This window comes from Burkholderia sp. BCC1998, from assembly GCF_905339875.1.
Taxonomy (GTDB): Bacteria; Pseudomonadota; Gammaproteobacteria; order Burkholderiales; family Burkholderiaceae; genus Burkholderia.
In genome coordinates this window covers 1-45,949 of sequence record NZ_CAJPHE010000035.1, presented here as the reverse complement: position 1 = coordinate 45,949, position 45,949 = coordinate 1, and the positions used below count along the sequence as shown (strand labels likewise).

Below are 45,949 nucleotides of genomic sequence, written 5' to 3'. Positions count from 1 at the left end.
TGCAGCGCAGAAATGTGCAATCACCGCCGGGCGTTGGCGGCGGCGCAAGCAAGCAAGCAAGCAAGCAAGCAAGCAAGCTGGCTGGCTGGCTGGCTGGCTGGCTGGCTAGTCGGGCGGGACTTTCATGTACGCCGCGCGCCGTGTCGCGAATGGACGAGTGGCTCGACCCCGCTGCTGCCGGTAACTCCGCGGCAAGGGCGGCCAGTCTTGCACCGCTCGCAGCGCGAGAGTCTGATCGGCGCCGAATTGTTTGAGCAGATGGCGGCTCATTGACGCATCCTGCTCCTCATCATCGTTGACTGCATCGAACCCGCGCAGCGAGATCTACCACGTCTATCATCTCGCTTGCCACTGGCTTCGAGCTCCGTGCGGTTTCCATCCTGTGATGAACCGACCAGGGGCGCGGCAGGGGTCACCCTTGCGCGCAGCCGAAGGCTCCGTCAATCGCCGGGGTGCCGCCGATGGCCGCGTCATGCTCGAAGTGATCGCGCCTCCGCTCGTTCTCCCATTATTTACCTCCTCGAGCACATTGCACGGCAAGTCTAGCCATCGCAAATCGGAGTCCATTATCTCGGGCTATTAATTGGTGTATATCGGTTATCTCTGCCCAACGTCGTCGATTCTGTTTCGAGGTGCTGGTGTGTGATTGGCGCGTTTCAGGGCAAATCCACGGCTGCCTCGGCGACAGCGCGAGGCCGAGATCGCGCGCCGGTCGGCATATGCGTGACGACCGCAACCGCCATGAGGCCTTCCATCGGCGCGAAGGCGTCGCGGAGGCGAATTTCTTCGACGAGCGAATAGGCGGTGCCGCCGAAATAGTGGCGGCCTTCGCCCATCAATCCGAAATGCGTACCGTCCGCGTTGACGCCGGACGACCGCACCGTGCATGCAGTGCTTGGGCTACCCAGTGCCAAGCGCTCGATCGGGCGAATCGGCGGATCGTGCTGCTGCCATGGCTCCGGGTCGACATGAGCATCGCCGGGCAGCGAGTAGTCGATGTCGACGAACCCGCGTTGAATGTCGGCTTCCCTGCCGCCTGGTTCGTACGGGGCGACGTACAGGCGCCCCGGTCAAAGCCGATGCAGCTCCGCGCTTGACTGAACGAGGTTCCACTCGTATCCACACGTCGGATGGCGCGTGTACAGCGCAGCCTCGCCGCGATAGGCTTCCCGGACATTCATGGTGGTCGGCTTGCACGAAGGACGGTTCGACACAATGCGCGCTGCACTGCTGAACGTTCGCAGCGACGGCGACACGCAAGCGATGTGGCAGCAGGCGTGCGGGCGCAGATCGTCGCGCATCAGCGGCACCAAGACATCTAGGCAGGCCGAGCTGTTGGACCTTCTCGCAAGGTGCCAGCGTCGCTATCAGCCGCGATAACGTAGGTTGACGCTCGTTCGGCAACCACGCGTACGCGATCGCTTCCGGAGTCGTGACTCGCGGGCGTCGCCGCGTGCTGGTGGCCAACAAGCAGCCGGCGTCGACGGCCGGTTTTAAAGTCTCATGCGTCGCGCGAGCCGCGGCGCCTTTCGCGCGCCTGGCGGTGTGGTGCCCGGAAAGCGTCGGCTCTCGGACTGCCGCGATCCTTCCCGTGCTGCACCACGCGTTGTCGATGTTGCCTGCATGTGCCACCGAGGAAGCAAAGACCAGTGCGGAGGCAAGAAGGACGACAGGGTATCGCGTGGAGGCAGGGAAACGGGAGAGCGGTCGGCACGATCGCGGGACACGGGATGGTACCGCGCGTGCCTTCCGTCAGTGGTGATGAGGGGAGGGGGCGAAGATGGCCGGGTTCGATTCCGGTGTCGCAACGGAGCAAGCGGGAACGGCGACGCCTTCCCTGCTGGAATCCGGCTTCGGCACCCCGTTTGCCGGAAACCCTTGCGCGCAGAAGCCGGTTGTCCCGGATTTGGCGGGGTGCTGATGTGTCGCCATTAATCAACCTACCCCCTGGGCTCGCGTCGGAAGCCTTGCAGATTCCTCCGGCATGGAAATTGCAAATTTTTTGCGTTTACCCGCTTGGCATTATGCGTGAGAGGTCGTATCATGGCGGTCTTTCGTTTTCAGCGAAGATGCAAATCGAAGCTGAAGACGGAGTCTGACGAAGATGTGGGCGCCGATCGGCGATCCTCTTGTGCTTGCCTCAGCCGGGTGAGCGCGGGTGTCGGGTGAGTCGCCAGGGTGCGCTGGAAGAGAATGAAAATAATCTTCCGGATGTGCTTGACAAGAGTGCGATGCACCCCCATAATCGTCAGTTCTCTACGGAGGGGTGCCCGAGTGGCTAAAGGGGGCAGACTGTAAATCTGTTGGCTTACGCCTACGTTGGTTCGAATCCAACCTCCTCCACCAGAACATCAGCGCAGAGAGCGGTAGGGAATCGTTAGTGGCCCGTGCGGGTGTAGCTCAATGGTAGAGCAGAAGCCTTCCAAGCTTACGACGAGGGTTCGATTCCCTTCACCCGCTCCAGTCCGTGTAGTTGAAGCGTAATACCGCCCATGTGGCTCAGTGGTAGAGCACTCCCTTGGTAAGGGAGAGGTCGGCAGTTCGATCCTGCCCATGGGCACCAGCAGTAAAAAGTCAGTGTCTGTTTGCGCGCGGCGCAACATGTGAAATTCCTTTCGGGAGTTGAAAATGGCCAAGGAAAAGTTTGAGCGGACCAAGCCGCACGTCAACGTTGGTACGATTGGTCACGTTGACCACGGCAAGACGACGCTGACGGCAGCGATCACGACGGTGCTGACGAAGAAGTTCGGCGGCGAAGCGAAGGCTTACGACCAGATCGACGCGGCACCGGAAGAAAAGGCGCGCGGCATCACGATCAACACGGCACACGTCGAGTACGAAACGGCTAACCGCCACTACGCACACGTCGACTGCCCGGGCCACGCTGACTATGTGAAGAACATGATCACGGGCGCGGCACAGATGGACGGCGCGATCCTGGTTTGCTCGGCAGCAGACGGCCCGATGCCGCAGACGCGTGAGCACATCCTGCTGGCACGTCAGGTTGGCGTTCCGTACATCATCGTGTTCCTGAACAAGTGCGACATGGTGGACGACGCTGAACTGCTCGAGCTGGTCGAGATGGAAGTTCGCGAACTCCTGTCGAAGTACGACTTCCCGGGCGACGACACGCCGATCGTGAAGGGTTCGGCCAAGCTGGCGCTGGAAGGCGACACGGGCGAGCTGGGCGAAGTGGCGATCATGAGCCTGGCAGACGCGCTGGACACGTACATCCCGACGCCGGAGCGTGCAGTTGACGGCGCGTTCCTGATGCCGGTGGAAGACGTGTTCTCGATCTCGGGCCGTGGTACGGTGGTGACGGGTCGTGTCGAGCGCGGCATCGTGAAGGTCGGCGAAGAAATCGAAATCGTCGGTATCAAGCCGACGGTGAAGACGACCTGCACGGGCGTTGAAATGTTCCGCAAGCTGCTGGACCAAGGTCAGGCAGGCGACAACGTCGGTATCCTGCTGCGCGGCACGAAGCGTGAAGACGTGGAGCGTGGCCAGGTTCTGGCGAAGCCGGGTTCGATCACGCCGCACACGCACTTCACGGCTGAAGTGTACGTGCTGAGCAAGGACGAAGGCGGCCGTCACACGCCGTTCTTCAACAACTACCGTCCGCAGTTCTACTTCCGTACGACGGACGTGACGGGCTCGATCGAGCTGCCGAAGGACAAGGAAATGGTGATGCCGGGCGACAACGTGTCGATCACGGTGAAGCTGATCGCTCCGATCGCGATGGAAGAAGGTCTGCGCTTCGCAATCCGCGAAGGCGGCCGTACCGTCGGCGCCGGCGTCGTCGCCAAGATCATCGAGTAAGCCAGTTATTCGTTGATCGACAGTTTTGGGGCTGGCAACAGCCAGCCCCAGCATGGTTTAGGGGTATAGCTCAACTGGCAGAGCGTCGGTCTCCAAAACCGAAGGTTGGGGGTTCGATTCCCTCTGCCCCTGCCAAAAATCGCCACGTGTCCCACGTGGCATTTGTTTTAAGGTGTTATGGCGAATCCATCCGTCGAAACTGTAAATACCTCCGGCGATAAGCTGATGCTGGCCCTGGGCGTATTGCTGGTCTTGGCCGGATTCGTGGGCTTCTTCTGGCTGGCCAACCAGCAGTGGTATGTCCGCGGTGCCGCATTGGCGGTAGGTATCATCGCCGGCGTGGCCGTCGGCCTGATGTCCGCACCTGGCAAGAGCCTCATCGCGTTTGCCAAGGATTCGTACAAGGAAGTCCGCAAGGTCGTTTGGCCCACCCGCAAGGAAGCAACGCAAACCACACTCGTCGTGTTCGGTTTCGTGCTCGTGATGGCGATTTTCCTCTGGTTGAGTGACAAATCGATCGAATGGGTGATTTTCTCGGCGATTCTGGGTTGGAAATGATATGAGCGATACTCCGGCATCCCCGAGCGGAAAGCGTTGGTACGTCGTGCACGCCTACTCCGGTATGGAGAAGAGCGTGCAGCGTGCGCTTCAGGAGCGCATCGAACGTGCTGGCATGCAGGATAAATTCGGTCAGATCCTGGTTCCGACCGAAGAAGTGGTCGAAGTCAAAGGTGGCCACAAGGCAGTAACCGAGCGTCGTTTCTTCCCCGGCTACGTGCTGGTGGAAATGGAAATGACGGACGAAACGTGGCACCTCGTGAAGAACACGGCGAAGGTCACGGGTTTCGTCGGCGGTGCGCGTAACCGCCCGACTCCGATTTCCCCGAAGGAAGTCGAAAAGATCATGTCGCAGATGCAGGAAGGCGTCGAGAAGCCGCGCCCGAAGACCCTGTTCGAAGTTGGCGAGATGGTGCGTGTCAAGGAAGGCCCGTTCACGGACTTCAACGGCACGGTCGAAGAAGTCAACTACGAAAAATCGCGCGTGCGTGTGTCGGTCACGATCTTTGGCCGATCCACTCCGGTCGAACTCGAGTTCGGCCAGGTCGAAAAAGTTTGATCCCGATTCGGTGGGCAGCCTCGGCTGCCCACCTTCGCGCTTACGGTCCGCGTTATGGCCGTTGAGGAGCGTCAGTAGCCAGCGGCGAACGCGCGTTATCACTCACCGAACGCCGTCTGGCGTTCCAACGAGGTTTACAAATGGCAAAGAAGATTGTCGGCTTTATCAAGCTGCAGATTCCTGCAGGTAAAGCCAACCCGTCGCCGCCGGTCGGTCCGGCACTGGGCCAGCGCGGCCTGAACATCATGGAGTTCTGCAAGGCGTTCAACGCGCAGACTCAAGGCATGGAGCCGGGTCTGCCGGTGCCGGTGGTCATCACGGCATACGCTGACAAGAGCTTCACGTTCGTGATGAAGACGCCGCCGGCAACCGTCCTGATCAAGAAGGCGGCGAAGGTGGACAAGGGCTCGAGCAAGCCGCACACCGACAAGGTCGGTTCGATCACGCGCGCTCAAGCCGAAGAAATCGCGAAGACCAAGATGCCGGACCTTACGGCAGCTGATCTGGACGCAGCCGTTCGCACCATCGCTGGTAGCGCACGCTCGATGGGCATCACTGTGGAGGGCGTGTAAATGGCTAAGATCTCCAAGCGCCGTCAGGCATTTGCCGCCAAGGTCGACCGTCAGAAGTTGTACGCGATCGAAGACGCACTGGCACTCGTGAAGGAATGCGCGAGCGCGAAGTTCAACGAATCGATCGACGTCGCTGTCCAGCTCGGCATCGATGCGAAGAAGTCGGACCAGGTCGTTCGTGGTTCGGTCGTTCTGCCGGCAGGTACGGGCAAGTCGGTTCGCGTTGCCGTGTTCGCGCAAGGCGAGAAGGCCGAGCAGGCTCGTGCAGCAGGCGCGGAAATCGTCGGTATGGAAGACCTGGCTGAGCAGATCAAGGCTGGCCAGATGGACTTCGACATCGTGATCGCTTCGCCGGACACGATGCGTATCGTCGGTACGCTCGGTCAGATCCTCGGCCCGCGCGGCCTGATGCCGAACCCGAAGGTCGGCACGGTCACGCCGGACGTCGCAACCGCCGTCAAGAACGCGAAGGCTGGTCAGGTGCAATTCCGTGTCGACAAGGCCGGTATCATCCACGCGACCATCGGCCGTGCATCGTTCGAATCGACCGCACTGCGTTCGAACCTGTCGGCGCTGATCGAAGCGCTGCAGAAGGCGAAGCCGGCAACGAGCAAGGGCGTCTACCTGCGCAAGATCGCACTGTCGAGCACGATGGGTGTCGGCGTGCGTGTCGACCAGGCTACGCTGGCAGCGTAAGAAAGTATTCGGGCCGCTTCGTTCGCGAAGCGGCCTACATGGGCTTTGGGCGGTTGTTCGTGCAGTTGGGCGGGCAACCGGTTATCAAAGACCGTTGGTGGGGCGCAGCAGGCAGGCGATCCCTTAATTCAAGCCAACGCAGATGGCGAACCCGAAAAAGTTTTGCAGTGGTGAAGCCGCAGGTCGTGAAGCGATTCACGGCGTGAGGTGGAAATACTCCTAACGAGGTCGGACGCCGTTGTTGAACGAGGTACGTGAGGTTTCGGCCATGCCGGCCGCGCCGAACGTATCGTTTCTGGAGGCTAACCGTGCCGCTTAATAGAGAAGACAAGCAAGCCGTCGTCGCTGAGGTTTCCGCGCAAGTCGCGAAGGCCCAGACCGTTGTGCTGGCTGAGTATCGTGGAATTGCGGTTGGCGATCTGACCAAGCTGCGCGCGAAAGCGCGTGAGCAACAGGTTTACCTGCGCGTGTTGAAGAACACGCTGGCGCGTCGCGCTGTTGAAGGTACCCCGTTTGCTCCGCTGGCAGAGCAGATGACTGGTCCGCTGATCTACGGCATCTCGGAAGATGCAATTGCCGCTGCTAAGGTCGTCAACGACTTCAGCAAGAGCAATGACAAGTTGGTCATCAAGGCTGGTTCGTTCGATGGCAAGGTGATGGACAAGGCTGGCGTGCAAGCGCTGGCAAGCATCCCGAGCCGTGAAGAACTGCTCTCGAAGCTGCTGTTCGTTATGCAATCGCCTGTTTCGGGCTTCGCGCGTGCTCTGGCCGCGCTCGCCGAGAAGAAGCAAGCGGAAGCTGCGTAAGCGAACGTGCATCAGCGTTACTGATCGCTGGCTGTATCCGAATTCAATTTAGGAGTATTTCAAATGGCAATCGCAAAAGAAGACATCCTGGCAGCAGTCGAAGGGATGACCGTTCTGGAACTGAACGAACTGGTCAAGGCGTTCGAAGAGAAGTTTGGCGTGTCGGCAGCTGCAGTGGCAGTCGCTGGCCCGGCAGGCGGCGGCGCTGCTGCTGCTGCAGAAGAGAAGACCGAATTCACGGTCGTTCTGGCTGAAGCAGGCAGCAACAAGGTTGCAGTCATCAAGGCAGTTCGCGAACTGACGGGGCTGGGCCTGAAGGAAGCGAAGGACGTCGTTGACGGCGCACCGAAGGCTGTCAAGGAAGGCGTCGACAAGGCTGCTGCTGAAGAAGCCAAGAAGAAGCTGGAAGAAGCAGGCGCGAAGGTCGAAGTCAAGTAAGTTTCGACGCGCTGTGCGAAGGCTGGCGGTATTTTCACCGCCGGCCTTTTTGTGCTTTGTGGGGACGTTATTCTGGCACTCATTCGGGAGCCCGAATAATCGGCCCCAGAAGCCAAAGAAAATCGCCGAATCGTTGTCAATGCATCGATTGGCGTTTCTCTTTGTCTTCTGAAGCGACTGCAGAAGGCAAGTTTGGTCGGGTAGCGGGCAACACAGGCATCCGCTGCCGTCAGCCAGCGGTTGGTAGCGGCCAACCACCAAGCTTCTCGGCTCGTTCAAGCCATCGGGCGGCCATCGGGTCTCAGTCGGTGAACACTCGGGTTTGAAACGTCCAGGTATCCCGCCTCGACAGCACCCGCCGTGATTCGGAGATCGTATGCAATATTCCTTCACCGAGAAGAAGCGCATTCGCAAGAGTTTCGCGAAGCGCCCCATCGTTCACCAAGTTCCGTTCTTGCTGGCCACCCAGCTTGAATCATTCAGCACGTTTCTGCAAGCCGATGTGCCTGGCGCGCAACGCAAGCCTGAAGGTTTGCAGGCCGCCTTCACATCGGTATTTCCCATTGTTTCGCACAACGGCTTCGCGCGCCTCGAGTTCGTGAGCTATGCGTTGTCCGCGCCGGCATTCAACATCAAGGAATGCCAGCAGCGTGGCCTGACGTACTGCTCCGCGCTGCGCGCGAAGGTCCGCCTCGTCATCCTCGACAAGGAATCGCCGAACAAGCCGGTCGTCAAGGAAGTGAAGGAGCAGGAAGTGTACATGGGCGAAATTCCGCTCATGACGCCGACGGGCTCGTTCGTCATCAACGGCACCGAGCGTGTCATCGTCTCGCAGCTGCACCGTTCGCCGGGCGTGTTCTTCGAACACGACAAGGGCAAGACGCACAGCTCGGGCAAGCTGCTGTTCTCGGCACGGATCATTCCGTACCGCGGCTCGTGGCTCGACTTCGAATTCGATCCGAAGGACATCCTGTACTTCCGCGTCGACCGTCGCCGCAAGATGCCGGTCACGATCCTGCTGAAGGCCATCGGCCTGACGCCGGAACAGATCCTCGCGAACTTCTTCGTGTTCGACAACTTCACGCTGATGGGCGAAGGCGCGCAACTCGAGTTCGTGCCCGAGCGCCTGCGTGGTGAAGTCGCGCGCTTCGACATCACGGATCGTGATGGCAAGGTCATCGTCCAGAAGGACAAGCGGATCAACGCGAAGCACATTCGCGACCTCGAAGCCGCGAAGACCAAGTTCATCTCGGTGCCGGAAGACTATCTGCTCGGCCGCGTGCTGGCGAAGAACGTCGTCGACGGCGACACCGGCGAAGTGATCGCGAGCGCGAACGACGAAGTCACGGAAAGCGTGCTCGAGAAGCTGCGCGAAGCGGACATCAAGGACATCCAGACGCTCTACACGAACGATCTGGACCAGGGTCCGTACATCTCGTCGACGCTGCGTGTCGACGAAACGACCGACAAGACGGCCGCGCGCATCGCGATCTACCGCATGATGCGTCCGGGCGAGCCGCCGACCGAAGAAGCGGTCGAGGCGCTGTTCAACCGTCTGTTCTACAGCGAAGAAGCGTACGACTTGTCGAAGGTCGGCCGCATGAAGTTCAACCGCCGCGTCGGCCGTGACGAGATCGTCGGCCCGATGACGCTGCAGGACGACGACATCCTCGCGACGATCAAGATCCTCGTCGAGCTGCGCAACGGCAAGGGCGAAGTGGACGACATCGACCACCTCGGCAACCGTCGCGTGCGTTGCGTCGGCGAACTGGCGGAAAACCAGTTCCGCGCGGGTCTCGTGCGTGTCGAGCGCGCGGTCAAGGAACGCCTCGGCCAGGCCGAAAGCGAAAACCTGATGCCGCACGACCTGATCAACTCGAAGCCGATTTCGTCGGCGATCCGCGAGTTCTTCGGTTCGTCGCAGCTGTCGCAGTTCATGGACCAGACCAACCCGCTGTCGGAAATCACGCACAAGCGCCGTGTTTCCGCACTGGGCCCGGGCGGTCTGACGCGCGAACGCGCAGGCTTCGAAGTGCGTGACGTGCACCCGACCCACTATGGCCGCGTGTGCCCGATCGAAACGCCGGAAGGTCCGAACATCGGTCTGATCAACTCGCTCGCACTGTACGCGCACCTGAACGAGTACGGCTTCCTCGAGACGCCGTACCGCAAGGTCGTGGACAGCAAGGTGACCGACCAGATCGACTACCTGTCGGCGATCGAGGAAGGCCGCTACATGATCGCGCAGGCGAACGCCGCGATCGACGAAAACGGCACGCTGATCGACGAACTCGTGTCGTCGCGTGAAGCCGGCGAAACGATGATGGTCACGCCGGACCGTATCCAGTACATGGACGTCGCGCCGTCGCAGATCGTGTCGGTTGCAGCTTCGCTGATCCCGTTCCTCGAGCACGACGATGCGAACCGTGCGCTGATGGGTTCGAACATGCAGCGTCAGGCCGTGCCGTGTCTGCGTCCGGAAAAGCCGGTCGTCGGTACGGGCATCGAGCGCACCTGCGCGGTCGACTCGGGCACGACGGTCCAGGCGTTCCGCGGCGGCGTCGTCGACTACGTCGACGCAGGCCGTATCGTGATTCGCGTGAACGACGACGAAGCGGTCGCGGGTGAAGTCGGTGTCGACATCTACAACCTGATCAAGTACACGCGTTCGAACCAGAACACGAACATCAACCAGCGTCCGATCGTGAAGATGGGCGACAAGGTCTCGCGCGGCGACGTGCTGGCCGACGGCGCCTCGACGGACCTGGGCGAGCTCGCGCTCGGCCAGAACATGCTGATCGCGTTCATGCCGTGGAACGGCTACAACTTCGAAGACTCGATCCTGATCTCGGAGAAGGTCGTTGCGGACGATCGCTACACGTCGATCCACATCGAAGAGCTGAACGTCGTTGCACGCGACACGAAGCTCGGGCCGGAAGAAATCACGCGCGACATCTCGAACCTGGCGGAAGTCCAGCTCGGCCGTCTCGACGAATCGGGCATCGTGTACATCGGTGCTGAAGTCGAAGCGGGCGACGTGCTGGTCGGCAAGGTCACGCCGAAGGGCGAGACCCAGCTGACGCCGGAAGAGAAGCTGCTGCGCGCGATCTTCGGCGAGAAGGCTTCGGACGTGAAGGACACGTCGCTGCGCGTGCCGTCGGGCATGAGCGGCACCGTGATCGACGTCCAGGTGTTCACGCGTGAAGGCATCCAGCGCGACAAGCGCGCGCAACAGATCATCGACGACGAACTGAAGCGCTACCGTCTCGACCTGAACGACCAGCTGCGCATCGTGGAAGGCGACGCGTTCCAGCGTCTCGCACGCATGCTGGTGGGCAAGGTCGCGAACGGCGGTCCGAAGAAGCTCGCGAAGGGCACGAAGATCGACCAGGCTTACCTGGAAGACCTCGACCACTACCACTGGTTCGACATCCGCCTCGCGGACGACGAAGCAGCGGCATCGCTCGAAGCGATCAAGAACTCGATCGAAGAGAAGCGTCACCAGTTCGACCTCGCGTTCGAAGAGAAGCGCAAGAAGCTCACGCAAGGCGACGAACTGCCGCCGGGCGTGCTGAAGATGGTCAAGGTGTACCTCGCGGTCAAGCGTCGCCTGCAGCCTGGCGACAAGATGGCGGGCCGTCACGGTAACAAGGGTGTCGTGTCGAAGATCGTCCCGATCGAAGACATGCCGTACATGGCCGACGGCCGTCCGGCAGACGTCGTGCTGAACCCGCTGGGCGTTCCGTCGCGGATGAACGTGGGTCAGGTTCTGGAAGTGCACCTCGGCTGGGCCGCGAAGGGCCTCGGCTGGCGTATCGGCGAAATGCTGCAGCGTCAGGCGAAGATCGAGGAACTGCGCGTGTTCCTGACGAAGATCTACAACGAGTCGGGCCGCCAGGAAGACCTGGAAAGCTTCACCGACGACGAGATCCTCGAACTCGCGAAGAACCTGCGCGAAGGCGTGCCGTTTGCAACGCCGGTGTTCGACGGTGCGACCGAGGAAGAAATGGGCAAGATGCTCGACCTCGCGTTCCCGGACGACATCGCGGAACAGCTCGGCATGAACCCGTCGAAGAACCAGGTTCGCCTGTACGACGGCCGCACGGGTGAAATGTTCGAACGTCGCGTGACGCTCGGCTACATGCACTACCTGAAGCTGCACCACTTGGTCGACGACAAGATGCACGCACGTTCGACCGGCCCGTACTCGCTCGTCACGCAGCAGCCGCTGGGTGGTAAGGCGCAGTTCGGTGGCCAGCGTTTCGGTGAAATGGAAGTGTGGGCACTCGAAGCGTACGGCGCGTCCTACGTGCTGCAGGAAATGCTGACGGTGAAGTCGGACGACGTGACCGGCCGGACGAAGGTTTACGAGAACCTCGTCAAGGGCGATCACGTGATCGATGCAGGCATGCCGGAATCCTTCAACGTGCTCGTGAAGGAAATCCGCTCGCTCGGTATCGACATCGATCTCGACCGCAATTAATCGGACTACGGAGAGAAGGCAATGAAAGCTCTGCTCGATCTATTCAAGCAAGTCCAACAGGAAGAAGTTTTCGACGCGATCAAGATCGGTCTGGCCTCGCCGGACAAGATCCGCTCGTGGTCGTTCGGCGAAGTGAAGAAGCCGGAGACCATCAACTACCGTACGTTCAAGCCGGAACGCGATGGTCTGTTCTGCGCGAAGATCTTCGGGCCGATCAAGGACTACGAGTGCCTGTGCGGCAAGTACAAGCGCCTGAAGCACCGCGGCGTGATCTGCGAGAAGTGCGGCGTCGAAGTGACGCTGGCGAAGGTGCGTCGCGAACGGATGGGCCACATCGAGCTGGCCTCGCCGGTCGCGCACATCTGGTTCCTGAAGTCGCTGCCGTCGCGTCTGGGCATGGTGCTCGACATGACGCTGCGCGACATCGAACGCGTGCTGTACTTCGAAGCATACGTGGTGATCGAACCGGGCATGACGCCGCTGAAGGCGCGGCAGATCATGACCGAAGAGGATTACTACAACAAGGTCGAGGAATACGGCGACGAATTCCGTGCCGAGATGGGCGCGGAAGGCGTGCGTGAACTGCTGCGTGCGATCAACATCGACGAGCAGGTCGAGACGCTGCGCACCGAGCTGAAGAACACCGGCTCGGAAGCGAAGATCAAGAAGTACGCGAAGCGCCTGAAGGTCCTCGAGGCATTCCAGCGCTCGGGCATCAAGCCCGAGTGGATGATCCTCGAAGTGCTGCCGGTGCTGCCGCCGGAACTGCGTCCGCTCGTGCCGCTGGACGGCGGCCGTTTCGCGACGTCGGACCTGAACGACCTGTATCGCCGCGTGATCAACCGTAACAACCGGTTGAAGCGTCTGCTCGAGCTGAAGGCACCTGAAATCATCGTCCGCAACGAAAAGCGGATGCTGCAGGAAGCCGTCGACTCGCTGCTCGACAACGGTCGTCGCGGCAAGGCGATGACGGGCGCGAACAAGCGTCCGCTGAAGTCGCTCGCCGACATGATCAAGGGCAAGGGCGGTCGTTTCCGTCAGAACCTGCTGGGCAAGCGCGTCGACTACTCGGGCCGTTCGGTCATCGTGGTCGGCCCGACGCTGAAGCTGCACCAGTGCGGTCTGCCGAAGCTGATGGCGCTCGAGCTGTTCAAGCCGTTCATCTTCAACAAGCTGGAAGTGATGGGCGTCGCGACGACCATCAAGGCTGCGAAGAAGGAAGTCGAGAACCAGACGCCGGTGGTGTGGGACATCCTCGAAGAGGTGATCCGCGAGCACCCGGTGATGCTGAACCGTGCGCCGACGCTGCACCGTCTCGGTATTCAGGCGTTCGAGCCGGTGCTGATCGAAGGCAAGGCAATTCAGCTGCACCCGCTCGTCTGCGCGGCGTTCAACGCCGACTTCGACGGTGACCAGATGGCCGTTCACGTGCCGCTGTCGCTCGAAGCGCAGATGGAAGCGCGTACGCTGATGCTGGCGTCGAACAACGTGCTGTTCCCGGCCAACGGCGATCCGTCGATCGTGCCGTCGCAGGATATCGTGCTGGGTCTGTACTACGCGACCCGCGAAGCGATCAACGGCAAGGGCGAAGGCCTGTCGTTCACCGGCGTGTCGGAAGTGATCCGCGCGTACGAGAACAAGGAAGTCGAGCTGGCCTCGCGCGTCAACGTGCGGATCACCGAAATGGTCCGCAACGAGGACACGTCGGAAGGCGCGCCGGAATTCGTGCCGAAGATCTCGCTGTACGCGACGACCGTCGGTCGCGCGATCCTGTCGGAGATCCTGCCGCACGGCCTGCCGTTCTCGGTGCTGAACAAGCCGCTGAAGAAGAAGGAAATCTCGCGCCTGATCAACACCGCATTCCGCAAGTGCGGTCTGCGTGCGACGGTCGTGTTCGCCGACCAGCTGATGCAGTCGGGTTTCCGCCTCGCGACGCGTGCCGGCATTTCGATCTGCGTGGACGACATGCTCGTGCCGCCGCAGAAGGAAACGATCGTCGGCGACGCCGCGAAGAAGGTGAAGGAGTACGACCGCCAGTACATGTCGGGTCTCGTCACCGCGCAGGAACGCTACAACAACGTGGTCGACATCTGGTCGGCAACGTCGGAAGCGGTCGGCAAGGCGATGATGGAGCAGCTGTCGACGGAGCCGGTGACGGACCGCGACGGCAACGAGACGCGCCAGGAGTCGTTCAACTCGATCTACATGATGGCCGACTCGGGCGCCCGGGGTTCGGCGGTGCAGATTCGTCAGCTGGCCGGTATGCGAGGCCTGATGGCGAAGCCGGACGGCTCGATTATCGAGACGCCGATTACCGCGAACTTCCGCGAAGGCCTGAACGTGTTGCAGTACTTCATCTCGACCCACGGTGCACGTAAGGGTCTGGCTGATACGGCACTGAAGACCGCGAACTCGGGTTACCTGACGCGTCGTCTCGTCGACGTCACGCAGGATCTGGTGGTGGTCGAGGACGATTGCGGCACGTCGAACGGCGTCGCGATGAAGGCGCTGGTCGAAGGCGGTGAAGTCGTCGAAGCGCTGCGCGACCGTATCCTCGGCCGCGTTGCGGTCGCGGACGTCGTGAACCCGGAAACGCAGGAAACGCTGTACGAATCGGGCACGCTGCTCGACGAAACGGCGGTCGAGGAAATCGAACGCCTCGGCATCGACGAAGTGCGCGTGCGCACGCCGCTGACCTGCGAAACGCGTTACGGTCTGTGCGCGGCCTGCTACGGCCGTGACCTCGGCCGCGGCTCGCTCGTGAACGTCGGCGAAGCAGTCGGCGTGATCGCGGCACAGTCGATCGGTGAACCGGGCACGCAGCTGACGATGCGTACGTTCCACATCGGTGGTGCGGCATCGCGTGCGGCAGTGGCGTCGTCGGTCGAAGCGAAGAGCAACGGTATCGTGCGTTTCACGGCGACGATGCGTTACGTCACCAACGCGAAGGGCGAGCAGATCGTCATTTCGCGTTCGGGCGAGGCGCTGATCACCGACGATTTCGGTCGCGAGCGCGAGCGTCACAAAGTGCCGTACGGCGCGACGCTGCTGCAACTCGACGGTGCGACGATCAAGGCCGGCACGCAGCTGGCGACGTGGGACCCGATGACGCGTCCGATCATCACCGAGTACGGTGGTACGGTGAAGTTCGAGAACGTCGAGGAAGGCGTGACCGTCGCGAAGCAGATCGACGACGTGACCGGCCTGTCGACGCTGGTCGTGATCGACGTGAAGCGTCGTGGTTCGCAAGCTTCGAAGAGCGTGCGTCCGCAGGTGAAACTGCTCGACGCGAACGGCGACGAAGTGAAGATCCCGGGCACGGAGCACGCAGTGCAGATCGGCTTCCAGGTCGGCGCACTGATCACCGTGAAGGACGGCCAGCAAGTGCAGGTGGGTGAAGTGCTTGCACGTATCCCGACCGAAGCGCAGAAGACGCGTGACATTACCGGCGGTCTGCCGCGGGTGGCGGAACTGTTCGAAGCGCGTTCGCCGAAGGATGCCGGCATTCTCGCGGAAGTCACCGGTACGACGTCGTTCGGCAAGGACACGAAGGGCAAGCAGCGTCTCGTCATCACGGACCTCGAAGGCAATCAGCACGAGTTCCTGATCGCGAAGGAAAAGCAGGTCCTGGTCCACGATGCTCAGGTCGTCAACAAGGGCGAAATGATCGTGGACGGCCCGGCCGATCCGCACGACATCCTGCGTCTGCAGGGTATCGAGGCGCTGTCGCGCTACATCGTCGACGAAGTGCAGGACGTGTATCGTCTGCAGGGCGTGAAGATCAACGACAAGCACATCGAGGTGATCGTTCGCCAGATGCTGCGTCGTGTGCAGATCACCGACAACGGTGATACGCGCTTCATCCCGGGCGAACAGGTCGAGCGTTCCGACATGCTGGACGAGAACGATCGCATGATCGCCGAGGGCAAGCGCCCGGCTTCGTACGACAACGTGCTCCTCGGTATCACGAAGGCGTCGCTGTCGACCGACTCGTTCATCTCCGCGGCATCGTTCCAGGAAACGACCCGCGTGCTGACCGAAGCGGCGATCATGGGCAAGCGCGACGATCTGCGCGGCCTGAAGGAAAACGTGATCGTCGGCCGTCTGATCCCGGCCGGTACGGGTCTCGCGTTCCACAAGGCACGCAAGGCGAAGGAGATGTCCGACCGCGAGCGTTTCGACCAGATCGCAGCGGAAGAGGCATTCGACTTCGGTACGCCGAGCGCGCCGGCGGAAGAGCCGCAACACCCGGCAGCCGAGTAAGCGCGGGCGGCGCGAGCCGCCTCACGCTGCCGTATTCGCTGTCATCGAAACCGCCCGGTCCGCCGGGCGGTTTTTTTTATCCGTCGTTCACGTGCATGACGGGCTTGCCGCACGGTCGCGCAGGCCCGTCATTCGCGCGCTCGAACCCTGTCCGATCGGCCAACGTTGCACGATTCGCCGCGCGCTGCGCGAGCGGGTTGTTAAAATTGCGGTCATCCTTCCGCCGTCCTCGTTCTCACTCATGTCCCGCGCCCTCGAAATCCTCGACGAAGTTTTTGGTTATTCCGCCTTTCGCGGCCAGCAGGGCGAGATCGTCGAACACGTCGCCGGCGGCGGCGATTGCCTCGTGCTGATGCCGACGGGCGGCGGCAAGTCGCTGTGCTACCAGATCCCGGCGCTGCTGCGCCGCGAGGCCGGGCAGGGCGCGGGCATCGTGGTGTCGCCGCTGATCGCGCTGATGCAGGACCAGGTCGCCGCGCTGAGCGAAGTCGGCGTGCGCGCGGCCTACCTGAACTCGACACTGTCGGGCGCCGAGGCCGCGGCGACCGAGCGCGCGTTGCGCGAGGGCGAGATCGACCTGCTGTACGTCGCGCCCGAGCGGCTGATGACGGGCCGCTTCCTCGACCTGCTCGAGCGCGCGAAGATCGGCCTGTTCGCGATCGACGAGGCGCACTGCGTGTCGCAGTGGGGGCATGACTTCCGTCCCGAATACATCCAGCTGTCGGTGCTGCACGAACGCTTCCCGTCGGTGCCGCGCATCGCGCTGACGGCCACTGCCGACGCGATCACGCGCGACGAGATCATCCATCGCCTTGCGCTCGACGACGCGCGCGTGTTCGTGTCGAGCTTCGATCGCCCGAACATCCGTTACCGGATCGTCGAGAAAGACAACGCGCGTTCGCAGCTGCTCGACTTCATCCGCGCGGAACACACGAACGCGGACGGCACGACCGACGCGGGCGTCGTCTACTGCCTGTCGCGCCGCAAGGTCGAGGAAACGGCCGAATGGCTGAAGGCTCAGGGTGTGCGCGCGCTGCCGTATCACGCGGGGATGGAGTTCGAGGTACGGCAGAAGCACCAGGAAATGTTCCAGCGCGAGGAAGGCATCGTGATGTGCGCCACGATCGCGTTCGGCATGGGCATCGACAAGCCGGATGTGCGCTTTGTCGCGCACCTCGATTTGCCGAAGAGCGTCGAGGGCTACTACCAGGAAACCGGCCGTGCGGGCCGCGACGGGATGCCGGCGAACGCGTGGATGGCGTATGGGCTCGGCGACGTCGTCCAGCAGCGCAAGATGATCGACGAGTCCGATGCGGACGACGCGCACAAGCGCGTGCAGACGTCGAAGCTCGACGCGTTGCTCGGGTTGTGCGAGACGATCTCGTGCCGGCGCGTGCGGCTCCTCAACTATTTCGGCGAGGCGAGCCAGCCGTGCGGCAACTGCGACACGTGCCTCGAACCGCCCGATTCATGGGACGCGACGCGCGAGGCGCAGATGGCGCTGTCATGCGTATTCCGCGCGCAGCGCGCGAGCGGCTTCAATTTCGGCTCGAGCCATCTGATCGAGATCCTGCGCGGCGGCCGCACGGAGAAAGTGTTGCAGCGCGGCCACGACCAGCTCAGCACGTTCGGGATCGGCGCATCGCTCTCCGAACCCGAGTGGCGCGCGATTTTCCGGCAACTCGTCGCGTACGGCTATCTCGCGGTCGACCATGGCGGCTTCGGCGCGCTGATGCTGACCGAGGCCGCGAAGCCGGTGCTGAAGAACGAGGAGAAGGTCACGCTGCGCCGCTACGTGAAGCCGCAGCGCACGCGCCAGTCGTCGAGCCGCAGCGGCACGCGCGTCGACCCGACGGCCGGCATGGGCACGCGCGAGCGCGCACGCTGGGACGCGCTGCGCGCGTGGCGCGCGGAAACCGCGAAGTCCGACGGCGTGCCGGCCTACGTGATCTTCCACGATGCGACGCTGGCCGAAATCGCGCGCAACGCGCCGGAGACGATCGACGACCTGCGCCATATCCCCGGCATGGGCGTGCGCAAGCTCGAACGCTTCGGCGACGAGATCATCGACGTCGTCGAATCGGCGTGACACAGGTGTTCCGACCCTTCCGGTAAACCGCCCGCGCGGCTGGCAAATCACGCAAGCCGTTGACTTAGTTGGCATTTCCGGAATATCATGCTGGGTTCCGGTATTCGGTGGGCCGTGTCGCGTTCGAAAGCTCGCACCCGATTCGCCGGTTCGGAAGTCAACTGTGCGTCGATTCTCGCTTTGCCCGAAATCGATGTGCAGATTTTGTTCAATTTCAGGAATAAACAATGCCAACCATCAACCAACTGGTTCGCAAAGGCCGTCAGTCGGAAACGACGAAGAGCAAGAGCCCGGCCCTGCAGGACTGCCCCCAGCGTCGCGGCGTGTGCACCCGTGTGTACACGACGACGCCGAAGAAGCCGAACTCGGCACTCCGTAAGGTCGCCAAGGTTCGTCTGACGAACGGCTTCGAAGTGATTTCGTACATCGGCGGTGAAGGCCACAACCTGCAGGAACACTCGGTTGTGCTGATCCGCGGCGGCCGTGTGAAGGACTTGCCGGGTGTGCGTTACCACATGGTTCGCGGCTCGCTGGATACCCAGGGCGTCAAGGACCGTAAGCAAGCGCGCTCGAAGTACGGCGCGAAGCGTGCAAAGGCTGCCAAGTAAGCAGTTTTTGATCAGGGATCGCCGCAGGGCGGTCAAGGCGGGAGTGCCGGATTGCCGGTGCTGTCGAGTAAGTGGTCACCCGGCCAAGCTGGTTAGTCGTGAAGATGTGATCGGGTTTGTTGGTGGCCGCGGAGCTGGAACCAGCTCCAACTGAACAAGTAAAGGAAGAATCATGCCGCGTCGTCGCGAAGTCCCCAAGCGGGAAGTGTTGCCGGATCCGAAGTTCGGCAACGTTGATGTTGCCAAGTTCATGAACATGCTGATGCTGTCCGGCAAGAAGTCGGTTGCAGAGCGCATCGTTTATGGCGCATTCGAACAAATCCAGACCAAGGGTGGCAAGGACCCGCTGGAAGTGTTCACGGTTGCGCTCAACAACGTGAAGCCGGTGGTCGAAGTGAAGAGCCGCCGCGTTGGTGGTGCCAACTATCAAGTTCCGGTCGAAGTGCGCCCGTCGCGTCGTATGGCATTGGCGATGCGCTGGCTGCGTGAGGCTGCGAAGAAGCGCAGCGAGAAGTCGATGGCTCTGCGCCTGGCAGGTGAACTCTCCGAAGCGGCCGAAGGCCGTGGCGGCGCGATGAAGAAGCGCGATGAAGTTCACCGCATGGCAGAAGCCAACCGCGCGTTCTCGCATTTCCGTTTCTAAGCGCCTGGCTGGGCTGTTTGCGGAAATAAATTCCGGGCGGGTGCGCTTTTCAGGCGCCTCGCCCGTTTGTGTTGAAGCATGATGCAGCTGGGCTGCATCATGTCATCCCAGTAGAGGATCAAAGTGGCTCGCAAGACTCCTATCGAGCGCTACCGCAATATCGGTATTAGCGCTCACATCGACGCCGGCAAAACGACGACGACCGAGCGCATTCTGTTTTACACCGGTGTGAACCACAAGATCGGTGAAGTCCACGACGGCGCAGCAACGATGGACTGGATGGAGCAGGAACAAGAGCGTGGCATCACGATCACGTCCGCTGCTACCACGGCCTTCTGGAAGGGCATGGGCGGCAACTATCCGGAACACCGCATCAACATCATCGACACCCCGGGCCACGTCGACTTCACGATCGAAGTGGAGCGTTCGATGCGCGTGCTCGACGGCGCGTGCATGGTGTACTGCGCAGTGGGCGGCGTGCAGCCGCAGTCGGAAACGGTGTGGCGCCAGGCTAACAAGTACAAGGTGCCCCGTCTCGCGTTCGTCAACAAGATGGACCGTACCGGCGCGAACTTCTTCAAGGTCTACGACCAGCTCCGTCTGCGCCTGAAGGCGAACCCGGTTCCGGTCGTGGTGCCGATCGGCTCGGAAGAAAACTTCAAGGGCGTGGTCGACCTGATCAAGATGAAGGCGATCATTTGGGACGAAGCGTCGCAAGGCACGAAGTTCGACTACGTCGACATCCCGGCCGAGCTCGCCGAGACCTGCAAGGAATGGCGCGAAAAGATGGTCGAAGTGGCTGCTGAAGCCAGCGAAGACCTGATGAACAAGTACCTGGAAGAAGGCGATCTGCCGGAAGCCGACATCGTCAAGGCGCTGCGCGACCGTACGATCGCGTGCGAAATCCAGCCGATGCTGTGCGGTACCGCGTTCAAGAACAAGGGCGTGCAGCGTATGCTCGACGCCGTGATCGACTTCCTGCCGTCGCCGGTCGACATTCCGCCGGTCAAGGGCGAGCTCGAAAACGGTGAAGAAGCAGAGCGCAAGGCGTCGGACGAAGAGAAGTTCTCGTCGCTCGCGTTCAAGATCATGACCGACCCGTTCGTCGGCCAGCTGATCTTCTTCCGTGTGTACTCGGGCGTCGTCAATTCGGGCGACACGCTGCTGAACTCGACCAAGGGCAAGAAGGAACGCCTCGGCCGGATTCTGCAGATGCACGCGAACCAGCGTGAAGAAATCAAGGAAGTCCGTGCAGGCGACATCGCTGCTGCGGTCGGCCTGAAGGAAGCGACCACGGGCGACACGCTGTGCGACCCGGCGAACCCGATCGTTCTCGAACGCATGGTGTTCCCGGAGCCGGTGATTTCGCAGGCTGTCGAGCCGAAGACCAAGGCTGACCAGGAAAAGATGGGCCTCGCGCTGAACCGTCTGGCGCAGGAAGATCCGTCGTTCCGCGTGCAGACCGACGAAGAGTCGGGCCAGACCATCATTTCGGGCATGGGCGAGCTCCACCTCGAAATTCTGGTCGACCGGATGAAGCGTGAATTCGGCGTGGAAGCGACCGTCGGCAAGCCGCAGGTTGCATACCGCGAAACGATCCGTTCGACGGCGAAGGACGTCGACGGCAAGTTCGTCAAGCAGTCGGGTGGTCGCGGCCAGTACGGTCACGCGGTCATTACGCTCGAGCCGAACGAACAAGGCAAGGGCTACGAGTTCTTCGACGAGATCAAGGGTGGTGTGATTCCGCGTGAATACATCCCGGCGGTCGACAAGGGTATCCAGGACACGCTGAAGTCGGGCGTGCTGGCTGGCTTCCCGGTCGTCGACGTGAAGGTTCACCTGACGTTCGGTTCGTACCACGACGTTGACTCGAACGAAAACGCGTTCCGCATGGCCGGTTCGATGGCGTTCAAGGAAGCGATGCGCAAGGCGAACCCGGTCGTCCTCGAGCCGATGATGGCTGTCGAAGTCGAGACGCCGGAAGACTACATGGGCAACGTGATGGGCGACCTGTCGGGCCGTCGCGGTATCGTCCAGGGCATGGAAGACATGGTTGGCGGCGGCAAGATCGTTCGCGCCGAAGTGCCGCTGTCGGAAATGTTCGGTTACTCGACGTCGCTGCGTTCGCTGACGCAAGGTCGTGCAACGTACACGATGGAGTTCAAGCACTACGCTGAAGCTCCGCGCAACGTTGCTGAAGCGATCATCAGCGCGAAGTCGAAGTAAATCTGCAGCTACCAACCGATATTTTTTGAAAGAAGAGAATCATGGCAAAAGGTAAATTTGAGCGGACCAAGCCGCACGTCAACGTTGGTACGATTGGTCACGTTGACCACGGCAAGACGACGCTGACGGCAGCGATCACGACGGTGCTGACGAAGAAGTTCGGCGGCGAAGCGAAGGCTTACGACCAGATCGACGCGGCACCGGAAGAAAAGGCGCGCGGCATCACGATCAACACGGCACACGTCGAGTACGAAACGGCTAACCGCCACTACGCACACGTCGACTGCCCGGGCCACGCTGACTATGTGAAGAACATGATCACGGGCGCGGCACAGATGGACGGCGCGATCCTGGTTTGCTCGGCAGCAGACGGCCCGATGCCGCAGACGCGTGAGCACATCCTGCTGGCACGTCAGGTTGGCGTTCCGTACATCATCGTGTTCCTGAACAAGTGCGACATGGTGGACGACGCTGAACTGCTCGAGCTGGTCGAGATGGAAGTTCGCGAACTCCTGTCGAAGTACGACTTCCCGGGCGACGACACGCCGATCGTGAAGGGTTCGGCCAAGCTGGCGCTGGAAGGCGACACGGGCGAGCTGGGCGAAGTGGCGATCATGAGCCTGGCAGACGCGCTGGACACGTACATCCCGACGCCGGAGCGTGCAGTTGACGGCGCGTTCCTGATGCCGGTGGAAGACGTGTTCTCGATCTCGGGCCGTGGTACGGTGGTGACGGGTCGTGTCGAGCGCGGCATCGTGAAGGTCGGCGAAGAAATCGAAATCGTCGGTATCAAGCCGACGGTGAAGACGACCTGCACGGGCGTTGAAATGTTCCGCAAGCTGCTGGACCAAGGTCAGGCAGGCGACAACGTCGGTATCCTGCTGCGCGGCACGAAGCGTGAAGACGTGGAGCGTGGCCAGGTTCTGGCGAAGCCGGGTTCGATCACGCCGCACACGCACTTCACGGCTGAAGTGTACGTGCTGAGCAAGGACGAAGGCGGCCGTCACACGCCGTTCTTCAACAACTACCGTCCGCAGTTCTACTTCCGTACGACGGACGTGACGGGCTCGATCGAGCTGCCGAAGGACAAGGAAATGGTGATGCCGGGCGACAACGTGTCGATCACGGTGAAGCTGATCGCTCCGATCGCGATGGAAGAAGGTCTGCGCTTCGCAATCCGCGAAGGCGGCCGTACCGTCGGCGCCGGCGTCGTCGCCAAGATCATCGAGTAATATCGACGATCCGCGGATCCCTCCGGGGTCCGCGATTCCACGGTAGGCAGTCGTACCGTCGAAACCGGGTGTCCAGTTCGATCTGGCACCCGGTTTTTCTTTGTGGCGTGCGCGTTGCCGTATTGACAAACGCACACCACCGCTTCGATTTTTCGTGTAGAATCGCGGGCTTAGCAGTGGAAGTACCGTTCGGGACCGGGCGCCTCGCTCCCCGCAGGCAACAGGTTTCGCGTTCTTTTAGTGTCCGGCGATGCAACATCGCCTCGCTCTTTTCAAGGAATCGTCATGCAGCAACAGAAAATCCGCATTCGCCTGAAGGCTTTCGACTATCGTCTGATCGATCAATCGGCTGCCGAGATCGTCGATACCGCGAAGCGGACTGGCGCAATCGTCCGTGGCCCGGTGCCGCTGCCGACGCGCATCCAGCGTTTTGACATCCTGCGTTCGCCGCACGTCAACAAGACGTCGCGCGATCAGCTCGAAATCCGTACCCACCAGCGCCTGATGGACATCGTCGATCCGACCGACAAGACGGTTGACGCGCTGATGAAGCTCGACCTGCCGGCTGGCGTCGACGTGGAAATCAAGCTGCAGTAAGGCTTTCGGCGCCTCCCGGCGTGCCGGGCGGTGCTAAGTCTTTGTATTGCTTGCGGAAATCGAGAAGTCGGGCTATACTGCTTGGCTTTTCGCGTATTCGCGTAAAAAAGTTGGGCCTTGCGTGCCCGGCATTTTGTAAATCAGCCCCGACCAATCGCAGTCGGGAATGGAGAAAATGATGAGCCTTGGACTCGTAGGTCGCAAGGTTGGCATGACCCGTATCTTCACGGCTGAAGGGGATTCGATTCCCGTCACCGTGCTGGACGTGTCGGACAACCGCGTGACGCAGATCAAGACTGTTGAAACCGACGGCTACACGGCCGTGCAGGTTGCATTCGGCTCCCGCCGCGCATCGCGCGTGACGAAGCCGCTGGCAGGTCATCTCGCCAAAGCCGGTGTCGAAGCCGGTGAAATCCTCAAGGAATTCCGCATTGACGCGGCCAAGGCAGCTGAGCTGTCGAATGGCGCCGTGGTCGGTGCTGATCTTTTCGAAGTAGGCCAGAAGGTCGACGTGCAAGGCGTGTCGATCGGTAAGGGCTACGCCGGTACGATCAAGCGTTACAACTTCTCCTCCGGCCGTGCTACCCACGGTAACTCGCGCTCGCACAACGTGCCGGGCTCGATCGGTATGGCGCAGGATCCGGGTCGCGTTTTCCCGGGTAAGCGCATGACGGGTCACCTCGGTGACGTTACGGTGACGGTGCAGAACCTCGAAATCGCTCGTATCGACGCAGAGCGCAAGCTGCTGCTCGTCAAGGGCGCGATTCCGGGCGCGAAGGGCGGCAAGGTTTTCGTGACGCCGGCCGTCAAGACCAAGGGGGCGAAATAATGGAACTCAAGCTCCTGAACGAAAATGGTCAGGAAGGTGCAGTGGTCAACGCGTCGGACGTCGTGTTCGGTCGTGACTACAACGAAGCGCTGATCCACCAGGTCGTCGTCGCGTACCAGGCGAATGCTCGCCAGGGTAACCGCGCACAGAAGGACCGCGAGCAAGTCAAGCACACCACCAAGAAGCCGTGGCGTCAGAAGGGTACGGGCCGCGCTCGTGCCGGTATGTCGTCGAGCCCGTTGTGGCGTGGCGGTGGTCGCATCTTCCCGAACTCGCCGGAAGAAAACTTCTCGCACAAGGTCAACAAGAAGATGCATCGCGCAGGTCTCTGCTCGATCTTCTCGCAGCTGGCCCGCGAAGGCCGTCTGTCGGTCGTCGAGGACATCATCCTCGAAGCGCCGAAGACCAAGCTGCTGGCTGACAAATTCAAGACCATGGGTCTCGACTCCGTTCTGATCATCACGGACACGGTCGACGAGAACCTGTACCTGGCTTCGCGCAACCTGCCGCACGTGGCGATTGTCGAGCCGCGCTACGCTGACCCGCTGTCGCTGATCTACTTCAAGAAAGTGCTGGTCACGAAGGCTGCGGTCGCCCAGATCGAGGAGTTGCTGTCATGAGCGAGATTCGCAAGAACGATCATCGTTTGATGCAGGTCCTGCTCGCACCGGTGATCTCGGAAAAGGCGACGCTGGTTGCCGACAAGAACGAGCAAGTCGTGTTCGAAGTCGCACCGGATGCCACGAAGCAGGAAGTGAAGGCGGCTGTCGAGCTGCTGTTCAAGGTTGAAGTTGATTCGGTCAACGTGCTGGTTCAGAAGGGCAAGCAAAAGCGCTTCGGCCGTTCGATGGGCCGCCGCAAGGACGTGAAGAAGGCGTACGTTTGCCTGAAGCCCGGCCAGGAAATCAACTTTGAAGCGGAGGCCAAGTAATCATGGCAATCGTGAAAGTTAAGCCGACATCGCCGGGTCGCCGCGCGATGGTCAAGGTGGTCAACAAGAACCTGCACCAGGGCAAGCCGTTCGCGGCACTGCTCGACTCGCAGAGCTCGACCGCCGGCCGTAACAACAACGGCCGTATCACCACGCGTCACAAGGGTGGTGGTCACAAGCAGCACTATCGTATCGTCGATTTCCGTCGCACGAAGGATGGCATTCCGGCAAAGGTCGAGCGTCTCGAGTACGACCCGAACCGTAGCGCGAACATCGCGCTGGTGCTCTACGCAGACGGCGAGCGTCGCTACATCATCGCCCCGAAGGGCCTGACCGTCGGCCAACAGCTGATGTCGGGTTCGGAAGCGCCGATCCGTGCAGGCAACACGCTGCCGATCCGCAACATTCCGGTCGGTACGACGATCCACTGCATCGAGATGCTGCCGGGCAAGGGCGCGCAAATGGCGCGTTCGGCTGGCACGTCGGCCATGCTGCTGGCACGTGAAGGCGTCTACGCGCAGGTTCGTCTGCGTTCGGGCGAAATCCGCCGCGTGCACATCGAGTGCCGTGCAACGATCGGTGAAGTCGGTAACGAAGAGCATAGCCTGCGCCAAATCGGCAAGGCTGGCGCGAACCGCTGGCGCGGTATCCGCCCGACGGTGCGTGGCGTTGCGATGAACCCGGTTGATCACCCGCACGGTGGTGGTGAGGGCAAGACGGCTGCAGGTCGCGACCCGGTGAGCCCGTGGGGTACGCCGGCTAAGGGTTACCGCACCCGCAGCAACAAGCGCACGACGACGATGATCGTCCAGCGCCGTCACAAGCGTTAAGGAGTAGGCAATGGCACGTTCTGTAAAAAAAGGTCCGTTCTGCGACGCCCATTTGCTGAAGAAAGTTGAGGCGGCTGCAGCTTCGCGCGACAAAAAGCCGATCAAGACCTGGTCGCGTCGCTCGACGATTCTGCCGGATTTCATCGGCCTGACGATCGCTGTTCACAACGGCCGTCAACACGTTCCGGTGTACATCTCGGAAAACATGGTCGGCCACAAGCTTGGCGAGTTCGCACTGACCCGTACGTTCAAGGGTCACGCGGCCGACAAGAAGGCCAAGAAATAAGGGGCAATCAAGATGGAAGTGAAAGCAATTCATCGCGGTGCCCGCATCTCGGCGCAAAAAACGCGCCTTGTGGCTGACCAGATCCGCGGTTTGCCGGTCGACAAGGCGCTGAACGTTCTGACGTTCTCGCCGAAGAAGGCGGCTGGCATCGTGAAGAAGGTTGTGCTGTCGGCAATCGCGAATGCGGAGCACAACGAAGGCGCTGATATCGACGAGCTCAAGATCAAGAGCATCTACGTCGACAAGGCGGCATCGCTCAAGCGTTTCACCGCGCGCGCCAAGGGCCGCGGTAACCGCATCGAGAAGCAATCCTGTCACATCACTGTGACGGTCGGGAATTAAGGAGCCATACGATGGGACAGAAAATTCATCCGACTGGCTTCCGCCTGGCTGTCAGCCGCAATTGGGCTTCGCGTTGGTACGCGAACAACAACAATTTCGCGGCGATGCTGCAGGAAGACATCGGTGTTCGTGAATACCTGAAGAAGAAGCTGAAGAACGCTTCGGTCGGTCGGGTGGTCATCGAGCGTCCGGCGAAGAACGCGCGCATCACGATTTACAGCTCGCGTCCGGGCGTCGTCATCGGCAAGAAGGGCGAGGATATCGAACAGCTGAAGACGGAACTGCAACGCCGCATGGGCGTGCCGGTTCACGTCAACATCGAAGAAATCCGCAAGCCGGAAACCGATGCGCAACTGATCGCTGACTCGATCACGCAACAGCTCGAGCGCCGGATCATGTTCCGTCGCGCGATGAAGCGTGCGATGCAGAACGCGATGCGTCTGGGTGCCCAAGGCATCAAGATCATGAGCGCGGGCCGTCTGAACGGTATCGAAATCGCTCGTACGGAGTGGTATCGCGAAGGTCGCGTGCCCCTTCACACGCTGCGTGCCGACATCGACTACGCGACCTCGGAAGCGAAGACGACCTACGGGATCATCGGCGTCAAGGTGTGGGTGTACAAGGGCGACACGCTCGGCCGCAATGACGCGCCGGTGGTCGAAGAAGTAGCCGAAGACAAGCGTCCGCGTCGCAATGCGCGTCCGGGCGACCGTCGTCCGCGCCGTGACGGCGAAGGCGGCGCTCCGGGTGCTCGTCGTGGCGCACCGCGCCGTGGCGCCGGCAAGCCCGAAGACGGCAAGACTGGAGAATAACGATGCTGCAACCGAAACGCAGAAAGTATCGTAAAGAGCAGAAGGGTCGTAACACCGGCAAGGCGACGCGCGGCAACGCAGTGTCGTTCGGTGAATTCGGTCTGAAGGCGATCGGTCGCGGTCGTTTGACCGCACGTCAGATTGAAGCGGCGCGTCGTGCAATGACGCGTCACATCAAGCGTGGCGGCCGCATCTGGATCCGGATCTTCCCGGACAAGCCGATTTCGCAAAAGCCGGCAGAAGTGCGTATGGGTAACGGTAAGGGTAACCCGGAGTACTACGTCGCCGAGATCCAGCCGGGCAAGATGCTCTATGAAATGGACGGCGTAACCGAAGAACTGGCACGCGAAGCGTTCCGTCTGGCTGCAGCCAAGCTGCCGCTGAAGACGGCATTCATCGTGCGCCAGCTCGGCGCCTAAGGAGAAAACATGAAGGCTTCCGAACTTCTCCAGAAAGACCAGGCCGCGCTCAACAAGGAGCTGGCGGACCTGCTGAAGGCGCAATTCGGCCTGCGCATGCAACTCGCGACCCAGCAGCTCACGAACACGAGCCAGCTGAAGAAGGTTCGTCGCGACATCGCACGTGTGCGGACCGTCATGACTCAGAAGGCGAACCAGAAATGAACGATAGCGTGAAAACCTCGCTGAAGCGGACGCTGGTCGGTCGGGTCGTCAGCAACAAGATGGACAAGACCGTCACCGTGCTGATCGAGCACCGCGTCAAGCACCCGATCTACGGCAAGTATGTCGTGCGCTCGAAGAAGTACCACGCGCATGATGAAGCGAACACCTGCAACGAAGGCGATCTCGTCGAAATCCAGGAAACTCGTCCTGTTTCGAAGACGAAGGCCTGGACGGTGTCGCGCCTCGTCGAAGCAGCTCGCGTCATCTAAGCGGGCAGAGCAGTAGGCAGTAACAAGCACTTCGCCACGAAGTGCTTGAAATCGCAAAGTTTTTGCTTGCGTGACCAGGGTTATTTGTTATAATCCTGGTCTTCCCTCTTTATGGGAGCCCCGTCGCGGGCGAAGTTGGTGGGGGAAGCGGACTGGCGCCAGCCTGTCCGAAAGATTCACCGAATTGCGATGGCGGGTTTCGTTTGCCGTCGCTGCTGTTCCAACCCAAGCAGCCGATTGGCTGACGGGACCAAGACTGACCGAATGCATCATGGTGGTGCAATCGGATTAAGTTGGGAAAGACAAACCATGATCCAGACCGAATCTCGGCTCGAAGTAGCCGACAACACGGGTGCACGTGAAGTCATGTGCATCAAGGTGCTCGGCGGCTCGAAGCGTCGTTATGCCGGCATTGGCGACATCATCAAGGTGACCGTCAAAGAAGCAACGCCGCGCGGGCGCGTGAAGAAAGGCGAAATCTACAACGCCGTGGTGGTCCGCACCGCCAAGGGTGTTCGCCGTCAAGACGGCTCGCTGATCAAGTTCGACGGCAACGCCGCTGTGCTTTTGAATAACAAGCTTGAGCCGATCGGCACCCGTATCTTCGGGCCGGTGACGCGTGAGCTGCGTAGCGAACGATTCATGAAGATCGTTTCGCTGGCGCCGGAAGTGCTGTAAGGAGTCGCGATGAACAAGATTCGCAAAGGTGACGAAGTCATCGTCGTCACTGGCAAAGACAAGGGCAAGCGCGGCGTCGTGCTGGCTGTCGGTGCAGAACATGTGACGGTTGAAGGTATCAACCTCGTCAAGAAGCATGTGAAGCCGAACCCGATGAAGGGTACGACGGGCGGCGTGGAAGCGAAGACGATGCCCCTGCATATTTCGAACGTCGCACTGGTCGACGCGAATGGCAAGGCGTCGCGTGTTGGCATCAAGGTCGAGGAAGGCAAGAAGGTTCGCTTCCTGAAGACGACCGGTGCCGTACTGAGCGCCTGACGCAGCGGAGTAAAAAATGGCTCGTTTTCAAGAGTTTTACAAAGAAAAGGTTGTGCCCGGCCTGATCGAGAAGTTCGGTTACAAGTCGGTCATGGAAGTGCCGCGCATCACCAAGATCACGCTGAACATGGGTCTTGGCGAAGCGATCGCTGACAAGAAGATCATCGAGAACGCCGTCGGCGACCTCACGAAGATCGCTGGTCAGAAGCCGGTCGTCACGAAGGCGCGCAAGGCAATCGCAGGCTTCAAGATCCGCCAGGGTTACCCGATCGGCGCGATGGTGACGCTGCGTGGCCAAGCGATGTACGAATTCCTCGACCGTTTCGTGACCGTTGCCCTGCCCCGCGTGCGTGACTTCCGCGGTGTGTCGGGTCGTGCCTTCGATGGCCGCGGCAACTACAACATCGGTGTGAAAGAGCAGATCATTTTCCCCGAAATCGACTACGACAAGATCGACGCACTGCGTGGGCTGAACATCAGCATCACGACGACTGCGAAGACCGACGACGAAGCAAAGGCTCTGCTCGCCAGCTTCAAGTTCCCGTTCAGAAACTGAGGTTACCGTGGCTAAACTGGCACTGATCGAACGTGAAAAGAAGCGCGCCCGCCTGGTCGCGAAGTTCGCAGCAAAGCGCGAAGCGCTGAAGGCGATCGTCGAAGACCAAAGCAAGTCGGAAGAAGAGCGCTACGAAGCACGCCTGGAGCTGCAGCAACTGCCCCGCAACGCAAACCCGACCCGCCAGCGTAACCGCTGCGCGATCACGGGCCGTCCGCGTGGCACGTTCCGTAAATTCGGCCTCGCGCGTAACAAGATTCGTGAAATCGCATTCCGTGGCGAGATTCCTGGCCTGACCAAGGCGAGCTGGTAATAGGAGAAACGTAAATGAGCATGAGTGATCCTATCGCCGATATGCTGACTCGCATCCGCAACGCGCAGATGGTCGAGAAGGTATCGGTTGCGATGCCCTCGTCGAAGGTCAAGGTTGCAATCGCGCAAGTCCTGAAGGACGAAGGTTATATCGACGATTTCGCCGTCAAGGCGGAAGGTGCGAAGTCCGAACTGAATATCGCGCTGAAGTACTACGCAGGTCGCCCGGTCATCGAACGCCTCGAGCGCGTGTCGAAGCCTGGTCTGCGCGTGTACCGCGGCCGTAACGACATTCCGCAGGTCATGAACGGCCTGGGCGTGGCAATCGTGTCGACGCCGAAGGGCGTGATGACCGACCGCAAGGCGCGCGCTACCGGCGTCGGCGGCGAAGTCATCTGCTACGTTGCTTAAAGCCGAGGAGAGAGAAACATGTCTCGAGTAGGTAAGAGCCCGATCGCGCTGCAAGGCGCGGAAGTCAAGCTGGCCGACGGTGCGATCACCGTCAAGGGCCCGCTGGGCACCATCACGCAAGCGATCAATCCGCTCGTGAACGTGGCGAACAACGACGGCACGCTGAATCTGTCGCCGGTCGACGAAAGCCGCGAAGCAAACGCACTGTCGGGCACGATGCGCGCGATCATCGCGAATGCCGTGCACGGCGTGACCAAGGGTTTCGAGCGCAAGCTGACGCTGGTTGGCGTCGGTTATCGTGCGCAAGCGCAAGGCGACAAGCTGAACCTGTCGCTGGGTTTCTCGCACCCGGTGGTGCACCAGATGCCGGAAGGCGTCAAGGCTGAAACCCCGACGCAAACCGAAATCGTGATCAAGGGGATCAACAAGCAACAAGTCGGTCAAGTGGCTGCGGAAGTCCGCGGTTACCGTCCGCCGGAGCCGTACAAGGGCAAGGGCGTGCGCTATTCCGACGAGGTTGTGATCCTCAAAGAAACGAAGAAGAAGTAAGGGTGCGCAATCATGGATAAGACTCAATCTCGCCTGCGCCGCGCTCGCCAGACGCGTATCAAGATCGCTGAGCTGCAGGTCGCGCGTCTCGCCGTGCATCGCACGAACACGCACATCTACGCTCAAGTGTTCTCGCCCTGCGGCACCAAGGTGCTCGCCAGCGCGTCGACGCTCGAAGCAGAAGTGCGCGCTGAACTGGCCGACAAGTCGGGCAAGGGCGGCAACGTTAATGCCGCGACGCTGATCGGCAAGCGTATTGCCGAGAAGGCAAAGGCTGCCGGCATCGAATCCGTCGCCTTCGACCGCTCGGGCTTCCGCTACCACGGCCGCGTCAAGGCGCTGGCTGAGGCAGCTCGCGAAGCTGGGCTCAAGTTCTAAGGAAGGAATTCGTCATGGCAAAGATGCAAGCGAAAGTTCAGGCTGACGAGCGCGACGACGGCCTTCGCGAAAAGATGATTTCGGTCAATCGCGTGACCAAGGTCGTGAAGGGTGGCCGTATTCTCGGCTTCGCCGCACTGACCGTGGTTGGCGACGGTGATGGCCGCATCGGTATGGGCAAGGGCAAGGCGAAGGAAGTGCCGGTCGCTGTCCAGAAGGCAATGGAACAAGCTCGCCGCAACATGTTCAAGGTGCCGCTCAAGAACGGCACGCTGCAGCACGAAGTGCACGGCAAGCATGGCGCATCCGCTGTCCTCCTCGCTCCGGCGAAGGCAGGTACGGGCGTGATCGCCGGCGGCCCGATGCGCGCAGTGTTCGACGTGATGGGCGTTCAGAACGTCGTGGCGAAGAGCCACGGTTCGACGAACCCGTACAACCTCGTTCGCGCCACGCTGGACGGTCTGCGCAAGCAGTCGACCCCGGCAGACATCGCGGCGAAGCGCGGCAAGTCCGTCGAAGATATTTTGGGCTAAGCCCGGGTGGTCACCATGTCTGAAAAAACTGTCAAGGTTCAGCTCGTCAAGAGCCTGATCGGGACCCGCGAATCGCACCGTGCGACCGTGCGTGGCCTGGGCCTGCGCCGACTCAACTCGGTTAGCGAGCTGCAGGATACGCCGGCGGTCCGCGGCATGATCAACAAGGTCTCGTACCTCGTTAAGGTCATCGCGTAAGCGGCCCTACGGATCAAGGAGTTGATATGGAATTGAATAACCTGAAGCCGGCCGCTGGTGCAAAGCACGCCAAGCGTCGTGTCGGCCGCGGCATCGGTTCGGGCCTCGGCAAGACGGCTGGCCGTGGTCACAAGGGTCAGAAATCGCGTTCGGGCGGCTTCCACAAAGTCGGTTTCGAAGGCGGTCAGATGCCTCTGCAACGTCGTCTGCCGAAGCGCGGCTTCACGTCGCTGACGAAGGAATTCGTCGGTGAAGTGCGCCTGGGCGACCTCGAGAAGCTGCCGGTCGATGAAATCGATCTGCTCGCACTGAAGCAAGCCGGCCTGGTCGGCGAGCTGACGAAGAGCGCAAAGATCATCGCGACGGGCGAACTGAAGCGCAAGATCGTCGTGAAGGGTCTCGGTGCCACCAAGGGTGCGCGCGCTGCGATCGAAGCGGCTGGCGGTTCGTTCGCCGAGTGACACGCGTAGCGCGTCGTTACTTGCATTCATCGGAGAAGGTACTTGGCTAACAGCCCGAGTCTTGCAAAACCCGGTCGAAGCACGGCGAAATTCGGCGATCTGCGTCGGCGAGCGATGTTCCTGCTCCTGGCGCTGATCGTCTATCGCATCGGCGCGCACATCCCCGTGCCGGGCATCGATCCGGATCAACTGGCGAAGCTGTTCCAGAGCCAGGCGGGCGGCATCCTGGGCATGTTCAACATGTTCTCGGGTGGCGCGCTTTCCCGCTTCACGATCTTTGCGCTGGGGATCATGCCGTACATCTCGGCGTCGATCATCATGCAGTTGCTGGCGATCGTCTCGCCGCAACTCGAGGCGCTGAAGAAGGAAGGGCAGGCAGGGCAACGGAAGATCACGCAGTACACGCGGTATTTCACCGTGGTGCTCGCGACCTTCCAGGCGTTCGGTATCGCGGCTGCGCTGGAAAACCAGCCGGGCCTCGTGATCGACCCCGGCATGCTGTTCCGGCTGACGACGGTCGTGACGCTGGTTACCGGCACGATGTTCCTGATGTGGCTGGGTGAGCAGATCACCGAGCGTGGTCTGGGCAACGGCATCTCGATCATCATCTTCGGCGGGATCGCAGCAGGGTTCCCGAATGCCGTCGGTGGGCTGTTCGAGCTGGTGCGTACGGGTTCGATGAGCATCATTTCGGCGATCATCATCGTCGTTCTGATCGCCGCGGTGACTTACCTGGTCGTGTTCATCGAACGCGGTCAGCGCAAGATCCTCGTGAACTACGCGAAGCGCCAGGTCGGCAACAAGATCTACGGTGGCCAGTCGTCGCACTTGCCGCTGAAGCTGAACATGTCGGGCGTGATCCCGCCGATCTTCGCATCGTCGATCATCCTGTTCCCGGCCACGATTCTCGGCTGGTTCAGCACGGGTCAGCCGTCGGGAAGCTGGATCTCCAACACGTTGCATAACGTCGCGGAGGCGCTGAAGCCGGGCCAGCCGGTCTATGTGCTGCTGTACACGCTGGCGATCGTGTTTTTCTGCTTCTTCTACACCGCACTGGTGTTCAACAGCAGGGAAACCGCGGACAACCTGAAGAAGAGCGGCGCGTTTGTTCCGGGCATTCGTCCGGGCGACCAGACCGCACGATATATCGACCGCATCCTCACGCGTCTGACGCTGGCCGGTGCGATCTACATCGTCTTCGTGTGTCTGCTGCCGGAATTCCTGGTGCTGCGCTGGAACGTGCCGTTTTATTTTGGTGGAACGTCGCTGCTGATCATTGTCGTCGTCACGATGGACTTCATGGCGCAGGTGCAGTCGTACGTTATGTCGCAACAGTATGAGTCGCTGCTCAAGAAGGCAAACTTCAAGGGCGGCAACATCCCAATGCGTTAATCAAGGACTATGGCCAAAGACGATGTAATCCAGATGCAAGGTGAGGTGATCGAAAACCTCCCGAATGCGACCTTCCGCGTGAAGCTGGAAAACGGCCATGTCGTGTTGGGGCATATCTCCGGGAAGATGCGGATGCACTACATCCGCATCCTGCCGGGCGACAAGGTGACGGTTGAATTGACGCCTTACGATCTGTCTCGTGCGCGGATCGTGTTCCGGGCGAAGTGATTTGAAAAAAGGGTATTATCATGAAAGTGATGGCATCGGTTAAGCGCATTTGCCGCAATTGCAAGATCATCAAGCGCAAAGGCGTCGTTCGCGTGATCTGCAGCTCGGATCCGCGCCACAAGCAGCGCCAAGGCTGACCGCGCGTTTGTTTGCGCTTTTTGTTTGAGGAAAAACAATGGCTCGTATCGCAGGGGTTAACATCCCGAATCACCAGCATACCGAGATCGGCCTGACGGCAATCTTCGGTATCGGCCGCACGCGCTCGCGCAGCATCTGCACGGCAGCTGGCGTGGAATTCTCGAAGAAGGTCAAGGACCTGACCGACGCAGACCTCGAAAAGCTGCGTGAAGAAGTGGGCAAGTTCATCGTCGAAGGCGATCTGCGCCGTGAAGTGACGATGAACATCAAGCGCCTGATGGACCTCGGTTGCTACCGTGGCGTTCGTCATCGCAAGGGCCTGCCGATGCGCGGTCAGCGTACGCGTACGAACGCACGTACCCGCAAGGGTCCGCGTCGTGCAGCGCAAGCGCTGAAGAAGTAAGCGGAACTGACAGTTACAGGAAAACGTAATGGCTAAGGCTTCGAACACCGCGGCGCAACGCGTTCGCAAGAAGGTTAAGAAGAACGTCGCTGAAGGCGTGGTTCACGTTCACGCGTCGTTCAACAACACGATCATCACGATCACCGATCGCCAGGGCAATGCACTGGCATGGGCGACGTCGGGCGGCCAGGGCTTCAAGGGCTCGCGCAAGTCGACGCCGTTCGCTGCTCAGGTTGCTGCTGAGTCGGCCGGTCGCGTGGCGATGGAATATGGCGTGAAGAATCTGGAAGTGCGGATCAAGGGCCCGGGCCCGGGTCGTGAGTCGGCAGTGCGTGCACTGCATGGCCTCGGCATCAAGATCACCGCGATTTCGGACGTCACCCCGATTCCGCACAACGGCTGCCGTCCGCCGAAGCGCCGTCGTATCTAAGAATGCTGCTGGCACGTTCGTGCTGGCGCATTTGCCTGTCGCCGCGTAGCGTCGACGGGCGTTGCTTTTTTGATTGACTAAGCCCACCGTTCGCCCCAAAGGGCGCGAACTAGCGCGGATTCCGGTCCGCGTGACTGATTGATAAAGGAATGCAAAGTGGCACGTTATATCGGCCCTAAGGCCAAGCTGTCCCGCCGTGAAGGCACCGACCTGTTCCTGAAGAGCGCGCGCCGCTCGCTCGCCGACAAGTGCAAGCTCGACAGCAAGCCGGGTCAGCACGGCCGTACCTCGGGCGCACGTACGTCCGACTATGGTACGCAGCTGCGCGAAAAGCAGAAGGTCAAGCGTATTTACGGCGTCCTGGAGCGTCAGTTCCGCCGCTACTTCGCTGAAGCCGACCGCCGCAAGGGCAACACGGGTGAAAACCTGCTGCAACTGCTCGAGTCGCGTCTCGACAACGTCGTGTATCGCATGGGCTTCGGCTCGACCCGCGCTGAAGCGCGTCAGCTGGTGAGCCACAAGTCGATCACGGTGAACGGCGTCGTCGCGAACGTGCCGTCGCAGCAAGTGAAGGCGGGTGACGTCGTCGCGATCCGCGAAAAGGCGAAGAAGCAGGCGCGTATCGTCGAAGCGCTGTCGCTGGCCGAGCAAGGCGGCATGCCGAGCTGGGTTGCAGTCGATGCGAAGAAGTTCGAAGGCACGTTCAAGCAAATGCCGGAACGCGCTGAAATCGCAGGCGACATCAACGAAAGCCTGATCGTCGAATTGTATTCGCGTTAATCCGATTGACGGCCGAGGTACCCCGATTGCGTTATGCAAGGAGGGGCCTCGGCTGTTTATTTTCTGGTTGTTACCGGTCAGCCTTATCGGTGTAACGAGCCGAGGGTATTGAAAAGGAAAGCCCATGCAAACCAGTTTGCTGAAACCCAAGATCATCGCCGTGGAATCGCTGGGCGAGAACCACGCGAGGGTGGTCATGGAACCGTTCGAACGCGGTTACGGCCACACCTTGGGCAATGCGCTTCGCCGCGTGCTGCTGTCGTCGATGGTTGGCTACGCGCCGACCGAAGTCACGATCGCTGGCGTGGTGCACGAGTATTCGACGCTTGACGGCGTGCAAGAGGACGTCGTCAACCTGCTGCTGAACCTGAAGGGTGTGGTGTTCAAGCTGCACAACCGTGACGAAGTGACGGTGACCCTGCGCAAGGAAGGCGAAGGCGTCGTCACGGCCGGCGATATCGAGCTGGCGCACGATTGCGAAGTCATCAACCCGAATCACGTGATCGCACACCTGTCGAAGGGCGGCAAGCTCGACGTTCAGATCAAGATCGAAAAGGGTCGCGGCTATGTGCCCGGCAACGTCCGTCGCTACGGCGAAGACACGGCCAAGATCATCGGCCGCATCGTCCTCGACGCATCGTTCTCGCCGGTTCGCCGCGTGAGCTACGCCGTTGAAAGCGCACGTGTCGAGCAGCGTACCGACCTCGACAAGCTCGTGATGAACATCGAGACGAGCGGCGTGATCACCCCGGAAGAGGCGATCCGTCAATCGGCCCGCATCCTGGTCGACCAGCTGTCCGTTTTCGCGGCGCTGGAAGGCACGGAAACGGCTGCCGAAGCACCGTCGCGCGCACCGCAGATCGATCCGATCCTGCTGCGTCCGGTGGACGATCTCGAGCTGACGGTTCGTTCGGCGAACTGCCTGAAGGCCGAGAACATCTACTACATCGGCGACCTGATCCAGCGCACGGAAAACGAGCTGCTGAAGACGCCGAACCTCGGTCGCAAGTCGCTCAACGAGATCAAGGAAGTGCTCGCTTCGCGCGGTCTCACGCTGGGCATGAAGCTCGAAAACTGGCCGCCGGCCGGTCTCGACAAGTAAGCCCGGTTGTAGCCCGGCTGTAGCAGTAGTTGGCAAAGATGCGGATTTTCCTTTAAAATCCGCATCTTGCTTTTTTCTCTACCGGCCCGTGCACCCCAGAGGTGCGATAGAAGAGCTGGATCAAAACTTTGAATCAAGGAAACTGAAATGCGCCATCGTCATGGTCTGCGGAAACTGAACCGCACGAGCAGCCACCGTCTGGCTATGCTCCGTAACATGTCCAACTCGCTGATCGAGCACGAAGTCATCAAGACGACGCTGCCGAAGGCGAAGGAACTCCGTAAAGTCGTCGAGCCGCTGATCACGCTCGGCAAGAAGCCGTCGCTGGCAAACCGTCGCCTGGCGTTCAACCGCCTGCGCGATCGTGACTCGGTGGCGAAGCTGTTCGACGTGCTCGGTCCGCGTTTCGCGAACCGTCCGGGCGGCTACCTGCGCGTGCTGAAGTTCGGCTTCCGCGTCGGTGACAACGCACCGATGGCACTGGTCGAGCTGCTCGATCGTCCGGAAGTCGACGAAACGGAAAACGTGCAAGAAGCCGAGTAAGCTTCCGGTACGCAGCAGGATCCGAAAGGGCCGAGCAATTGCTTGGCCCTTTTTGTTTTTGGCGGCGCCTCGGCTGCGATCGATTGTCGCAGGCCGGTGCCGGCAGCGTCGCGCGGGCTGCGCTACGATATGCAGTTATCGGCGCGCGCCCTCGATGGGCGATTCGTGGCGGCGGAAGCCGGTAAAGGCCAGTCAGGAGGGCGCGTATGGTGGTGGTATTGATGCTGACGACGGTGCCGGATGCGGCGACGGCCGCGGCGCTCGCTGACGGCGCGCTCGACGCGCGGCTTGCCGCGTGCGTGTCGGAGCTCGGTGCGATCAAGTCGCGTTATCACTGGCAGGGCAAGGTCGAGACGGCCGACGAGATCCAGTTGCTGTTCAAGACGAGCCCCGTCCGCTCGCTCGAACTGGAGCGATTTATTCTCGCGCATCATCCGTACGAGACGCCGGAAATCGTCTCGTGGCAGGCGACGGCCACGGCCGCGTACGGCCAGTGGGTGACCAGCGAAACTCAACGTCTATTTCATGTTTAACGGTATGGCGCTTTCCGTGCGCGTGCGCGCGCTGCGGTTTCTCGCAGTCCTGATGTCGTTCATGTTCGTGCTGGGCGGCCTGTCGGTCGCGCGCGCGGCCGACGATTTTCTCGATCCGTCGGTCGCATTCAAGTTCAGCGCGAGCGAATCGCCGGGGCAGGTGAACGTCCGTTTCAAGGTTGCCAGCGGCTATTACCTGTACCGCGAGCGGTTCGCGTTCGCGGTGAAGGGCGGCCAGGCGACGCTCGGCGATCCGCAATTCCCGGCCGGCCACGTGAAGTTCGACCAGACGTTCCAGAAGGAAGTCGAGACCTATCGCGACGAGGTCGTGATTCATGTTCCGGTCAAGCAGGCGGCGGGGCCGTTCGAGCTCGCGGTGACGTCGCAAGGATGCGCCGACGAAGGAATCTGCTATCCGCCTGCGGAGCAGGTCGTGAAGGTCGACGGCGCAGCGCTGGGCGCGGCCGCGCCGGTCGATCGCACGGCGGCTTCGGGCAGCTGGTTCGACAAGGTCACGAGCGCGGATTTCGCGCAGTCGCTGCTCGAGGGGCACGGTTTCTTCACCATCGTCGCGCTGTATTTCGTCGCCGGCGTCGTGCTGAGTCTCCTGCCCTGCTCGTATCCGATGATTCCGATCGTGTCCGCGATCATCATCGGCCAGGGCACGCGCGCGACGCACACACGCGGTTTCGCGCTGTCGCTGACGTACGTGGTCGGCATGGCGCTCGTCTATACGGTGCTGGGCATCGCGGCGGCGCTGGTCGGCCAGAGCCTGGGCGCATGGCTGCAGAACCCGTGGGTGCTCGGTGCATTCGGCGTGCTGCTCACCGCATTCGCCGTATCGCTGATTTCCGGCAAGGACATCGCGCTGCCCGAGCGCTGGCAGAACGGCGCGGCGGAAGCCTCGAGCGCGCGCCCGGGCGGCCACTTCGTCGCGGTCGCCGCGATGGGGGCGTTGTCGGCGCTGGTCGTCGGCGCATGCATGACGGCGCCGCTGTTTGCGGTGCTCGCGTTCATCGCGCACACCGGCAATGCGCTGCTCGGCGGCGCTGCGCTGTTCGCCATGGGGTTGGGGCTCGGCGTGCCGCTGCTCGTCGTCGGCATCGGTGCCGGTACGGTGCTGCCGCGCGCGGGCGCATGGATGGACGGCGTGAAGGTGTTCTTCGGCATCGTGCTGCTTGCCGCCGCGCTGTGGATCGTGTGGCCGGTGCTCGCGGGCGCGCTGAAGATGGTGCTCGCCGCATTGTGGCTGCTCGTCGCGGCTGCGGCGCTTGGCCTGTTTACGCCGCATGCCGGCGCCGCATCGATCTGGCGCCGTCTCGGTCGCGGCCTCGGTGCTGCGCTTGCGATCTGGGCTGCAACGCTGCTCGTCGGTCTTGCGGCGGGCTCCAACGACCCCGTGAAGCCGCTGGCCGTGCTCGCGGCGCGCACGGTTGCGTCGGGTGATGCGTCGGCAGCCGGTGCGGCGACCGGAGGGCAGGGGCCCGCGTTCGCGTCGGTGCGCTCCAGTCGCGAGCTCGACGCGCTGCTGAAGACGTCGGGCCAGCCCGTGATGCTCGATTTCTACGCCGACTGGTGCGTGAGCTGCAAGGAGATGGAGCATCTGACGTTCACCGATTCGCGCGTGCAGGCGCGGCTCGCGCAGCTTCACCTGGTGCGTGCCGACGTCACCGCGAACAATCCGGACGACCAGGCGCTGCTCAAGCGCTTCAACCTGTTCGGGCCGCCGGGCATCATCTTCTTCGATCGCAACGGCAACGAAATCGGCCGTGTGGTCGGTTATCAGGCGGCCGAGACGTTCCTGCGCAGCCTCGATCGCGCGGCGGTACCGACGGTGTAACGCGCGCTGGTCGGCGCACGGGCGGCCAGCTGCGCCGGCCGGACGATGCAAAAAAACGGCGGGACACCGAAGTGTCCCGCCGTTTTTCCTTGTGCCGGCCGGCGCGCGGCTCAGCGCTGCGCTTTCAGCAGACGCGCGGCATCGAGCGCGAAGTACGTGAGCACGCCGTCGGCGCCTGCGCGCTTGAATGCGAGCAGCGATTCGAGCACGACTTTGTCGTGATCGAGCCAGCCGTTCATCGCGGCGGCCTTCAGCATCGCGTATTCACCGCTCACCTGGTACACGTAGGTCGGGAAGCGGAACTCGTCCTTCACGCGGCGCACGATGTCGAGATACGGCATGCCGGGCTTGACCATCACCATGTCGGCGCCTTCGTCGATGTCGAGGCGCACTTCGCGCAGCGCTTCGTCGCTGTTCGCCGGATCCATCTGGTAGGTCATCTTGTTGCCCTTGCCCAGATTGGACGCCGAGCCGACCGCATCGCGGAACGGGCCGTAGAACGCCGACGCGAACTTGGCCGAATAGGCCATGATGCGCGTATGGATGTGACCGTCGCTTTCCAGCATTTCACGGACCGCGCCGATGCGGCCGTCCATCATGTCCGACGGCGCGACGATGTCGACGCCGGCTTCGGCCTGCGCACGCGCCTGGTCGACCAGGATCTCGATCGTGTCGTCGTTGATCACGTAGCCGTTCTCGTCGAGCACGCCGTCCTGGCCGTGGCTCGTGTACGGGTCGAGCGCGACGTCGGTCAGCACGCCGAGTTCGGGGAAGCGCTTCTTCAGCTCGCGCACCGCGCGCGGGATCAGGCCTTCCGGATTGGCCGCTTCGCGGCCGTCAGGCGTCTTCAGCGACGGCTCGATGGCCGGGAACAGCGACAGCACGGGCACGCCGAGTTCGACGCACTGCTCGGCGACATGCATCAGCAGATCGACCGACACGCGCTCGACGCCGGGCATCGACGGGACGCTCTGGCGTTCGTTGGTGCCGTCGACGACGAACACCGGATAGATCAGGTCGTCGGTGGTCAGGCGGTTTTCGCGCATCAGGCGCCGGGAGAAGTCGTCGCGGCGCATCCGGCGCGGACGGTGAAGCGGATGGAAGCTCATGGCGATTGGGCAGAAATCAGGGTAGCAAGAACCTTACGGAACCCTTAGGTCATTTTCGAGAGCGTTGGTATATGATAGCGATCGAGCGGCACGCGTCGCGTGCAGCTCCCCGCTTCTCCTCCCTGAGCGGGTGCCTGTCGTTATTCGATTAGGCTGTTTGACCCGCCGTTCAACGGCGGGTTTTTTTATGAGCCGGCCGAATCCGCAGGTGCCGTCAGGTGCGCACGGCCGGTCCCGGCCGCGCGTTGCCCGCTCATTGTGCTACAGGCTCGCTTTTTTCGTCGGCGACGGACGGCCGCACCCAGCTCTCGATCAGTTCATGGGCCTCGTCGAGCCCCGTGCGCTTCAGCGCCGAGAACAGCTGGACCGTCAGCTTGCCCTTCACGCCCTGGTCACGGTACGCGTCGAGTCCCTTCTGCGTGTTGCGCAGCGCGTTGATGCTTTCCTGCCGCGTCAATTTGTCGCACTTCGTCAGCAGCGTGTGGATCGGCTTGCCGGTCGGCGCGAACCACTCGATCATCCGGCGATCGAGGTCGGTCAACGGGCGGCGCGAATCCATCATCAGGATCAGGCCGCACAGCTGCGAACGCGTCGCGAGGTAGGACGACAGCAGCATTTCCCAGTGGGCCTTCGCGGCCCCCGGCACTTCCGCGTAGCCGTAGCCGGGCAGGTCGACGAGGTTCGCGACGGGCTCGGCGGCCGGGCCGACGGAGAAGTAGTTGATGTGCTGGGTGCGGCCGGGCGTCTTCGACGCGAAGGCGAGCCGCTTCTGGTTGCACAGCACGTTGATCGCCGTCGATTTGCCGGCATTCGAGCGGCCCGCGAACGCGATTTCCGGTTGTACCGTCGGCGGCAGGTCGCGCAGATGGTTGACGGTCGTGTAGAAGCGGGCTTGGTGGAGCAAAAAGGCCATGGGGAAACCGGTGGGACGGGGCGGCGCGAGCCGCTTGGTGGAGGCGGGGTAGCCCCGATAGGCGCGGGAGCTTTCAGCGCGATATTGTACAATACGGCGGTTTTGCCGAAGGGCTGCGGGCGCCTGCCTCGCGCTTTTATGCAGCTTCTGCGGTAGACTGGTCGACGTCGTTTTTTGCAGAACCTCAAATTCCCACAAGACGAAACAGGGTGTGCGAATGAATCGACTGTGCAAGTCTCTGATGGTGCTTCAGGTTGCAGCAGGGTTCGTAGGTTTCGTAGCGGAGGCAAATGCGGCGGATGCGGCAAAGCCGGATCTGGACCGCGGCAAGGCGATTGCCGGGCAAGTTTGCGCGTCGTGTCACGGCGCGGACGGCAACAGCGCGTCGGGCAGTTTCCCGAAGCTGGCCGGCCAGCATCCCGACTATCTGGTCAAGCAGTTGAACGACTTCAAGGCCCAGCCGGGCGCGAAGGGGCCGGCGCGGACCAATCCGGTGATGGTCGGGTTCGCGAGCGCGTTGAGCGCGGACGACATGCGCAACGTCGCTGCGTATTACGGATCGCAGACGACGAAGCTCGGCACCGCACGCGACGCGGCGACCGTGCCGATCGGCCAGAAGATCTATCGCGGCGGCATCGCGGAAAAGGGTGTACCCGCCTGCGCGAGCTGCCACGGGCCGACGGGGCAGGGTATTCCGGTCCAGTATCCGCGTCTGTCGGGGCAATGGGCCGATTACACGGTTGCCCAGTTGACCGCGTTCCAGCAGGGTGTCGGCGCGCGCAACAACAACGAGGCGATGCATCAGATCGCAGCGCGTCTGTCGGACAACGAGATCAAGGCCGTCGCGGATTACATCGCGGGCCTGCGTTGACAGGACGGTCGCGAATGGAATGACCGGGCGCCCGAAGGGCGGCCGGCGTCAGAACAAGAAAAAGGGTGGGGCGCCGCGTGATTGCGGTTGCCTCGCCCTTTTTTGTCGGCATTCGCCGGGTCGTCCCCAGCGTGCTGACCGCCCCCTCGGGGGCAGCGAACATAGTGAGCGTAGGGGCTGTTTCCCCTTAGTCGGAGTTTGAATGAGCGTTACCACGTCGGGGTTGCAGTCGAAGTCGGGTCAAAGTGCGTCCAGGCGCGCGATCGAGCTGCTGAGCTCGATGCGCTTCGCGATCGCGCTGCTGGTAGTGCTGTCGATCGCGAGCATCGTCGGCACGGTCCTGACGCAGGACGACCCGTATCCGAACTACGTGAACCAGTTCGGGCCGTTCTGGGCGGACATCTTCCGCTCGCTGGGCCTGTACAACGTGTACAGCGCCTGGTGGTTCATGCTGATCCTGATCTTCCTCGTCATGTCGATCTCGCTGTGCGTGATCCGCAATGCGCCGAAGATGCTTGCCGATGCGAAGAGCTGGAAGGACAAGGTCCGCGAAGGCAGCCTGCGCGCGTTCCACCACAAGGCCGAATACTCGGCGTCCGGCACGCGCGCGACCGTCGCGGCCACGCTCGCCACGTTCGTCACCAAGGCCGGCTACAAGCACGTCGTGCGTGAAACCGACGGCGCGACGCTGATTTCCGCGAAGCGCGGCGCGCTGACGAAGTGGGGCTACATCTCCGCGCACCTTGCGATCGTCGTGATCTGTATCGGCGGCCTGCTGGACAGCAACCTGCCGATCAAATTCCAGATGTGGATGTTCGGCAAGAGCCCGGTCAACACGAGCGCGACGATCAGCGAAATCTCGCCCGACCACCGGCTGTCCGTGTCGAACCCGACGTTCCGCGGCTACGCGTGGGTGCCGGAAGGCCAGTTCGTGTCGACCGCGATCCTGAACCAGCCGAGCGGCTCGCTGATCCAGGACCTGCCGTTCTCGATCCAGCTCAACAAGTTCATCGTCGACTACTACACGACCGGGATGCCGAAGCTGTTCGCGAGCGACATCGTCGTGATCGATCGCGAGACGGGCCAGAAGATCCCCGCGCGCGTCGAGGTCAACAAGCCGTTCACGTACAAGGGCGTGTCGATCTACCAGTCGAGCTTCCAGGACGGCGGCTCGCAGATGGAGATGACGGCCTACCCGATGACGGGCGGCAACGCGAAGACCTTCGCGGTGAAGGGCACGATCGGCAGCACGGCGCCGCTGCAGATGCCGGGCAGCGACGGCGACACGATCGAGTTCTCCGACTTCCGCGCGATCAACGTCGAGAACATGGCCGACGCGAACGGCAAGCCGGACGTGCGCGGCGTCGCGAAGACGGCGTCGCTGAAGGAAGCGTTCGACGAGCGGCTCGGTTCGGGCGCGAAGACGTCGAAGCCGGTGCAGCTCCACAACATCGGCCCGTCGGTGCAGTACAAGATTCGCGGCAAGGACGGCCAGGCGCGCGAATTCAACAACTACATGCTGCCGGTCGACATGGGCGGCACGCGCGTGTTCCTCGCCGGCGTGCGCGCGAGCCCGAACGATCCGTTCCGCTACATGCGGATTCCGGCCGACAGCCAGGATTCGATCGGCGAATGGATGCGCCTGCGCGCCGCGCTCGAGGATCCGGCCGTGCGTGCCGACGCCGCCGCGCGCTTCGCGCAGCGTTCGCTGCCGACGACCGAAGCGTCGCTGCGTGGCCGCCTGCAGGACAGCGCGTTCAAGGTGCTGACCCTTTTTGCGGCGAGCGACGACAGCATCGGCCGCGGCGCCGACGGCCAGCCGGTCGGCGGCTTCCAGGCGGTGGCGACCTTCATCGATCGTTCGGTGCCGAAGGCCGAGCAGGAGAAGGCGGCGAGCCTGCTGCTGCGTATGCTCGAGGGTTCGATGTGGGAGGTCTGGCAGATCGCGCGCGAGCGCGCCGGCGAGCCGGCCGCCCAGCAGGGCGCCGACACGATCCGCTTCGTGCAGAACGCGATCAATGCGCTATCGGACAGCTTCTTGTATGGATCGCCGGTCTATTTGCAGCTTGACTCCTTCAAGCAGGTGCAAGCTTCGGTATTTCAGTTGACGCGCGCACCCGGCAAGAATCTGGTGTATCTTGGCAGCCTGCTGCTGGTCGCCGGCATCTTCTCGATGTTCTACGTGCGCGAGCGGCGCCTGTGGTTCTGGCTCAAGGATGCCGGTTCGGGCGTCGATGTGGTGATGGCGATGTCCACGGCCCGCAAGACCTTCGATTTCGAGAAAGAATTCGTGCAGACGCGCGACGCGGCCGGCGCCGCCTTGCGCGCCGCACCGCGCGATGCCGCGCCCGCCGGTGCGGCAGCGACTGCCCGTCCGCCTGCCGGCGGCGATTCCGAGAATTCCACCCGGTAACATCATGGATCTCACGCAAGTTTCCTCTTCCCGTTCGGGGCCGGTCCAGGCCCCGAATCCGGCGCCGTTGTTCGACGACCGTCCGTTCCTCGCGCGCCTGTCGGTCATCGACTGGCTGTTCGCCCTGGCACTCGTGGTCGGCGCGGGCTATGCGTTCGTGCATTACAACGAACACATGAATTACTACGACAAGGCGGTGATGATCGGCACCGTGCCGGCGCTCGTCGTGCTCGGCTGGCGCTGGAAGCCCGCGCGGCTGATGATGGCGTCGATCGCGGTGCTGTCGCTGCTGTCGATCCAGATCTACCAGGGCGATCTCGCGCGCGCCGATGCGGCGTTCTTCCTCAAA

The 45,949-nt window shown here is 61.8% G+C and carries 52 protein-coding genes, 4 tRNA genes and 1 pseudogene; 53 read left to right on the top strand and 4 right to left on the bottom strand.

From position 1 onward, the window contains the following. Positions 1 to 273 (top strand): hypothetical protein (locus tag U5A56_RS35055; protein ID WP_321927082.1); only part of this gene is annotated, 273 nt, incomplete at its 5' end. Between the two features lie 383 nt (positions 274 to 656). Here the strand turns inward: U5A56_RS35055 and U5A56_RS35050 are convergent. Next, positions 657 to 914, bottom strand: a complete 258-nt coding sequence (locus tag U5A56_RS35050; protein WP_321927080.1) for a hypothetical protein — start codon at positions 912 to 914, stop codon at positions 657 to 659. Positions 915 to 1,070: 156 nt separating this feature from the next. Continuing rightward, positions 1,071 to 1,301, bottom strand: a complete 231-nt coding sequence (locus tag U5A56_RS35045) for a hypothetical protein (RefSeq protein ID WP_321927079.1) — start codon at positions 1,299 to 1,301, stop codon at positions 1,071 to 1,073. Between the two features lie 959 nt (positions 1,302 to 2,260). Here U5A56_RS35045 and U5A56_RS35040 point away from each other — a divergent pair. The 49 genes from U5A56_RS35040 to dsbD all read left to right on the top strand — a co-directional run bounded on the left by U5A56_RS35040 (position 2,261) and on the right by dsbD (position 40,294). Continuing rightward, positions 2,261 to 2,346, top strand: a tRNA-Tyr gene (locus U5A56_RS35040). A gap of 43 nt (positions 2,347 to 2,389) precedes the next feature. After that, a tRNA-Gly gene (locus U5A56_RS35035) sits at positions 2,390 to 2,463 on the top strand. Positions 2,464 to 2,488: 25 nt separating this feature from the next. Beyond that, a tRNA-Thr gene (locus U5A56_RS35030) sits at positions 2,489 to 2,563 on the top strand. A gap of 65 nt (positions 2,564 to 2,628) precedes the next feature. Then, on the top strand, positions 2,629 to 3,819 hold the full coding sequence (tuf, locus tag U5A56_RS35025) for an elongation factor Tu (RefSeq protein WP_006482910.1): 1,191 nt from the start codon (positions 2,629 to 2,631) through the stop codon (positions 3,817 to 3,819). 59 nt (positions 3,820 to 3,878) lie between these two features. Beyond that, positions 3,879 to 3,954 (top strand) — tRNA-Trp (locus U5A56_RS35020). 42 nt (positions 3,955 to 3,996) lie between these two features. Then, the gene (gene secE / locus U5A56_RS35015; RefSeq protein ID WP_006482892.1) at positions 3,997 to 4,377 is read left to right on the top strand and encodes a preprotein translocase subunit SecE; all 381 of its coding nucleotides are present in this window, start codon (positions 3,997 to 3,999) and stop codon (positions 4,375 to 4,377) included. A 1-nt stretch (position 4,378) separates the two neighbouring features. Continuing rightward, a complete protein-coding gene (gene nusG, locus U5A56_RS35010; RefSeq protein ID WP_006400672.1) occupies positions 4,379 to 4,936 on the top strand; it encodes a transcription termination/antitermination protein NusG in 558 nt (185 codons plus the stop codon). A 140-nt stretch (positions 4,937 to 5,076) separates the two neighbouring features. Beyond that, a complete protein-coding gene (rplK, locus tag U5A56_RS35005) occupies positions 5,077 to 5,508 on the top strand; it encodes a 50S ribosomal protein L11 (protein ID WP_006400671.1) in 432 nt (143 codons plus the stop codon). After that, positions 5,509 to 6,204 carry a 50S ribosomal protein L1 gene (gene rplA, locus U5A56_RS35000; protein ID WP_044849038.1) on the top strand — a complete coding sequence of 232 codons (696 nt, stop codon included), beginning with the start codon at positions 5,509 to 5,511 and terminating at the stop codon, positions 6,202 to 6,204. It begins immediately after the preceding gene. A 308-nt stretch (positions 6,205 to 6,512) separates the two neighbouring features. After that, the gene (rplJ, locus tag U5A56_RS34995; protein WP_021161756.1) at positions 6,513 to 7,010 is read left to right on the top strand and encodes a 50S ribosomal protein L10; all 498 of its coding nucleotides are present in this window, start codon (positions 6,513 to 6,515) and stop codon (positions 7,008 to 7,010) included. A 63-nt stretch (positions 7,011 to 7,073) separates the two neighbouring features. After that, on the top strand, positions 7,074 to 7,448 hold the full coding sequence (rplL, locus tag U5A56_RS34990) for a 50S ribosomal protein L7/L12 (protein ID WP_021161757.1): 375 nt from the start codon (positions 7,074 to 7,076) through the stop codon (positions 7,446 to 7,448). Between the two features lie 376 nt (positions 7,449 to 7,824). Further along, entirely contained in the window at positions 7,825 to 11,931 is a 4,107-nt protein-coding gene (gene rpoB / locus U5A56_RS34985; RefSeq protein WP_044849037.1) for a DNA-directed RNA polymerase subunit beta, read from the top strand. A 21-nt stretch (positions 11,932 to 11,952) separates the two neighbouring features. Further along, positions 11,953 to 16,194: a DNA-directed RNA polymerase subunit beta' gene (rpoC, locus tag U5A56_RS34980; RefSeq protein WP_044849036.1), complete on the top strand. Its 4,242-nt coding sequence runs from the start codon at positions 11,953 to 11,955 to the stop codon at positions 16,192 to 16,194. Positions 16,195 to 16,435: 241 nt separating this feature from the next. Next, positions 16,436 to 18,283, top strand: a complete 1,848-nt coding sequence (gene recQ, locus U5A56_RS34975) for a DNA helicase RecQ (protein WP_044849035.1) — start codon at positions 16,436 to 16,438, stop codon at positions 18,281 to 18,283. 227 nt (positions 18,284 to 18,510) lie between these two features. Next, on the top strand, positions 18,511 to 18,891 hold the full coding sequence (rpsL, locus tag U5A56_RS34970; RefSeq protein ID WP_006400662.1) for a 30S ribosomal protein S12: 381 nt from the start codon (positions 18,511 to 18,513) through the stop codon (positions 18,889 to 18,891). 172 nt (positions 18,892 to 19,063) lie between these two features. Then, positions 19,064 to 19,534 (top strand): 30S ribosomal protein S7, encoded by a 471-nt coding sequence (gene rpsG / locus U5A56_RS34965; protein WP_006477195.1) that lies wholly within the window; start codon positions 19,064 to 19,066, stop codon positions 19,532 to 19,534. Between the two features lie 123 nt (positions 19,535 to 19,657). Beyond that, complete coding sequence (fusA, locus tag U5A56_RS34960; RefSeq protein WP_044849034.1) at positions 19,658 to 21,760, top strand: elongation factor G; 2,103 nt, start codon at positions 19,658 to 19,660, stop codon at positions 21,758 to 21,760. 41 nt (positions 21,761 to 21,801) lie between these two features. Then, positions 21,802 to 22,992 (top strand): elongation factor Tu, encoded by a 1,191-nt coding sequence (gene tuf, locus U5A56_RS34955; RefSeq protein ID WP_011350666.1) that lies wholly within the window; start codon positions 21,802 to 21,804, stop codon positions 22,990 to 22,992. A gap of 285 nt (positions 22,993 to 23,277) precedes the next feature. Continuing rightward, positions 23,278 to 23,589 (top strand): 30S ribosomal protein S10, encoded by a 312-nt coding sequence (gene rpsJ, locus U5A56_RS34950; protein WP_004199280.1) that lies wholly within the window; start codon positions 23,278 to 23,280, stop codon positions 23,587 to 23,589. Positions 23,590 to 23,767: 178 nt separating this feature from the next. Continuing rightward, complete coding sequence (gene rplC, locus U5A56_RS34945; protein WP_006752926.1) at positions 23,768 to 24,418, top strand: 50S ribosomal protein L3; 651 nt, start codon at positions 23,768 to 23,770, stop codon at positions 24,416 to 24,418. After that, positions 24,418 to 25,038, top strand: coding sequence for a 50S ribosomal protein L4 (gene rplD / locus U5A56_RS34940; protein WP_006477192.1), 621 nt, complete (start codon positions 24,418 to 24,420; stop codon positions 25,036 to 25,038). Before rplC ends, rplD begins: the two co-directional genes overlap by 1 nt. After that, positions 25,035 to 25,349 (top strand): 50S ribosomal protein L23, encoded by a 315-nt coding sequence (rplW, locus tag U5A56_RS34935; RefSeq protein WP_004199275.1) that lies wholly within the window; start codon positions 25,035 to 25,037, stop codon positions 25,347 to 25,349. The genes rplD and rplW overlap by 4 nt, the downstream gene beginning before the upstream one ends. 2 nt (positions 25,350 to 25,351) lie before the next feature. Then, positions 25,352 to 26,179, top strand: a complete 828-nt coding sequence (gene rplB, locus U5A56_RS34930; protein WP_006482900.1) for a 50S ribosomal protein L2 — start codon at positions 25,352 to 25,354, stop codon at positions 26,177 to 26,179. Positions 26,180 to 26,189: 10 nt separating this feature from the next. Beyond that, the gene (gene rpsS, locus U5A56_RS34925; protein ID WP_004199273.1) at positions 26,190 to 26,465 is read left to right on the top strand and encodes a 30S ribosomal protein S19; all 276 of its coding nucleotides are present in this window, start codon (positions 26,190 to 26,192) and stop codon (positions 26,463 to 26,465) included. A 12-nt stretch (positions 26,466 to 26,477) separates the two neighbouring features. Beyond that, positions 26,478 to 26,807 (top strand): 50S ribosomal protein L22, encoded by a 330-nt coding sequence (gene rplV / locus U5A56_RS34920; protein WP_004199272.1) that lies wholly within the window; start codon positions 26,478 to 26,480, stop codon positions 26,805 to 26,807. An 11-nt stretch (positions 26,808 to 26,818) separates the two neighbouring features. Beyond that, positions 26,819 to 27,619, top strand: coding sequence for a 30S ribosomal protein S3 (gene rpsC / locus U5A56_RS34915; protein WP_006482899.1), 801 nt, complete (start codon positions 26,819 to 26,821; stop codon positions 27,617 to 27,619). A 2-nt stretch (positions 27,620 to 27,621) separates the two neighbouring features. Beyond that, positions 27,622 to 28,038: a 50S ribosomal protein L16 gene (rplP, locus tag U5A56_RS34910; protein ID WP_006482873.1), complete on the top strand. Its 417-nt coding sequence runs from the start codon at positions 27,622 to 27,624 to the stop codon at positions 28,036 to 28,038. Positions 28,039 to 28,047: 9 nt separating this feature from the next. After that, positions 28,048 to 28,242: a 50S ribosomal protein L29 gene (gene rpmC / locus U5A56_RS34905; RefSeq protein WP_006400652.1), complete on the top strand. Its 195-nt coding sequence runs from the start codon at positions 28,048 to 28,050 to the stop codon at positions 28,240 to 28,242. Next, the gene (rpsQ, locus tag U5A56_RS34900) at positions 28,239 to 28,511 is read left to right on the top strand and encodes a 30S ribosomal protein S17 (protein ID WP_006752928.1); all 273 of its coding nucleotides are present in this window, start codon (positions 28,239 to 28,241) and stop codon (positions 28,509 to 28,511) included. Before rpmC ends, rpsQ begins: the two co-directional genes overlap by 4 nt. Positions 28,512 to 28,820: 309 nt before the next feature. After that, a complete protein-coding gene (rplN, locus tag U5A56_RS34895) occupies positions 28,821 to 29,189 on the top strand; it encodes a 50S ribosomal protein L14 (RefSeq protein ID WP_006752929.1) in 369 nt (122 codons plus the stop codon). Between the two features lie 9 nt (positions 29,190 to 29,198). Further along, positions 29,199 to 29,507, top strand: coding sequence for a 50S ribosomal protein L24 (gene rplX, locus U5A56_RS34890; protein ID WP_006477187.1), 309 nt, complete (start codon positions 29,199 to 29,201; stop codon positions 29,505 to 29,507). 16 nt (positions 29,508 to 29,523) lie between these two features. Beyond that, complete coding sequence (gene rplE / locus U5A56_RS34885; protein WP_006477186.1) at positions 29,524 to 30,063, top strand: 50S ribosomal protein L5; 540 nt, start codon at positions 29,524 to 29,526, stop codon at positions 30,061 to 30,063. A gap of 7 nt (positions 30,064 to 30,070) precedes the next feature. After that, positions 30,071 to 30,376, top strand: coding sequence for a 30S ribosomal protein S14 (gene rpsN / locus U5A56_RS34880; RefSeq protein ID WP_006482884.1), 306 nt, complete (start codon positions 30,071 to 30,073; stop codon positions 30,374 to 30,376). A gap of 14 nt (positions 30,377 to 30,390) precedes the next feature. After that, positions 30,391 to 30,786, top strand: a complete 396-nt coding sequence (rpsH, locus tag U5A56_RS34875) for a 30S ribosomal protein S8 (RefSeq protein ID WP_006477185.1) — start codon at positions 30,391 to 30,393, stop codon at positions 30,784 to 30,786. Positions 30,787 to 30,804: 18 nt separating this feature from the next. Next, positions 30,805 to 31,335 (top strand): 50S ribosomal protein L6, encoded by a 531-nt coding sequence (rplF, locus tag U5A56_RS34870; RefSeq protein ID WP_006758786.1) that lies wholly within the window; start codon positions 30,805 to 30,807, stop codon positions 31,333 to 31,335. Between the two features lie 12 nt (positions 31,336 to 31,347). Beyond that, the gene (rplR, locus tag U5A56_RS34865) at positions 31,348 to 31,713 is read left to right on the top strand and encodes a 50S ribosomal protein L18 (protein ID WP_006477183.1); all 366 of its coding nucleotides are present in this window, start codon (positions 31,348 to 31,350) and stop codon (positions 31,711 to 31,713) included. A gap of 14 nt (positions 31,714 to 31,727) precedes the next feature. Then, the gene (gene rpsE / locus U5A56_RS34860; protein WP_006752931.1) at positions 31,728 to 32,246 is read left to right on the top strand and encodes a 30S ribosomal protein S5; all 519 of its coding nucleotides are present in this window, start codon (positions 31,728 to 31,730) and stop codon (positions 32,244 to 32,246) included. A gap of 15 nt (positions 32,247 to 32,261) precedes the next feature. Continuing rightward, entirely contained in the window at positions 32,262 to 32,444 is a 183-nt protein-coding gene (gene rpmD, locus U5A56_RS34855) for a 50S ribosomal protein L30 (RefSeq protein WP_006400644.1), read from the top strand. 26 nt (positions 32,445 to 32,470) lie between these two features. Beyond that, entirely contained in the window at positions 32,471 to 32,905 is a 435-nt protein-coding gene (gene rplO, locus U5A56_RS34850) for a 50S ribosomal protein L15 (RefSeq protein ID WP_006482880.1), read from the top strand. 42 nt (positions 32,906 to 32,947) lie between these two features. Beyond that, positions 32,948 to 34,297, top strand: coding sequence for a preprotein translocase subunit SecY (secY, locus tag U5A56_RS34845; protein WP_006400642.1), 1,350 nt, complete (start codon positions 32,948 to 32,950; stop codon positions 34,295 to 34,297). 9 nt (positions 34,298 to 34,306) lie between these two features. After that, positions 34,307 to 34,525 carry a translation initiation factor IF-1 gene (gene infA / locus U5A56_RS34840; protein WP_004521905.1) on the top strand — a complete coding sequence of 73 codons (219 nt, stop codon included), beginning with the start codon at positions 34,307 to 34,309 and terminating at the stop codon, positions 34,523 to 34,525. Between the two features lie 20 nt (positions 34,526 to 34,545). Next, the gene (gene rpmJ / locus U5A56_RS34835; protein WP_004199844.1) at positions 34,546 to 34,662 is read left to right on the top strand and encodes a 50S ribosomal protein L36; all 117 of its coding nucleotides are present in this window, start codon (positions 34,546 to 34,548) and stop codon (positions 34,660 to 34,662) included. A gap of 38 nt (positions 34,663 to 34,700) precedes the next feature. Beyond that, complete coding sequence (rpsM, locus tag U5A56_RS34830) at positions 34,701 to 35,066, top strand: 30S ribosomal protein S13 (protein WP_039323572.1); 366 nt, start codon at positions 34,701 to 34,703, stop codon at positions 35,064 to 35,066. A 28-nt stretch (positions 35,067 to 35,094) separates the two neighbouring features. Beyond that, positions 35,095 to 35,496 (top strand): 30S ribosomal protein S11, encoded by a 402-nt coding sequence (gene rpsK, locus U5A56_RS34825; RefSeq protein ID WP_004197937.1) that lies wholly within the window; start codon positions 35,095 to 35,097, stop codon positions 35,494 to 35,496. 156 nt (positions 35,497 to 35,652) lie between these two features. Further along, entirely contained in the window at positions 35,653 to 36,276 is a 624-nt protein-coding gene (rpsD, locus tag U5A56_RS34820) for a 30S ribosomal protein S4 (RefSeq protein ID WP_006477177.1), read from the top strand. A 124-nt stretch (positions 36,277 to 36,400) separates the two neighbouring features. Then, the gene (locus U5A56_RS34815; protein WP_006477176.1) at positions 36,401 to 37,378 is read left to right on the top strand and encodes a DNA-directed RNA polymerase subunit alpha; all 978 of its coding nucleotides are present in this window, start codon (positions 36,401 to 36,403) and stop codon (positions 37,376 to 37,378) included. A gap of 147 nt (positions 37,379 to 37,525) precedes the next feature. After that, positions 37,526 to 37,921 carry a 50S ribosomal protein L17 gene (gene rplQ, locus U5A56_RS34810; protein WP_006477175.1) on the top strand — a complete coding sequence of 132 codons (396 nt, stop codon included), beginning with the start codon at positions 37,526 to 37,528 and terminating at the stop codon, positions 37,919 to 37,921. A gap of 206 nt (positions 37,922 to 38,127) precedes the next feature. Further along, entirely contained in the window at positions 38,128 to 38,454 is a 327-nt protein-coding gene (gene cutA, locus U5A56_RS34805; RefSeq protein ID WP_044848926.1) for a divalent-cation tolerance protein CutA, read from the top strand. Further along, positions 38,447 to 40,294 carry a protein-disulfide reductase DsbD gene (dsbD, locus tag U5A56_RS34800; protein ID WP_321927075.1) on the top strand — a complete coding sequence of 616 codons (1,848 nt, stop codon included), beginning with the start codon at positions 38,447 to 38,449 and terminating at the stop codon, positions 40,292 to 40,294. Before cutA ends, dsbD begins: the two co-directional genes overlap by 8 nt. Before the next feature lie 110 nt (positions 40,295 to 40,404). On the opposite strand, the gene hemB is transcribed toward dsbD, so the two are convergent. Both hemB and yihA read right to left on the bottom strand, forming a co-directional pair. Next, positions 40,405 to 41,403 carry a porphobilinogen synthase gene (hemB, locus tag U5A56_RS34795; RefSeq protein ID WP_121860787.1) on the bottom strand — a complete coding sequence of 333 codons (999 nt, stop codon included), beginning with the start codon at positions 41,401 to 41,403 and terminating at the stop codon, positions 40,405 to 40,407. A 253-nt stretch (positions 41,404 to 41,656) separates the two neighbouring features. Further along, positions 41,657 to 42,316 carry a ribosome biogenesis GTP-binding protein YihA/YsxC gene (gene yihA / locus U5A56_RS34790; RefSeq protein ID WP_044848923.1) on the bottom strand — a complete coding sequence of 220 codons (660 nt, stop codon included), beginning with the start codon at positions 42,314 to 42,316 and terminating at the stop codon, positions 41,657 to 41,659. A gap of 217 nt (positions 42,317 to 42,533) precedes the next feature. Here yihA and U5A56_RS34785 point away from each other — a divergent pair, with 217 nt between their 5' ends. The 3 genes and pseudogenes from U5A56_RS34785 to U5A56_RS34775 form a co-directional block, all read left to right on the top strand. After that, the gene (locus U5A56_RS34785) at positions 42,534 to 43,187 is read left to right on the top strand and encodes a c-type cytochrome (RefSeq protein WP_044848922.1); all 654 of its coding nucleotides are present in this window, start codon (positions 42,534 to 42,536) and stop codon (positions 43,185 to 43,187) included. A gap of 202 nt (positions 43,188 to 43,389) precedes the next feature. Beyond that, on the top strand, positions 43,390 to 45,600 hold the full coding sequence (locus U5A56_RS34780) for a cytochrome c biogenesis protein ResB (RefSeq protein WP_321927073.1): 2,211 nt from the start codon (positions 43,390 to 43,392) through the stop codon (positions 45,598 to 45,600). Positions 45,601 to 45,604: 4 nt separating this feature from the next. Next, positions 45,605 to 45,949, top strand: a pseudogene (locus tag U5A56_RS34775) (c-type cytochrome biogenesis protein CcsB); the annotation flags it as partial.

Bases quoted from the DNA above. Each gene is read 5' to 3' on its own strand.
- U5A56_RS35045 (WP_321927079.1), bottom strand. From the start codon at position 1,301: ATGCGCGACGATCTGCGCCCGCACGCCTGCTGCCACATCGCTTGCGTG.
- tuf (WP_006482910.1), top strand. From the start codon at position 2,629: ATGGCCAAGGAAAAGTTTGAGCGGACCAAGCCGCACGTCAACGTTGGT.
- secE (WP_006482892.1), top strand. From the start codon at position 3,997: ATGGCGAATCCATCCGTCGAAACTGTAAATACCTCCGGCGATAAGCTG.
- nusG (WP_006400672.1), top strand. From the start codon at position 4,379: ATGAGCGATACTCCGGCATCCCCGAGCGGAAAGCGTTGGTACGTCGTG.
- rplK (WP_006400671.1), top strand. From the start codon at position 5,077: ATGGCAAAGAAGATTGTCGGCTTTATCAAGCTGCAGATTCCTGCAGGT.
- rplA (WP_044849038.1), top strand. From the start codon at position 5,509: ATGGCTAAGATCTCCAAGCGCCGTCAGGCATTTGCCGCCAAGGTCGAC.
- rplL (WP_021161757.1), top strand. From the start codon at position 7,074: ATGGCAATCGCAAAAGAAGACATCCTGGCAGCAGTCGAAGGGATGACC.
- rpoB (WP_044849037.1), top strand. From the start codon at position 7,825: ATGCAATATTCCTTCACCGAGAAGAAGCGCATTCGCAAGAGTTTCGCG.
- rpoC (WP_044849036.1), top strand. From the start codon at position 11,953: ATGAAAGCTCTGCTCGATCTATTCAAGCAAGTCCAACAGGAAGAAGTT.
- recQ (WP_044849035.1), top strand. From the start codon at position 16,436: ATGTCCCGCGCCCTCGAAATCCTCGACGAAGTTTTTGGTTATTCCGCC.
- rpsL (WP_006400662.1), top strand. From the start codon at position 18,511: ATGCCAACCATCAACCAACTGGTTCGCAAAGGCCGTCAGTCGGAAACG.
- rpsG (WP_006477195.1), top strand. From the start codon at position 19,064: ATGCCGCGTCGTCGCGAAGTCCCCAAGCGGGAAGTGTTGCCGGATCCG.
- tuf (WP_011350666.1), top strand. From the start codon at position 21,802: ATGGCAAAAGGTAAATTTGAGCGGACCAAGCCGCACGTCAACGTTGGT.
- rpsJ (WP_004199280.1), top strand. From the start codon at position 23,278: ATGCAGCAACAGAAAATCCGCATTCGCCTGAAGGCTTTCGACTATCGT.
- rplC (WP_006752926.1), top strand. From the start codon at position 23,768: ATGAGCCTTGGACTCGTAGGTCGCAAGGTTGGCATGACCCGTATCTTC.
- rplD (WP_006477192.1), top strand. From the start codon at position 24,418: ATGGAACTCAAGCTCCTGAACGAAAATGGTCAGGAAGGTGCAGTGGTC.
- rplW (WP_004199275.1), top strand. From the start codon at position 25,035: ATGAGCGAGATTCGCAAGAACGATCATCGTTTGATGCAGGTCCTGCTC.
- rplB (WP_006482900.1), top strand. From the start codon at position 25,352: ATGGCAATCGTGAAAGTTAAGCCGACATCGCCGGGTCGCCGCGCGATG.
- rpsS (WP_004199273.1), top strand. From the start codon at position 26,190: ATGGCACGTTCTGTAAAAAAAGGTCCGTTCTGCGACGCCCATTTGCTG.
- rplV (WP_004199272.1), top strand. From the start codon at position 26,478: ATGGAAGTGAAAGCAATTCATCGCGGTGCCCGCATCTCGGCGCAAAAA.
- rpsC (WP_006482899.1), top strand. From the start codon at position 26,819: ATGGGACAGAAAATTCATCCGACTGGCTTCCGCCTGGCTGTCAGCCGC.
- rplP (WP_006482873.1), top strand. From the start codon at position 27,622: ATGCTGCAACCGAAACGCAGAAAGTATCGTAAAGAGCAGAAGGGTCGT.
- rpmC (WP_006400652.1), top strand. From the start codon at position 28,048: ATGAAGGCTTCCGAACTTCTCCAGAAAGACCAGGCCGCGCTCAACAAG.
- rpsQ (WP_006752928.1), top strand. From the start codon at position 28,239: ATGAACGATAGCGTGAAAACCTCGCTGAAGCGGACGCTGGTCGGTCGG.
- rplN (WP_006752929.1), top strand. From the start codon at position 28,821: ATGATCCAGACCGAATCTCGGCTCGAAGTAGCCGACAACACGGGTGCA.
- rplX (WP_006477187.1), top strand. From the start codon at position 29,199: ATGAACAAGATTCGCAAAGGTGACGAAGTCATCGTCGTCACTGGCAAA.
- rplE (WP_006477186.1), top strand. From the start codon at position 29,524: ATGGCTCGTTTTCAAGAGTTTTACAAAGAAAAGGTTGTGCCCGGCCTG.
- rpsH (WP_006477185.1), top strand. From the start codon at position 30,391: ATGAGCATGAGTGATCCTATCGCCGATATGCTGACTCGCATCCGCAAC.
- rplF (WP_006758786.1), top strand. From the start codon at position 30,805: ATGTCTCGAGTAGGTAAGAGCCCGATCGCGCTGCAAGGCGCGGAAGTC.
- rplR (WP_006477183.1), top strand. From the start codon at position 31,348: ATGGATAAGACTCAATCTCGCCTGCGCCGCGCTCGCCAGACGCGTATC.
- rpsE (WP_006752931.1), top strand. From the start codon at position 31,728: ATGGCAAAGATGCAAGCGAAAGTTCAGGCTGACGAGCGCGACGACGGC.
- rpmD (WP_006400644.1), top strand. From the start codon at position 32,262: ATGTCTGAAAAAACTGTCAAGGTTCAGCTCGTCAAGAGCCTGATCGGG.
- rplO (WP_006482880.1), top strand. From the start codon at position 32,471: ATGGAATTGAATAACCTGAAGCCGGCCGCTGGTGCAAAGCACGCCAAG.
- infA (WP_004521905.1), top strand. From the start codon at position 34,307: ATGGCCAAAGACGATGTAATCCAGATGCAAGGTGAGGTGATCGAAAAC.
- rpmJ (WP_004199844.1), top strand. From the start codon at position 34,546: ATGAAAGTGATGGCATCGGTTAAGCGCATTTGCCGCAATTGCAAGATC.
- rpsM (WP_039323572.1), top strand. From the start codon at position 34,701: ATGGCTCGTATCGCAGGGGTTAACATCCCGAATCACCAGCATACCGAG.
- rpsK (WP_004197937.1), top strand. From the start codon at position 35,095: ATGGCTAAGGCTTCGAACACCGCGGCGCAACGCGTTCGCAAGAAGGTT.
- U5A56_RS34815 (WP_006477176.1), top strand. From the start codon at position 36,401: ATGCAAACCAGTTTGCTGAAACCCAAGATCATCGCCGTGGAATCGCTG.
- rplQ (WP_006477175.1), top strand. From the start codon at position 37,526: ATGCGCCATCGTCATGGTCTGCGGAAACTGAACCGCACGAGCAGCCAC.
- cutA (WP_044848926.1), top strand. From the start codon at position 38,128: ATGGTGGTGGTATTGATGCTGACGACGGTGCCGGATGCGGCGACGGCC.
- dsbD (WP_321927075.1), top strand. From the start codon at position 38,447: ATGTTTAACGGTATGGCGCTTTCCGTGCGCGTGCGCGCGCTGCGGTTT.
- hemB (WP_121860787.1), bottom strand. From the start codon at position 41,403: ATGAGCTTCCATCCGCTTCACCGTCCGCGCCGGATGCGCCGCGACGAC.
- yihA (WP_044848923.1), bottom strand. From the start codon at position 42,316: ATGGCCTTTTTGCTCCACCAAGCCCGCTTCTACACGACCGTCAACCAT.
- U5A56_RS34785 (WP_044848922.1), top strand. From the start codon at position 42,534: ATGAATCGACTGTGCAAGTCTCTGATGGTGCTTCAGGTTGCAGCAGGG.
- U5A56_RS34780 (WP_321927073.1), top strand. From the start codon at position 43,390: ATGAGCGTTACCACGTCGGGGTTGCAGTCGAAGTCGGGTCAAAGTGCG.